The organism is Lederbergia citri, assembly GCF_018343625.1.
GTDB lineage: Bacteria > Bacillota > Bacilli > Bacillales > Bacillaceae_C > Lederbergia > Lederbergia citri.
Genome location: NZ_JAGYPG010000006.1, coordinates 1 through 56,324, shown reverse-complemented (window position 1 = coordinate 56,324; position 56,324 = coordinate 1). Strand labels below are relative to the sequence as shown.

The 56,324-nt window shown below is 40.4% G+C and carries 69 protein-coding genes, 1 rRNA gene and 2 other annotated features (1 of these 72 running past the window's edge); of the genes, 4 read left to right on the top strand and 66 right to left on the bottom strand.

Translation table 11 applies throughout. The annotated features are described in order from the left end of the window. From truA to rpsJ, 35 genes are all read right to left on the bottom strand, one after another. Window positions 1-666: the 5' portion of a tRNA pseudouridine(38-40) synthase TruA gene (gene truA / locus KHA97_RS22925; protein ID WP_213127128.1), read on the bottom strand. The gene continues 72 nt to the left of window position 1, outside the view; 666 of the gene's 738 nt are visible here — the first part of the coding sequence; its start codon is at window positions 664-666; the stop codon falls past the left edge of the window. A gap of 16 nt (window positions 667-682) precedes the next feature. After that, on the bottom strand, window positions 683-1,480 hold the full coding sequence (locus tag KHA97_RS22920; protein WP_213127127.1) for an energy-coupling factor transporter transmembrane component T family protein: 798 nt from the start codon (window positions 1,478-1,480) through the stop codon (window positions 683-685). After that, the gene (locus KHA97_RS22915) at window positions 1,477-2,346 is read right to left on the bottom strand and encodes an energy-coupling factor ABC transporter ATP-binding protein (RefSeq protein WP_213127126.1); all 870 of its coding nucleotides are present in this window, start codon (window positions 2,344-2,346) and stop codon (window positions 1,477-1,479) included. The genes KHA97_RS22920 and KHA97_RS22915 overlap by 4 nt, the downstream gene beginning before the upstream one ends. Then, a complete protein-coding gene (locus tag KHA97_RS22910; RefSeq protein ID WP_213127125.1) occupies window positions 2,322-3,161 on the bottom strand; it encodes an energy-coupling factor ABC transporter ATP-binding protein in 840 nt (279 codons plus the stop codon). Before KHA97_RS22910 ends, KHA97_RS22915 begins: the two co-directional genes overlap by 25 nt. A 314-nt stretch (window positions 3,162-3,475) precedes the next feature. After that, a complete protein-coding gene (gene rplQ / locus KHA97_RS22905) occupies window positions 3,476-3,838 on the bottom strand; it encodes a 50S ribosomal protein L17 (RefSeq protein ID WP_213127124.1) in 363 nt (120 codons plus the stop codon). Between the two features lie 76 nt (window positions 3,839-3,914). Then, window positions 3,915-4,859, bottom strand: a complete 945-nt coding sequence (locus tag KHA97_RS22900) for a DNA-directed RNA polymerase subunit alpha (RefSeq protein WP_213127123.1) — start codon at window positions 4,857-4,859, stop codon at window positions 3,915-3,917. A 170-nt stretch (window positions 4,860-5,029) separates the two neighbouring features. Then, a complete protein-coding gene (rpsK, locus tag KHA97_RS22895; protein WP_213127122.1) occupies window positions 5,030-5,419 on the bottom strand; it encodes a 30S ribosomal protein S11 in 390 nt (129 codons plus the stop codon). Between the two features lie 25 nt (window positions 5,420-5,444). Continuing rightward, window positions 5,445-5,810, bottom strand: a complete 366-nt coding sequence (gene rpsM, locus KHA97_RS22890; protein ID WP_213127121.1) for a 30S ribosomal protein S13 — start codon at window positions 5,808-5,810, stop codon at window positions 5,445-5,447. A 20-nt stretch (window positions 5,811-5,830) separates the two neighbouring features. After that, window positions 5,831-5,944, bottom strand: coding sequence for a 50S ribosomal protein L36 (gene rpmJ, locus KHA97_RS22885; protein ID WP_213112031.1), 114 nt, complete (start codon window positions 5,942-5,944; stop codon window positions 5,831-5,833). A 36-nt stretch (window positions 5,945-5,980) separates the two neighbouring features. After that, the gene (infA, locus tag KHA97_RS22880; protein ID WP_207521113.1) at window positions 5,981-6,199 is read right to left on the bottom strand and encodes a translation initiation factor IF-1; all 219 of its coding nucleotides are present in this window, start codon (window positions 6,197-6,199) and stop codon (window positions 5,981-5,983) included. Then, the gene (locus KHA97_RS22875; protein WP_213127120.1) at window positions 6,177-6,512 is read right to left on the bottom strand and encodes a KOW domain-containing RNA-binding protein; all 336 of its coding nucleotides are present in this window, start codon (window positions 6,510-6,512) and stop codon (window positions 6,177-6,179) included. Before KHA97_RS22875 ends, infA begins: the two co-directional genes overlap by 23 nt. A gap of 15 nt (window positions 6,513-6,527) precedes the next feature. Next, window positions 6,528-7,274 (bottom strand): type I methionyl aminopeptidase, encoded by a 747-nt coding sequence (gene map / locus KHA97_RS22870; RefSeq protein ID WP_213127119.1) that lies wholly within the window; start codon window positions 7,272-7,274, stop codon window positions 6,528-6,530. Further along, window positions 7,274-7,924 carry an adenylate kinase gene (locus KHA97_RS22865; RefSeq protein ID WP_213127118.1) on the bottom strand — a complete coding sequence of 217 codons (651 nt, stop codon included), beginning with the start codon at window positions 7,922-7,924 and terminating at the stop codon, window positions 7,274-7,276. The genes map and KHA97_RS22865 overlap by 1 nt, the downstream gene beginning before the upstream one ends. A gap of 64 nt (window positions 7,925-7,988) precedes the next feature. After that, window positions 7,989-9,281, bottom strand: a complete 1,293-nt coding sequence (gene secY, locus KHA97_RS22860; protein WP_213127117.1) for a preprotein translocase subunit SecY — start codon at window positions 9,279-9,281, stop codon at window positions 7,989-7,991. A gap of 3 nt (window positions 9,282-9,284) precedes the next feature. After that, window positions 9,285-9,725, bottom strand: a complete 441-nt coding sequence (gene rplO / locus KHA97_RS22855; protein ID WP_213127116.1) for a 50S ribosomal protein L15 — start codon at window positions 9,723-9,725, stop codon at window positions 9,285-9,287. A 30-nt stretch (window positions 9,726-9,755) separates the two neighbouring features. After that, the gene (gene rpmD / locus KHA97_RS22850; RefSeq protein WP_213127114.1) at window positions 9,756-9,938 is read right to left on the bottom strand and encodes a 50S ribosomal protein L30; all 183 of its coding nucleotides are present in this window, start codon (window positions 9,936-9,938) and stop codon (window positions 9,756-9,758) included. Between the two features lie 13 nt (window positions 9,939-9,951). After that, the gene (rpsE, locus tag KHA97_RS22845) at window positions 9,952-10,452 is read right to left on the bottom strand and encodes a 30S ribosomal protein S5 (protein ID WP_213127113.1); all 501 of its coding nucleotides are present in this window, start codon (window positions 10,450-10,452) and stop codon (window positions 9,952-9,954) included. A gap of 22 nt (window positions 10,453-10,474) precedes the next feature. Continuing rightward, window positions 10,475-10,837 carry a 50S ribosomal protein L18 gene (gene rplR / locus KHA97_RS22840; RefSeq protein WP_213127112.1) on the bottom strand — a complete coding sequence of 121 codons (363 nt, stop codon included), beginning with the start codon at window positions 10,835-10,837 and terminating at the stop codon, window positions 10,475-10,477. 35 nt (window positions 10,838-10,872) lie between these two features. Next, a complete protein-coding gene (rplF, locus tag KHA97_RS22835) occupies window positions 10,873-11,409 on the bottom strand; it encodes a 50S ribosomal protein L6 (RefSeq protein ID WP_213127111.1) in 537 nt (178 codons plus the stop codon). A gap of 30 nt (window positions 11,410-11,439) precedes the next feature. Beyond that, on the bottom strand, window positions 11,440-11,838 hold the full coding sequence (gene rpsH, locus KHA97_RS22830; RefSeq protein ID WP_213127110.1) for a 30S ribosomal protein S8: 399 nt from the start codon (window positions 11,836-11,838) through the stop codon (window positions 11,440-11,442). Window positions 11,839-11,866: 28 nt separating this feature from the next. Next, window positions 11,867-12,052: a 30S ribosomal protein S14 gene (gene rpsN / locus KHA97_RS22825; RefSeq protein ID WP_057985563.1), complete on the bottom strand. Its 186-nt coding sequence runs from the start codon at window positions 12,050-12,052 to the stop codon at window positions 11,867-11,869. Between the two features lie 24 nt (window positions 12,053-12,076). Beyond that, window positions 12,077-12,616 (bottom strand): 50S ribosomal protein L5, encoded by a 540-nt coding sequence (gene rplE, locus KHA97_RS22820; protein WP_213127109.1) that lies wholly within the window; start codon window positions 12,614-12,616, stop codon window positions 12,077-12,079. A 26-nt stretch (window positions 12,617-12,642) separates the two neighbouring features. Next, on the bottom strand, window positions 12,643-12,954 hold the full coding sequence (gene rplX / locus KHA97_RS22815; RefSeq protein WP_213127108.1) for a 50S ribosomal protein L24: 312 nt from the start codon (window positions 12,952-12,954) through the stop codon (window positions 12,643-12,645). A 36-nt stretch (window positions 12,955-12,990) separates the two neighbouring features. After that, window positions 12,991-13,359 (bottom strand): 50S ribosomal protein L14, encoded by a 369-nt coding sequence (gene rplN / locus KHA97_RS22810; protein ID WP_213112017.1) that lies wholly within the window; start codon window positions 13,357-13,359, stop codon window positions 12,991-12,993. 43 nt (window positions 13,360-13,402) lie between these two features. Next, window positions 13,403-13,666, bottom strand: coding sequence for a 30S ribosomal protein S17 (rpsQ, locus tag KHA97_RS22805; RefSeq protein WP_213127107.1), 264 nt, complete (start codon window positions 13,664-13,666; stop codon window positions 13,403-13,405). A 20-nt stretch (window positions 13,667-13,686) separates the two neighbouring features. Continuing rightward, on the bottom strand, window positions 13,687-13,890 hold the full coding sequence (rpmC, locus tag KHA97_RS22800; RefSeq protein WP_213127106.1) for a 50S ribosomal protein L29: 204 nt from the start codon (window positions 13,888-13,890) through the stop codon (window positions 13,687-13,689). Continuing rightward, a complete protein-coding gene (gene rplP, locus KHA97_RS22795) occupies window positions 13,880-14,314 on the bottom strand; it encodes a 50S ribosomal protein L16 (RefSeq protein WP_213127105.1) in 435 nt (144 codons plus the stop codon). The genes rpmC and rplP overlap by 11 nt, the downstream gene beginning before the upstream one ends. A gap of 2 nt (window positions 14,315-14,316) precedes the next feature. Next, window positions 14,317-14,973, bottom strand: coding sequence for a 30S ribosomal protein S3 (rpsC, locus tag KHA97_RS22790; protein WP_213127104.1), 657 nt, complete (start codon window positions 14,971-14,973; stop codon window positions 14,317-14,319). Window positions 14,974-14,976: 3 nt separating this feature from the next. Beyond that, window positions 14,977-15,318: a 50S ribosomal protein L22 gene (gene rplV, locus KHA97_RS22785; protein ID WP_213112012.1), complete on the bottom strand. Its 342-nt coding sequence runs from the start codon at window positions 15,316-15,318 to the stop codon at window positions 14,977-14,979. An 18-nt stretch (window positions 15,319-15,336) separates the two neighbouring features. Continuing rightward, window positions 15,337-15,615 (bottom strand): 30S ribosomal protein S19, encoded by a 279-nt coding sequence (gene rpsS, locus KHA97_RS22780; protein WP_213127103.1) that lies wholly within the window; start codon window positions 15,613-15,615, stop codon window positions 15,337-15,339. Between the two features lie 60 nt (window positions 15,616-15,675). Further along, on the bottom strand, window positions 15,676-16,509 hold the full coding sequence (gene rplB / locus KHA97_RS22775) for a 50S ribosomal protein L2 (RefSeq protein WP_213127102.1): 834 nt from the start codon (window positions 16,507-16,509) through the stop codon (window positions 15,676-15,678). A gap of 36 nt (window positions 16,510-16,545) precedes the next feature. After that, window positions 16,546-16,830, bottom strand: coding sequence for a 50S ribosomal protein L23 (gene rplW, locus KHA97_RS22770; RefSeq protein ID WP_233713744.1), 285 nt, complete (start codon window positions 16,828-16,830; stop codon window positions 16,546-16,548). Continuing rightward, window positions 16,830-17,453, bottom strand: a complete 624-nt coding sequence (gene rplD, locus KHA97_RS22765) for a 50S ribosomal protein L4 (protein ID WP_213127101.1) — start codon at window positions 17,451-17,453, stop codon at window positions 16,830-16,832. The genes rplW and rplD overlap by 1 nt, the downstream gene beginning before the upstream one ends. A 29-nt stretch (window positions 17,454-17,482) precedes the next feature. Beyond that, window positions 17,483-18,112 (bottom strand): 50S ribosomal protein L3, encoded by a 630-nt coding sequence (rplC, locus tag KHA97_RS22760; RefSeq protein WP_213127100.1) that lies wholly within the window; start codon window positions 18,110-18,112, stop codon window positions 17,483-17,485. Between the two features lie 37 nt (window positions 18,113-18,149). Beyond that, a complete protein-coding gene (gene rpsJ / locus KHA97_RS22755) occupies window positions 18,150-18,458 on the bottom strand; it encodes a 30S ribosomal protein S10 (protein ID WP_066145209.1) in 309 nt (102 codons plus the stop codon). Between the two features lie 615 nt (window positions 18,459-19,073). On the opposite strand from rpsJ, the gene KHA97_RS22750 reads away from it, so the two are divergent. From KHA97_RS22750 to KHA97_RS22735, 4 genes are read left to right on the top strand one after another with little or no spacing between them, the layout of a single operon-like run. Then, a complete protein-coding gene (locus KHA97_RS22750) occupies window positions 19,074-20,012 on the top strand; it encodes a metal ABC transporter solute-binding protein, Zn/Mn family (RefSeq protein ID WP_213127099.1) in 939 nt (312 codons plus the stop codon). A gap of 11 nt (window positions 20,013-20,023) precedes the next feature. After that, window positions 20,024-20,779, top strand: coding sequence for a metal ABC transporter ATP-binding protein (locus KHA97_RS22745; RefSeq protein ID WP_213127098.1), 756 nt, complete (start codon window positions 20,024-20,026; stop codon window positions 20,777-20,779). A 15-nt stretch (window positions 20,780-20,794) separates the two neighbouring features. Beyond that, window positions 20,795-21,724 (top strand): metal ABC transporter permease, encoded by a 930-nt coding sequence (locus KHA97_RS22740; protein ID WP_213127097.1) that lies wholly within the window; start codon window positions 20,795-20,797, stop codon window positions 21,722-21,724. Further along, on the top strand, window positions 21,721-22,599 hold the full coding sequence (locus tag KHA97_RS22735; protein ID WP_213127096.1) for a metal ABC transporter permease: 879 nt from the start codon (window positions 21,721-21,723) through the stop codon (window positions 22,597-22,599). Before KHA97_RS22740 ends, KHA97_RS22735 begins: the two co-directional genes overlap by 4 nt. A 558-nt stretch (window positions 22,600-23,157) precedes the next feature. Here the strand turns inward: KHA97_RS22735 and tuf are convergent. The 31 genes from tuf to rrf form a co-directional block, all read right to left on the bottom strand. Next, complete coding sequence (tuf, locus tag KHA97_RS22730) at window positions 23,158-24,345, bottom strand: elongation factor Tu (protein ID WP_213127095.1); 1,188 nt, start codon at window positions 24,343-24,345, stop codon at window positions 23,158-23,160. Between the two features lie 128 nt (window positions 24,346-24,473). Next, the gene (fusA, locus tag KHA97_RS22725; RefSeq protein WP_213127094.1) at window positions 24,474-26,552 is read right to left on the bottom strand and encodes an elongation factor G; all 2,079 of its coding nucleotides are present in this window, start codon (window positions 26,550-26,552) and stop codon (window positions 24,474-24,476) included. Between the two features lie 51 nt (window positions 26,553-26,603). Further along, entirely contained in the window at window positions 26,604-27,074 is a 471-nt protein-coding gene (gene rpsG, locus KHA97_RS22720; RefSeq protein ID WP_213127093.1) for a 30S ribosomal protein S7, read from the bottom strand. Window positions 27,075-27,111: 37 nt separating this feature from the next. Beyond that, the gene (rpsL, locus tag KHA97_RS22715; protein WP_213127092.1) at window positions 27,112-27,531 is read right to left on the bottom strand and encodes a 30S ribosomal protein S12; all 420 of its coding nucleotides are present in this window, start codon (window positions 27,529-27,531) and stop codon (window positions 27,112-27,114) included. Window positions 27,532-27,633: 102 nt separating this feature from the next. Continuing rightward, on the bottom strand, window positions 27,634-27,882 hold the full coding sequence (locus KHA97_RS22710) for a 50S ribosomal protein L7ae-like protein (protein ID WP_213127091.1): 249 nt from the start codon (window positions 27,880-27,882) through the stop codon (window positions 27,634-27,636). Window positions 27,883-28,079: 197 nt separating this feature from the next. Beyond that, window positions 28,080-31,673 (bottom strand): DNA-directed RNA polymerase subunit beta', encoded by a 3,594-nt coding sequence (gene rpoC, locus KHA97_RS22705; RefSeq protein ID WP_213127090.1) that lies wholly within the window; start codon window positions 31,671-31,673, stop codon window positions 28,080-28,082. A 56-nt stretch (window positions 31,674-31,729) separates the two neighbouring features. Beyond that, window positions 31,730-35,284 (bottom strand): DNA-directed RNA polymerase subunit beta, encoded by a 3,555-nt coding sequence (gene rpoB / locus KHA97_RS22700; protein WP_213127089.1) that lies wholly within the window; start codon window positions 35,282-35,284, stop codon window positions 31,730-31,732. A 393-nt stretch (window positions 35,285-35,677) separates the two neighbouring features. Then, the gene (locus KHA97_RS22695) at window positions 35,678-36,283 is read right to left on the bottom strand and encodes a class I SAM-dependent methyltransferase (RefSeq protein WP_213127088.1); all 606 of its coding nucleotides are present in this window, start codon (window positions 36,281-36,283) and stop codon (window positions 35,678-35,680) included. A gap of 163 nt (window positions 36,284-36,446) precedes the next feature. Next, complete coding sequence (gene rplL / locus KHA97_RS22690; RefSeq protein ID WP_325167536.1) at window positions 36,447-36,815, bottom strand: 50S ribosomal protein L7/L12; 369 nt, start codon at window positions 36,813-36,815, stop codon at window positions 36,447-36,449. 44 nt (window positions 36,816-36,859) lie between these two features. Next, window positions 36,860-37,360 (bottom strand): 50S ribosomal protein L10, encoded by a 501-nt coding sequence (rplJ, locus tag KHA97_RS22685; RefSeq protein ID WP_213127086.1) that lies wholly within the window; start codon window positions 37,358-37,360, stop codon window positions 36,860-36,862. Between the two features lie 34 nt (window positions 37,361-37,394). Beyond that, window positions 37,395-37,538, bottom strand: a sequence feature (ribosomal protein L10 leader region). 47 nt (window positions 37,539-37,585) lie between these two features. After that, complete coding sequence (gene rplA, locus KHA97_RS22680; RefSeq protein WP_213127085.1) at window positions 37,586-38,275, bottom strand: 50S ribosomal protein L1; 690 nt, start codon at window positions 38,273-38,275, stop codon at window positions 37,586-37,588. 213 nt (window positions 38,276-38,488) lie between these two features. Further along, on the bottom strand, window positions 38,489-38,914 hold the full coding sequence (rplK, locus tag KHA97_RS22675) for a 50S ribosomal protein L11 (RefSeq protein WP_213111992.1): 426 nt from the start codon (window positions 38,912-38,914) through the stop codon (window positions 38,489-38,491). Window positions 38,915-39,077: 163 nt separating this feature from the next. Then, window positions 39,078-39,611 carry a transcription termination/antitermination protein NusG gene (gene nusG, locus KHA97_RS22670; RefSeq protein WP_213127084.1) on the bottom strand — a complete coding sequence of 178 codons (534 nt, stop codon included), beginning with the start codon at window positions 39,609-39,611 and terminating at the stop codon, window positions 39,078-39,080. A 154-nt stretch (window positions 39,612-39,765) separates the two neighbouring features. Then, window positions 39,766-39,951, bottom strand: a complete 186-nt coding sequence (secE, locus tag KHA97_RS22665) for a preprotein translocase subunit SecE (protein ID WP_213127083.1) — start codon at window positions 39,949-39,951, stop codon at window positions 39,766-39,768. A gap of 39 nt (window positions 39,952-39,990) precedes the next feature. Continuing rightward, on the bottom strand, window positions 39,991-40,137 hold the full coding sequence (gene rpmG, locus KHA97_RS22660; protein ID WP_213127082.1) for a 50S ribosomal protein L33: 147 nt from the start codon (window positions 40,135-40,137) through the stop codon (window positions 39,991-39,993). A gap of 75 nt (window positions 40,138-40,212) precedes the next feature. Beyond that, entirely contained in the window at window positions 40,213-40,863 is a 651-nt protein-coding gene (gene sigH, locus KHA97_RS22655) for an RNA polymerase sporulation sigma factor SigH (protein ID WP_213127081.1), read from the bottom strand. A 69-nt stretch (window positions 40,864-40,932) separates the two neighbouring features. Beyond that, window positions 40,933-41,442 (bottom strand): NYN domain-containing protein, encoded by a 510-nt coding sequence (locus KHA97_RS22650; protein WP_213127080.1) that lies wholly within the window; start codon window positions 41,440-41,442, stop codon window positions 40,933-40,935. Window positions 41,443-41,448: 6 nt separating this feature from the next. Next, on the bottom strand, window positions 41,449-42,192 hold the full coding sequence (gene rlmB, locus KHA97_RS22645) for a 23S rRNA (guanosine(2251)-2'-O)-methyltransferase RlmB (RefSeq protein ID WP_213127079.1): 744 nt from the start codon (window positions 42,190-42,192) through the stop codon (window positions 41,449-41,451). Continuing rightward, window positions 42,189-42,611, bottom strand: a complete 423-nt coding sequence (locus KHA97_RS22640; RefSeq protein WP_213127078.1) for a Mini-ribonuclease 3 — start codon at window positions 42,609-42,611, stop codon at window positions 42,189-42,191. The genes rlmB and KHA97_RS22640 overlap by 4 nt, the downstream gene beginning before the upstream one ends. Before the next feature lie 5 nt (window positions 42,612-42,616). Beyond that, window positions 42,617-44,014, bottom strand: coding sequence for a cysteine--tRNA ligase (gene cysS, locus KHA97_RS22635; protein WP_213127077.1), 1,398 nt, complete (start codon window positions 44,012-44,014; stop codon window positions 42,617-42,619). Continuing rightward, a complete protein-coding gene (gene epsC / locus KHA97_RS22630) occupies window positions 44,004-44,669 on the bottom strand; it encodes a serine O-acetyltransferase EpsC (protein WP_213127076.1) in 666 nt (221 codons plus the stop codon). The genes cysS and epsC overlap by 11 nt, the downstream gene beginning before the upstream one ends. Before the next feature lie 319 nt (window positions 44,670-44,988). After that, window positions 44,989-45,223, bottom strand: a binding site (T-box leader). 34 nt (window positions 45,224-45,257) lie between these two features. Further along, entirely contained in the window at window positions 45,258-46,715 is a 1,458-nt protein-coding gene (gene gltX, locus KHA97_RS22625) for a glutamate--tRNA ligase (RefSeq protein WP_213127075.1), read from the bottom strand. A 136-nt stretch (window positions 46,716-46,851) separates the two neighbouring features. Then, on the bottom strand, window positions 46,852-47,334 hold the full coding sequence (gene ispF, locus KHA97_RS22620; RefSeq protein WP_213127074.1) for a 2-C-methyl-D-erythritol 2,4-cyclodiphosphate synthase: 483 nt from the start codon (window positions 47,332-47,334) through the stop codon (window positions 46,852-46,854). A gap of 19 nt (window positions 47,335-47,353) precedes the next feature. Beyond that, a complete protein-coding gene (gene ispD, locus KHA97_RS22615; protein WP_213127073.1) occupies window positions 47,354-48,034 on the bottom strand; it encodes a 2-C-methyl-D-erythritol 4-phosphate cytidylyltransferase in 681 nt (226 codons plus the stop codon). Window positions 48,035-48,064: 30 nt separating this feature from the next. After that, complete coding sequence (locus KHA97_RS22610; protein WP_213127072.1) at window positions 48,065-49,162, bottom strand: PIN/TRAM domain-containing protein; 1,098 nt, start codon at window positions 49,160-49,162, stop codon at window positions 48,065-48,067. 223 nt (window positions 49,163-49,385) lie between these two features. Further along, window positions 49,386-50,759, bottom strand: coding sequence for a DNA repair protein RadA (gene radA / locus KHA97_RS22605; protein ID WP_213127071.1), 1,374 nt, complete (start codon window positions 50,757-50,759; stop codon window positions 49,386-49,388). 449 nt (window positions 50,760-51,208) lie between these two features. Beyond that, a complete protein-coding gene (gene clpC / locus KHA97_RS22600) occupies window positions 51,209-53,641 on the bottom strand; it encodes an ATP-dependent protease ATP-binding subunit ClpC (RefSeq protein WP_213127070.1) in 2,433 nt (810 codons plus the stop codon). Window positions 53,642-53,652: 11 nt separating this feature from the next. After that, window positions 53,653-54,723: a protein arginine kinase gene (locus KHA97_RS22595; RefSeq protein ID WP_213127069.1), complete on the bottom strand. Its 1,071-nt coding sequence runs from the start codon at window positions 54,721-54,723 to the stop codon at window positions 53,653-53,655. Then, window positions 54,720-55,265 (bottom strand): UvrB/UvrC motif-containing protein, encoded by a 546-nt coding sequence (locus KHA97_RS22590; RefSeq protein WP_213127068.1) that lies wholly within the window; start codon window positions 55,263-55,265, stop codon window positions 54,720-54,722. Before KHA97_RS22590 ends, KHA97_RS22595 begins: the two co-directional genes overlap by 4 nt. A gap of 16 nt (window positions 55,266-55,281) precedes the next feature. After that, window positions 55,282-55,743, bottom strand: coding sequence for a CtsR family transcriptional regulator (locus KHA97_RS22585; RefSeq protein WP_213127196.1), 462 nt, complete (start codon window positions 55,741-55,743; stop codon window positions 55,282-55,284). A gap of 462 nt (window positions 55,744-56,205) precedes the next feature. Next, window positions 56,206-56,321: ribosomal RNA gene (gene rrf, locus KHA97_RS22580) — 5S ribosomal RNA — on the bottom strand. Window positions 56,322-56,324 lie beyond the last annotated feature (3 nt).

Below are 56,324 nucleotides of genomic sequence, written 5' to 3'. Positions count from 1 at the left end.
AGCGAGAATTGCCGGGATGCTTTCAACTTCGATCTTCCCTGTTCCGACATCAAGCATTGTTCCTACCATAATCCTCACCATATTATACAGAAAACCATTCCCCGTAAATGTAAACACGATCTCATCATCTTTCTGCTCTATGCTAATCTTGGATACGGTTCTTACTTTATTATCCATATCTGTTTTCGCGGAGCAAAAGCTTGTGTAATCATGAGTTCCAATCAAACATTCGGAAGCTTTTTTCACTTTCTCGATATCCAATTTATATGGATGGTGAGCTGCATAATGACGCTTAAACGGATCGCGAACAGAGCCTGTATATACGACATATTTATACGTTTTACCGCTTGCATCGAAACGAGCGTGAAAATCTGAAGAAACAGAGTCGACTTGCATTAGCGAAATGTCTCCCGGCAACAAACCATTCAATGCTTTTACCCAGCGCTCTGAAGGAAGTTGTAGCGTCGAATCAAAATGGATGACTTGTCCTTTCGCATGGACACCTGCATCCGTACGACCGGAAGCAACGATACTTACCTCTGCTCCTTTATGCATTTTTCCAAGTGCCTTTTCGAGCTCTTCTTGGACTGTTCTACCATTAGGCTGAATTTGATATCCTGAAAAACCCGATCCATCGTAAGCGACTATCCCTTTGTAACGCTTCATGTTTTTCAATCCTTCATCATGACCTTATAAAGATTAGCAATACCGTTAGTAGAATCAAGATGCAGGCCGCAGCCGTGTCTGGCACGCTCCAAGTTAACAGTCGATATTTTGTTCGACCTTCCCCACCGCGGTATCCTCTAGCTTCCATAGCTGTTGCCAATTCTTCCGCCCGCTTAAATGCACTCACAAAGAGAGGAATAAGCAACGGAATAACCGCTTTAATTCTTTCCTTGAAAGGTCCGCCTGAAAAATCGACACCTCTAGCCATTTGTGCCTTCATAATTTTATCCGTTTCATCCATTAAAGTCGGGATAAAGCGAAGAGAAATGGACATCATCAACGCTAGCTCGTGAACAGGAAACCTTACTTTTTTCAATGGATTCAGTAGACTTTCAATTCCATCCGTCAACGTAATTGGCGTTGTCGTTAATGTTAATAAGGATGTGACAAATACGAGTAAAGTAAACCTTAAAGAAATAAAAATTGCTAAACGCAGACCTTCTTCATAAATATTGATAAAACCTAATGAAAATATAACCGGTCCTTCTTTATTGAAAAATATTTGCAAGAAAAACGTAAAAATCACGAGAATGAGAACTGGCTTCAGACCATTAATTAGAAATTTAAGATTGATATTAGCCAATAAAATGATCAATCCTACAAATAGGACTAGTAAGCTATACGTATAAACATTATTTGCAAGAAAAATAATACATATAAAGCCAAAAACGAACAATAACTTTGAACGTGGGTCAAGGCGGTGGAGAATCGAGTTCCCAGGAATATAGCGGCCCAAAATCATTTTCTCCATCATAGCGATTCACCTCGCCCTTGCATATCCTTTAAAGCCTCGGAAAGTTCTTCAATCGTTAAACAAGTCTTCCCTATTTTTCTATCCATCTTTCGTTCGAGATTATATTGAAACTTAACAACATCAGGAACATCTAATCCTAGTTCCAATAATTCCTCGGGATTGGAAAAAATTGTACGCGGATCTGCAGTTCTTTTTACTTGTCCACGATGCATAATGAGAATCTCGTCCGCATATTTAGCAGCATCTTCCATACTATGCGTTACTAGTATAGTAGATAAGCCTTTTTGTTTATGCAATCGATAAAACATGTCCATAATTTCAGTGCGGCCCCTTGGATCTAAGCCTGCTGTTGGCTCGTCTAATACAAGTACCTCAGGCTCCATCGCAAGCACACCAGCGATCGCTACACGGCGCATCTGGCCACCTGACAAATCGAAAGGAGACTTTTGCAGTACCTCTTCTGGGAGACCAACTTCAACAATTAACTCTCTCGCCCTACGCTTCGCTTCTTCCTCGGGAACTCCGAAATTCATTGGACCAAAACAAATATCTTTTTCGACCGTTTCATCAAATAGCTGGTGTTCAGGAAATTGGAAAACAATGCCTACTTTTTGCCGAATGGGTCTCAGGTTTTTTTCTTTTTTCCCTGCATCAATGACTCGATCCCCGATTTGGACCTTGCCTTTTGTTGGCCTTAACAGAGCATTTAAATGTTGGAGAACCGTCGATTTTCCGGAACCAGTATGACCAATTAATGCCATGAATGTGCCATGCGGTATAGATATATTGACGTCATGAATGGCAAGACGTTCAAACGGTGTATTTATCTGGTATTTATATTCTACATCTTGAAGTGTAATGTCCATAACTCATTCACCAACTCTGCATCTGTCAAATAGTTTCGGGGAATCTCAAACCCTTTTTCCCTTAAAGCTTTCGCCATTTTAATCGGAAACGGGATGTCGAGGCCAAGTTTAATTAGTTCTTCTTCAAGGTGAAAGATTTCATCCGGGGTGCCTTCCGCATACACGTTACCTCTATTCATAACGACAATTCGGTCAGCCTGTGCCGCTTCTTCAAGGTCATGTGTAATCGAAATAACCGTTAAGCCTTGCTCGTCCTTCAACCCTCTAACAGTCTTTATGACTTCCTCTCGACCTAACGGATCAAGCATAGATGTTGCCTCATCAAGAATGATTACTTTTGGCTGCAGTGCGATTACTCCAGCAATCGCAACCCGTTGTTTTTGACCACCAGAAAGATGGTGTGGCTCTTGGTCAAGAAAATCAATCATTTTGACATGTTGTAAAGCTTGTTTTACACGTAGTAACATCTCTTCATGTGGAACGCCATTGTTCTCTAACCCAAAAGCCACATCATCTTGGACTGTTGCTCCGACAAATTGATTATCAGGATTTTGAAAAACCATCCCTACTAATTTGCGAATATCCCAAACCGTATCTTCAGATAAAGCTATATCATCAACCAATACGCTTCCGCTTTCAGGAAATTGCAGACCATTTAATATTTTGGCAAGTGTTGATTTTCCTGAGCCATTATGGCCGACAATCGCGAGCCATTCACCCTCAGTTACTGATATGGAAACATCGCTCAGAGCATACGATTCCTGACCTTCATATTTAAATGAAACATTATTAATTGAGATAACGGGTGAAGACATGTCTGCTCTCCTCTCAGCTCTGCTTGCTCAACTAAATAAAATATGTCTATAAATAGAAAAAAAGCCTGCACCTCACTCCAAGAAAGTTTCCAATCCTTCCTAGGATTGATTCAGAATAAGGGGAGGAGGCGCATTGAGCTAGACAGGATCACTTAATGGATGTGCAAGTTGCTTGCACTAACCAATAAAAACATAAGTGCCTATCGTAACACTCTTTTTAGCTTTATCATCTACGTTTATCAAAATGTTTCAGCGCTTTCGCTATCTATCAAAAGGGCAGATCTTTACGCCCTGCCCTTTCAATAAAAAATGTATTATACCAACTCGATAACAACCATTGGAGCACCATCACCGCGACGTGGTCCAAGTTTCATGATACGAGTGTATCCGCCTTGGCGTTCCGCATAACGTGGAGCGATATCGGCAAATAGTTTTTGAACAGCATCCTGGTTAGTTTCAGCATTCGCTACTTCATTACGGATGAATGCAGCTGCTTGACGACGTGCATGCAAGTCACCACGTTTTCCAAGAGTGATCATTTTCTCTACAACTGAGCGAAGTTCTTTCGCACGCGCTTCAGTTGTTTCAATGCGTTCGCTAATAATTAAATCCGTTGCTAAGTCACGAAGCATCGCTTTACGTTGAGAGCTCGTACGTCCTAATTTTCTATAAGACATCAAGTTTCCCTCCTTCGTTGATAATATTTATATACGTTCAAGCATTTTAGAGGTTGGTAGACCTTTATTCAGGAGGTCAGTCATCTTTACGAAGTCCAAGACCAAGATCTTCTAATTTGGCTTTTACTTCTTCCAATGATTTTCTTCCTAAATTACGAACTTTCATCATATCTTCCTCTGTCTTATTAGCCAGTTCTTGGACCGTATTGATCCCCGCGCGCTTTAGGCAGTTATAAGAACGAACAGAAAGATCGAGCTCTTCAATAGTCATTTCAAGAACTTTTTCTTTTTGATCTTCTTCTTTTTCTACCATAATTTCTGCATGCTGAGCTTCATCAGTTAATCCAACGAAGATATTCAGATGTTCTGTCAAAATTTTTGCACCTAAAGAAATAGCTTCTTTTGGTCCGATGCTTCCATCTGTCCATACATCCAGCGAAAGCTTGTCATAGTTAGTCATTTGTCCTACACGTGTATTTTCAACTTGATAGTTTACACGTGATACCGGAGTATAGATTGAATCAATTGGAATGACACCGATTGGTAGGTCATCTCTTTTGTTTAGATCAGCTGGCGTATATCCGCGGCCGCGTTTAGCAGACATGCGTAAACGGAAATTTGCATTTTCGCTTAATGTAGCAATGTGTAAATCTGGATTTAAAATTTCAACATCACTGTCATGCATAATGTCAGACGCTTTTACGACGCCTTCACCTTGCACATCTATTTCTAAAGTCTTTTCCTCGTCAGAATAAACCTTCAAAGCTAGTTTCTTTATGTTTAGGATGATAGAGGTGACATCTTCGACAACACCCTCTATTGTTGAAAATTCATGTTGTACACCTTCCACTTGGATAGATGTTACGGCAGCACCAGGTAGAGAGGATAGTAGGATACGACGCAAGGAGTTACCCAAAGTTGTACCATACCCACGCTCAAGTGGTTCTACAACGAACTTTCCATATTTAGCATCATCGCTGATCTCAATCGTTTCAATTTTCGGCTTTTCCATTTCGATCATTCAAATATACCCTCCTTCAAAACGTCGAAATCTCGGAGTGTATTTTCCCGAAATTCCCCTTGTTACATTACCATTTGTGCAACAACTGGATGAAGAATTGATTCCTTACGAGCATAAATTACAATATTCTCCCATTATAACCAAGGAATATCAATGTTATACAAGAATCATTATACACGACGACGTTTTGGCGGACGGCATCCGTTATGTGGAACAGGAGTAACGTCTCTAATCGCTGTAACTTCTAGTCCTGCAGCTTGTAAAGCGCGGATTGCAGCTTCACGTCCTGCACCAGGGCCTTTTACTGTTACTTCTAGAGTTCTCATTCCATGTTCAATAGACGTCTTAGCAGCTGTTTCTGCAGCCATTTGCGCAGCGTATGGTGTAGATTTACGTGAACCTTTAAAACCAAGCGCTCCCGCAGAAGACCAAGAGATAGCATTACCTTGTGAATCAGTGATTGTTACGATTGTATTGTTAAACGTAGAACGAATGTGTGCAATACCAGTTTCAATATTCTTTTTCACACGACGTTTACGAGTATTAGTTTTACGTGCCATGTTAGTATGTTACCTCCCTTACTTATTATTTTTTCTTACCTGCTACAGTTTTACGAGGGCCTTTACGAGTACGAGCATTGTTTTTCGTGTTTTGCCCGCGAACAGGAAGACCACGACGATGACGAAGGCCACGGTATGAACCGATTTCCATTAAACGTTTAATGTTTAAGGAAACTTCACGGCGAAGGTCACCTTCAACTTTAAGTCTGTCAATGATATCACGGATTTTTCCAAGTTCGTCATCAGTAAGATCGCGAACGCGTGTATCTTCTGAAACACCCGCTTCAGCAAGAACTTTAGAAGCAGTATTTTTACCGATTCCATAAATATATGTTAAAGAAATGACTACACGTTTTTCACGTGGAATGTCTACACCAGCAATACGTGCCATAAATATTGCGCACCTCCTTCTTATCCTTGTTTTTGTTTATGTCTTGGGTTTTCACAAATCACCATTACTTTGCCTTTTCTGCGTATTACTTTGCACTTTTCGCAGATTGGCTTAACTGATGGTCTGACTTTCATTTTTTATAACCTCCTTAATAGTCCGGAGTGCCAAGTTTATTTAAAACGATATGTGATTCTTCCGCGTGTCAAGTCATACGGAGAAAGTTCCACCGTTACTTTATCGCCAGGAAGGATACGAATAAAATGCATGCGGATTTTACCTGATACGTGGGCAAGCACCGTATGGCCATTTTCTAATTCTACTTTAAACATTGCGTTAGGCAAAGTGTCAACAACCGTTCCTTCAACTTCAATTACATCTTCTTTCGCCATCTAAGCTATCTCCCTTCTCTAAAACATCCAGTTCCTCTTCTACAAATTTACCAAGTGCCCATCTAAGTTTCCCGTTTGTGACTCTACCTGCTTCTATTAAACTGTTTCGAACTTCCATTGAAACATAGTCGTAACACGTTAGATGTTGGATGTTCTTCTTTTTTGGACTATCGAATTTTCTTTTATCCCCATCCGCAATTAGAACGAATCGTTCATCGATGTGTCGGATAATAACCGCGAATTGTCCTGCGTCTCGTCCCTTATTGATAAGCACAATTTGACCTATACGGGGGGTCGAATCAGACTCATTCAACCAGATCACCTACGCTTAAATTCTTGTTAAAATCTCATAACCAGTTTCTGTGATGGCTATCGTGTGCTCAAAATGCGCGCACATTTTTCCATCTACTGTGACAACAGTCCAATTATCCGCTAAAGTTCTCACATAGCGGCTGCCTGCATTTACCATAGGTTCAATGCAAAGCACCATTCCGGGTTTTAAACGTGGGCCTTTATTCGGCGGACCGTAATGAGGAATTTGCGGATCCTCATGTAAATTCTGGCCAATTCCATGTCCTACATATTCTCGGACAATTGAAAAACCATTGGATTCTACAAATGTTTGAATCGCATAAGATATATTAGAAAGACGTACACTCGGCTTTGCCTCTTCTAAGCCAAGATAGAGAGATTTTTCTGTGACGTCGAGAAGTGATTGTGTTTCCTCATCAATGTTTCCGACAGGATACGTCCAAGCTGAATCACCATGGTAGCCGTTATATTTAGCTCCAATATCAAGGCTGATAATGTCGCCGTCTTTTAAAACTCGATTCCCAGGGATTCCGTGAACAAGTTCCTCATTGACGGACGCACACACGCTGCCGGGAAAACCGTTGTAACCTTTGAAAGAAGGAATTGCATCGTGACGAGCAATGAACCTTTCCGCAATGGCATCGAGTTCTTTTGTTGTAATGCCTGGCTGAATATGCTTTTGTAGCTCTTGATGAGTCAATGCAACAATTCTGCCAGCCTCTCTCATGATTTCTATTTCACGAGGGGTTTTACAAATAATCATTATATCAAACCTTTTAGCAGTAAATCAATGTCCGAGAATACTTGATCGATATGTTGCTGGCCATTGATGTTTTTCAAATAACCTTTTCCTTGATAGAAATCAAGAAGCGGTTGAGTCTGCTTCATGTTAACTTCAAGGCGATTTTGAACCGTTTCTGCATTATCATCTGGGCGTTGATAAAGCTCTCCGCCACAGCGATCGCAAGTACCTGGTTCAGCAGGTGGATTAAATACTAGATGATAAGTAGCTCCACAGCTTTTGCAAATGCGTCTGCCTGTGAGGCGTTCCATCAAAATACTTTGATCCACTTGAATGTTAATGACATAATCTATTTTTTTGCCAAGTTCGACAAGAATATTTTCAAGAGCTTCTGCTTGAGCAACTGTTCTAGGAAAGCCATCTAATAGAAAGCCATTTTCACAATCGCTTTTACTTAACCGTTCACGGACAATGCCAATCGTTACTTCATCCGGAACGAGCTCGCCTTTATCCATAAAGGATTTGGCTTTTAATCCAAGTTCCGTACCTTCTTTCATGGCAGCGCGGAACATATCACCTGTAGAAATATGAGGTACCCCATATTTTTCTACAATTTTATCGGCCTGTGTGCCTTTACCAGCACCGGGAAGGCCCATTAGTACTAAATTCATCTGTACCGCCCCCAACATCTAAATGGGTTCAGGAACAATCTGCTTGTTCCTAAATCCATTTCGATTATTTAATGAAGCCTTTATAGTGACGCTTCACCAGCTGGGCTTCCAATTGTTTCATTGTTTCAAGTGCAACACCCACGACAATCAAGAGACTCGTTCCGCCAATTTGTGCGGATTGAGGCAGGCCTGCAAATTTAATGAAGAAGACAGGTAATATGGAGATACATGCCAAGAAAAGAGCACCTACAAACGTTAAACGATATAAAACTCTCGTCAAATATTCTTGAGTGTTTTTACCTGGTCTAATTCCCGGAATATATCCGCCTTGTTTCTTTAAATTTTCAGCTACTTGTTCAGGGTTGACTTGAACAAATGCATAGAAATATGTGAAAGCGATGATGAGCGCAAAATAAATCACCATTCCAATTGGTTTCGTATGATCGAAAATATATTGAATGGTGCTAGCTACATCACCGGAGCCAAAAAAAGTGGCGATCGTCTGCGGAGTCACCATAAATGCGCTGGCAAAAATAACCGGAATAACTCCAGCTGCATTAACTTTCAATGGTAAGTGTGTATTATGTCCTCCAACCGGGCTGCGTCCATCCATTCGTTTTGCATACTGAATAGGAATTTTACGCAGTGCTTGTTGAACAAAAACAACACCTACTATGATTGCTACGATAGCAAGAACAATAAGCAGCATAATTACAATTTTTAAGAAAAGCTGCTCTCCTGCACCTTGAAACTGCTGGGCATAAATCTGGTTTACTGCGCTAGGAATACCTGCAACAATCCCTGCAAAGATGATAATGGAGATTCCGTTGCCGACACCTTTAGATGTAATTTCTTCCCCGAGCCACATTAGAAAGGCTGTTCCTGCTGTAAGCACGATGGCAATTACTACATAAGTGCCTACACTCGGGTTTTTGATGAGCTGCAAACCTGTCATTCGGTTGAAACCAAACGACATACCTACTGCTTGAATCAAAGCGAGAACAATGGTGAAGTAACGCGTAAATTGAGCTAATTTACGTCTACCCATTTCACCTTGTTTGGACCATTCCGTGAATTTTGGTACGACATCCATTTGTAAAAGCTGAACAATGATGGATGCAGTAATGTATGGCATAATCCCCATAGCAAAAATGGAGAAGTTTTTAAGTGCCCCACCGCCAAAAATATTCATGAAGCCAAACAAACTTGCCTGATCTTGCATTTGAAGTACTTTAGCATCTACGTTTGGAACAGGTATAAAAGCACCTAAACGAAATACAACTAACATTAACAAGGTGAATAGAATTTTCTTCCTAATATCACCTACGCGCATAAAATTGGAGATTGTCCGAAACATTAATTAAATCACCTCAGTTTTACCGCCGGCAGCTTCAATCGCCTCTTTAGCAGCAGAGGAGAATTTGTTCGCTTTTACAGTAAGCTTTTTCTCGATGTTGCCGTTAGCAAGAATTTTTATTCCCGATTTTTCGTTGCGTACAACACCAGTTTCAATCAGAAGTTCTGGAGTTACTTCTGTACCGTCTTCAAAGCGATTTAATGCATCAAGGTTTACAATAGCAAAGTCCTTGCGGTTGATATTTGTAAAACCGCGCTTTGGTAAACGTTGGAATAATGGTGTTTGACCACCTTCAAAACCAAGACGTGTACCGCCGCCAGAACGTGCGTTTTGACCTTTATGGCCCTTACCAGCAGTTTTTCCATTGCCTGAACCGATGCCTCGCCCAACACGGTTGCGCTCTTTACGGGATCCTTCAGCAGGTTTTAGCTCATGAAGTTTCATAGTTGGCACCTCCTTAATTTTCGAAATAGATTACTGCTCTTTTACAGTGACAAGATGGGAAACTTTATTGATCATTCCGCGAATTGCTTCAGTGTCATTATGTTCAACTGTTTGATGCAATTTGCGAAGTCCGAGTGCCTTGACTGTTTCGCGTTGGCCTTCAGTACGGCCAATTAAGCTCTTAGTGAGGGTAATTGCTAATTTATTCGCCATGTGATTCCCCTCCTTAACCTAATAGTTCTTCTACTGTTTTATTACGTAATTTCGCTACGTCCTCAGCACGTTTTAAATTTTTAATTCCTTCGATTGTTGCACGAACCATATTGATGGGCGTGCTGGAACCAAGTGATTTGGAAGTAATATCGGAAATACCTGCAAGTTCAAGCACCGCACGAACCGGTCCACCTGCAATTACTCCTGTACCTTCACTAGCTGGTTTTAGTAAAATCTGACCGCCACCGAAACGTCCGATTACTTCATGAGGAATTGTTGTTCCTACGATAGGAGCTACGATGAGGTTTTTCTTTGCATCTTCAATCGCCTTGCGGATGGCATCTGGAACTTCTTGTGCCTTTCCTGTACCAAAACCGACATGGCCATTTTTATCACCGACAACGACTAGTGCTGTAAAACGGAAACGACGTCCACCCTTTACAACTTTCGCTACACGGTTTACTGTAACTACGCGTTCTTCAAGTTCAAGTTTGTTAGCATCGATTTGACGCATCTATTGTGTCCCTCCTTTTTGATTAGAATTCAAGGCCGTTTTCACGTGCTGCTTCTGCTAAAGCTTTCACACGTCCATGGTATAAGTAACCGCCACGGTCAAATACAACAACTTTATAGCCTTTTTCTACTGCACGCTTTGCGATTAATTCTCCAACTTTTTGAGCCGCTTCAACATTACCTGCAGACTCGATGTTCAAATCTTTATCAAGTGTAGAAGCGCTGGCCAACGTTACGCCTTTTTCATCATCGACCAATTGAGCGTAAATATTTTTATTGGAACGATATACATTTAATCGCGGACGCATTTCTGTTCCACTTAATTTAGAGCGTACGCGTGCATGTCTTTTTTGACGCACTTTGTTCTTATCTTGCTTAGTGATCATTTACGAGTCACTCCTTTCAAGTAGCCTAAGCGGCATTATTTACCAGTCTTACCTTCTTTACGACGAACTTTTTCACCTTCGTAACGAATTCCTTTACCTTTATATGGCTCAGGAGGACGTACAGCACGAATGTTCGAAGCAAGCGCTCCAACTTTTTCTTTGTTGTACCCCTTAACGATAATCTTTGTGTTCGCAGGAACTTCAATTTCAAGACCTGCTTCAGGTTCGAACTCAACAGGATGTGAATACCCTACGTTCAAAACAAGTTTATTTCCTTGCTTTTGTGCACGGTAACCTACCCCAACTAGTTCTAACGTTTTTTCGAAGCCTTTGGAAACTCCTTCTACCATGTTTGAGAGAAGGGAACGAGTTGTTCCATGAAGGGAACGATGTTCTTTTGCTTCTGAAGGACGAGCAACGTTAATCACGTTATCTTCTATATTAATTTGAATATCTGAATTAAAAGTAGTTGTTAATTCACCTTTAGGACCTTTTACAGTAACAGTAGAGTCATTCTTTGTCACTGTTACGCCTGCAGGGATTTCAATTGGTTTTTTCCCAATACGAGACATTTTCTTGCACCTCCGTTCTTCGAAAAAATATTACCAAACGTACGCTAGTACTTCTCCGCCAACTTGCTTCGCTCTTGCTTCTTTATCAGTCAATACACCTTGAGAAGTAGAGACAAGTGCGATACCAAGACCGTTAAGTACTTTTGGAACCTCGTTAGCTTTTGCATATACACGCAAACCTGGTTTGCTAATGCGCTTTAAGCCTGTAATTACTCGCTCATTATTAGCACCGTATTTTAAGAAAATACGAATGATGCCTTGCTTGTTGTCTTCGATAAATTCAACATCACGTACAAACCCTTCACGTTTAAGGATTTCAGCGATATCTTTTTTAATATTAGAAGCAGGAACTTCCAACTTCTCATGTCGGACCATATTCGCGTTGCGGATGCGTGTAAGCAAATCTGCAATTGGATCAGTCATAACCATTTATTTTACCTCCTTCCCAAATTCGGTCTTACCAGCTGGCTTTTTTAACGCCAGGAATTTGACCCTTATAAGCTAATTCACGGAAACAAATACGGCAAAGTTTAAATTTACGAATGACGGAATGTGGACGGCCGCAACGTTCGCAACGAGTGTATTCTTGCACTTTAAACTTTGGAGTACGTTTCTGCTTTACGATCATAGATTTTTTAGCCACGTTTTCGCCTCCCTTATTTAGCGATTACTTTTGGAACGGCATTCCAAATGCAGTCAGTAGTTCACGAGCTTCTTCGTCTGTATTCGCAGTAGTAACGATAACGATATCCATACCACGAACCTTGCTCACTTTATCATAATCAATTTCAGGGAAGATGAGTTGTTCTCTAACACCTAGTGTATAGTTTCCACGACCGTCGAATGCCTTTTTAGAGATTCCACGGAAGTCACGTACACGTGGAAGGGAAACAGAAACTAGTTTATCAAAAAACTCATACATACGCTCTCCGCGAAGAGTAACTTTTGCGCCGATAGGCATACCTTCACGTAAGCGGAATCCCGCGATTGAATTTTTTGCTCTTGTTACAACTGGTTTTTGACCTGTAATTAAGCTAAGTTCTTCAACAGCATTGTCCAAGACTTTTGCATTTTGTACAGCATCGCCAACTCCCATGTTGATAACGATTTTTTCAATTTTTGGTACTTCCATAATGGATTTATAATTGAACTTGCTCATAAGAGCAGGAGTTACTTCTTTTTGATATTTTTCCTTTAGGCGGTTCATGTAGTGTACCTCCCTTCATCTAAGAACTATTTATCTAATGCTACACCTGATTTTTTTGCTACACGGACTTTTTTGCCATTAACTACATCATAACCAACACGAGTTGGTTCATTTGTTTTTGGATCCAGCAACATCACATTGGAAACGTGGATAGCCGCTTCTTGAGTGATGATTCCACCTTGTGGATTATCTTGAGAAGGTTTTGAATGCTTTTTAACAATGTTCACACCTTCAACAAGCACACGGTCTTTTTTCGGGAAAGCAGCTAATACTGTTCCAGTTTTCCCTTTGTCTTTACCTGTGATGACCATTACTTTGTCACCTTTTTTGACATGCATTGAATCGCACCTCCTTGATTGGTGAATCTAAAATTATTAAAGAACTTCTGGTGCTAAAGATACGATTTTCATAAAGTTGTTATCACGAAGTTCACGAGCAACTGGTCCGAAGATACGAGTTCCGCGAGGAGCTTTGTCATCACGAATAATGACACATGCATTTTCATCGAACTTGATATAAGAACCATCCGCACGGCGAGCACCGCTTTTTGTACGTACGATAACAGCTTTTACTACATCACCTTTTTTGACAACGCCGCCTGGTGTTGCTTGTTTTACTGTACAAACGATAACATCGCCAATATTCGCAGTCTTACGGCCTGATCCGCCTAGGACTTTGATTGTTAAAACTTCACGGGCACCAGAGTTGTCAGCCACTTTTAAACGAGATTCTTGTTGAATCATCTAGTTTACCTCCCTTCGGAACACTTATTTCCGAAACAATTAATTAGATAATGACTGCTTTCTCAACAACCTCAAGTAAACGGAAACGTTTAGTTGCTGAAAGTGGACGAGTTTCCATGATGCGTACTACATCGCCAACTTTAGCTTCGTTTTGCTCATCATGAGCTTTGAATTTTTTAGAGTACTTTACGCGTTTGCCGTATAATGAATGCTTTTTGTACGTTTCAACCATAACAGTTACGGTTTTATCCATTTTGTCGGAAACAACGCGTCCTGTATAGACTTTACGCTGGTTGCGTTCACTCATTTCGCAAACCTCCTCTCCGATTATCGATTATTAACTTCGAGCTCTCTTTCACGAATCACAGTTTTCATACGTGCAATTTCTTTGCGAACTTCGCGAAGACGGGCAGTGTTTTCAAGTTGCCCAGTAGCTAATTGGAAACGAAGGTTAAATAATTCTTCCTTCAATGACTTTACATTTTGTTCAATCTCGGCAGTGGTTAGATCACGGATTTCATTAGCCTTCATTACGTTCACCACCAATTTCTTCTCGTTTTACAAACTTACATTTAATAGGAAGTTTGTGCGCAGCAAGACGAAGCGCTTCACGTGCCACCTCTTCTGATACACCTGCAATTTCAAACATGATTTTGCCAGGTTTTACTACTGCAACCCATCCTTCAGGGGCACCTTTACCAGAACCCATCCGAACTTCTAGAGGTTTTGCTGTATATGGTTTGTGAGGGAAAATTTTAATCCAAACTTTACCGCCACGTTTCATGAAACGAGTCATCGCAATCCTTGCGGCTTCGATTTGACGATTTGTAACCCAAGAAGCTTCTAGAGCTTGTAAACCAAATTCGCCAAATGCAACTTCTGTACCGCCTTTTGCACGACCACGCATTTTTCCGCGGTGTTCGCGACGATACTTAACGCGTTTAGGCATTAACATGATTATTTTCCTCCTTCCACAGATTTTTTCTTTTCTGGAAGGACCTCTCCACGATAAATCCATACTTTAACGCCGAGCTTGCCGTAAGTTGTATCTGCTTCAGCATGTGCATAGTCGATGTCAGCGCGAAGTGTATGAAGTGGAACTGTTCCTTCGCTATAATGTTCAGCACGAGCAATATCCGCTCCACCAAGACGGCCGGATACTTGTGTTTTAATTCCAAGTGCTCCCGCGCGCATAGTGCGTTGGATCGCTTGTTTTTGTGCACGACGGAAAGATACACGATTTTCCAATTGACGTGCGATATTTTCTGCTACGAGCTTCGCATCAAGATCTGCTTTTTTAATTTCGATGATATTAATGTGTACACGTTTGTTTGTTAGTTCGTTCAATGCTTTACGCAATGCTTCAACTTCGCTTCCACCTTTTCCGATAACCATGCCTGGCTTGGCAGTGTGGATTGTAATGTTGACGCGGTTTGCAGCACGCTCTATTTCAACACTAGAAACAGATGCATCAGACAAACGTTTTGTAATGTATTCACGAATTTTAATGTCTTCGTGTAATAACGTTGCGTAATCTTTGTCAGCGTACCATTTGGATTCCCAGTCACGGATAACGCCGATACGCATTCCGATTGGATTTACTTTTTGACCCACTAATTATCCCTCCTTCTTTTCTGATACCACGATCGTAATGTGGCTTGTGCGTTTGTTGATTTGGCTCGCACGACCTTGTGCACGCGGACGGAATCGTTTCATTGTTGGACCTTCGTCAACAAATGCCGCGGATACTAAAAGATTATTTACGTCCATATCATAATTGTGTTCTGCGTTTGCTATAGCAGATTTCAAAAGTTTCTCTACGATTGGGGAGGCAGCTTTTGGTGTTAGTTTCAAAATAGCAACTGCTTCGCCCACTTGCTTTCCTCGAATAAGATCAACTACTAAACGTGCTTTACGAGGAGCAATTCGAACTGTTCTTGCAACAGCTTTAGCTTGCATCAGGATGCCCTCCTCTCATTAGCGTCTTGTTTTTTTATCATCAGCTGCGTGGCCTTTATAAGCGCGTGTCGGCGCAAATTCACCAAGCTTATGGCCTACCATATCTTCACTGACATATACTGGAACATGTTTGCGGCCATCATAGACAGCGATCGTATGTCCTACGAAGTTTGGAAAAATTGTTGAACGGCGAGACCAAGTTTTAATTACTTGTTTTTTATCACTCTCGTTTAAGTTCTCTACTTTTTTCATTAAGTGCTCATCTACAAAAGGCCCTTTTTTCAGGCTGCGACCCATGGTTGAACCTCCCTTCGTGATTGCACTACGGTCCCTTCGATGAACCGTAGATTAATCGCGTTATTTTTTACGACGGCGTACAATAAATTTATCTGATTTGTTCGCTTTTTTACGAGTTTTGTAACCAAGAGTTGGTTTACCCCAAGGTGTAACAGGTGATTTACGTCCGATTGGTGTACGGCCTTCACCACCACCGTGTGGGTGATCATTCGGGTTCATAACAGATCCGCGTACGTGTGGACGTTTGCCCAACCAGCGAGAACGACCTGCTTTACCGACATTTACTAGTTCGTGTTGTTCGTTTCCTACTTGACCGATAGTTGCACGGCAAGTTGCAAGGATCATGCGAACCTCACCAGAATTCAAACGAACTAAAACATATTTTGTTCCTTCTTTACCAAGAACCTGTGCAGAAGTACCTGCAGAACGGACTAATTGTCCACCTTTTCCTGGTTTTAATTCAATGTTATGCACAACTGTACCAACTGGAATGTTAGCAAGTGGAAGTGCATTCCCAACTTTAATGTCAGCATCTGGTCCAGACATGACATCCATGCCGACTTTCAAGTTTTTAGGCGCTAAGATATAGCGTTTTTCACCATCATGATAGTTGATTAGTGCAATATTAGCGGAACGGTTTGGGTCATACTCAATTGTAGCAACGCGTCCTGGTATACCATCTTTAGTTCTTTTAAAGTCGATGATACGATATTGACGCTTATGACCACCGCCGCGAAAGCGAACTGTAGTTCTACCTTGGTTGTTACGGCCGCCTTTTTTATGAAGAGGCTCTAGTAATGATTTTTCTGGTTTATCAGTAGTGATGTCTGAAAAATCCAAAGCTGTCATATTACGACGTCCGTTTGAGGTAGGTTTGTATTTTTTGATCGCCATTTTATTCCCTCCTCTTAAACTCTTTTCACTGCGTTATTAGATTTCGAATAATTCGATTTCCTTGCTGTCTTCTGTTAACGTAACAACTGCTTTACGGCGTTTGTTTGTATAGCCACCGAAACGGCCCATACGCTTAAACTTACCTTTGTAGTTCATTACGTTTACCTTTGCAACTTTTACTCCGAAGATACTTTCAACTGCATCTTTCACTTGAGTTTTATTTGCCTTTACGTCCACTTCGAACGTATATTTTTTATCGGCCATGATATCAGTAGAACGCTCTGTGATAACGGGGCGCTTTAATACGTCACGTGCATCCATTATCCAAGCACCTCCTCTACTTTTTCAACTGCTGCTTTCGTCATGATCAATGTGTTATGTCCAACAACGTCCAACACGGAAATGTTGTTAGCATCCACAACTGTCACTCCAGGAATGTTTCTTGCAGATAACGCTACATTTTCATTAAGCGTTTCTGTTACAACAAGCGCTTTTTTTCCAACTGGAAGGTTAGAAAGGACGCTTACGAATTCTTTTGTTTTTGGTGCTTCAAAGTTTAATGACTCTAAAACTACTACGCTCTCTTCCAAAACCTTAGCAGAAAGTGCTGATTTAATTGCTAAACGGCGAACTTTCTTAGGAAGTTTGTAGCTGTAGCTACGTGGAACGGGACCGAATACTGTACCGCCTCCGCGCCATTGTGGTGAACGAATGGAACCTTGACGAGCACGGCCTGTTCCTTTTTGACGCCATGGCTTACGTCCGCCACCGCGTACTTCAGAACGGGTTTTCACTTTAGATGTTCCTTGTCTTAAAGAAGCTCTTTGCATAACGATCGCTTCAAATAATACATGGTTATTAGGTTCGATACCAAAAATGGATTCGTTAAGATCGATTTCACCAACCTTTGATCCAGCTTGGTTGTATACTGCTACTTTAGGCATTCCTATTTCCTCCTTTCCTTAAACGATATTTATCTCACTTTAATTCCTGTTTTGATTTCTAACATTGCTTTTTTCGGTCCTGGAACATTACCTTTTACTAAAATAAGGTTACGTTCTGCATCAACCTTTACAATAGGAAGGTTTTGAATTGTAATTCTTTCTCCACCTGTACGTCCTGGCAATGCTTTTTGCTTAAATACGCGAGCGGGATCAACAGCACCCATAGATCCTGGTCTGCGATGGTAGCGAGAACCGTGGGACATAGGTCCACGTGATTGTCCGTGGCGCTTAATTACACCTTGGAATCCTTTACCTTTTGAGATTCCTGTTACATCTACTAAATCGCCTTCTGCGAAAATATCAACCTTGACTTCCTGACCAACTTCAAACTCATCTAAATTAATTCCGTTAAATTCACGGACGAAGCGCTTAGGTGCAGTGTTTGCTTTAGCAAAACGCCCTTTTTCTGGTTTGTTAGCAAGCTTCTCGCGCTTGTCTTCAAATCCAAGCTGGACTGCTTCATATCCATCAGTTTCAACTGTTTTCTTTTGAAGAACTACGTTTGGAGCAGCTTCGATTACTGTTACAGGGATCAATTCACCGTTTTCAGCAAAAACCTGCGTCATTCCGATCTTTCTTCCTAAGATTCCTTTGGTCATGAGTCACACCTCCTGATTTCGTAATTAAATGTATTGATTATAATTTGATTTCAATGTCAACGCCTGATGGCAAGTCTAGTCTCATCAATGAATCTACAGTTTGTGGTGTAGGATTGATGATGTCGATTAGACGTTTATGTGTGCGCATTTCGAACTGCTCACGAGAATCCTTGTATTTGTGCACCGCACGAAGAATTGTGTAAACAGTTTTCTCAGTTGGCAATGGAATTGGCCCTGAGACATTTGCACCTGAACGTTTTGCAGTTTCTACGATTTTTTCAGCTGATTGATCAAGAATTCTATGATCATATGCCTTTAATCTAATACGAATTTTTTGTTTTGCCATTACTTTCCCTCCTTTATCGCCTATTTTTAAAATAGACATACTCCGTGAAAATTTCCCACACACTCGCCATGGCAAAGCGGCCGGGTGTGTCAGCAACCTTCCACATCATTGCAGTCAAAAACCAACATTATTCATTATACATAGATTATTGGACCAATGCAATATGTAATGAATAAAATCAATCTTTTTTTGCACCTGTCTTATTATACAGACGCGAACCTTCTATTTCAATAGAAGATTTTTTGGTAAATCCAAAATCTTTCCTTATTATATTGATTTCAATTCCAAGTAACAGATAAAAGCGATAGTGATTTTTTATTTGAAAAAGTGTTTACAAAACAAGGCCGTTTGTATAATATGGTTAATAAGTTGCCTTGGGTAAACATTTTGTCTATTGGTTATATTATTTTGATTCGGCTAATATTTTAACTTAAGGATAAATTTAAAATGCTTTTGCTATCTTGTACGTTGATTTTCGCTACTGGCCATGCATCTAGCGGGCAGCAAGTAGTCTCTTCTGCACTATTCTCTTTTTCCTGTAGGAGGATCTGGCCGTCCGCGACTGCTTTAAGAATTCAAATCCTTTAAAAAAGAAGAAAGTAGGAGAAAAGAAAAATGGTAAAGAGATTTGTTCTATCAATGTTAATGTTACTTTTAGTCATTTCTACAACAACAGCTTGTTCAAATGCAAATGCCACGAAGAAAAACAGTGATGGTAAAGTGAATGTTACAACAACGGTTGGAATGATTACTGATATCGTTAAAGTAGTTGGCGGAGAACATGTAAATGTGGTAGGACTTATGGGCTCTGGAGTAGATCCACATTTGTATAAAGCTTCTCAAGGAGACATTAAAAAGTTAGATCAAGCCGATATCATCTTTTATAACGGACTCCACCTTGAAGGAAAAATGGTTGAAATCTTCGAAAGAATGGCTAAGAAGAAGCCAACTGTAGCAGTATCGGATAATATTGATCGTTCAAGTCTACGTTTAGGAAACGAAGATATGGGAACGGAATATGACCCTCACATTTGGTTCAATGTAGCGCATTGGATGAAGGCGACAGAAAGTGTTCGTGATAGCTTAATTGAAATCGATCCAGCTCATAAGGAAGTCTATGAAGAAAATGCAGCAAATTATTTAAAACAATTAGAGGAACTTGATAATGAAGTTAGAGAAAAAATTGCTTCTATACCTGAATCGGGGCGAGTACTTGTAACAGCACATGATGCTTTTGGGTATTTTGGAGATGCTTACGATATTAGAGTTATGGGATTGCAAGGAATTAGTACTGCATCCGAGGCAGGTACTAAGGATTTAATTGATTTACGTGATTATTTAGTGAATAACCAAATTAAAGCTGTATTTATCGAATCTAGTGTTCCTCGCAAAGCAATTGATGCTGTCATTCAAGGTGCTAGCGAAAAAGGACATAACGTGGAGATTGGCGGAGAATTATTCTCCGATGCAATGGGTGAAGACGGAACTCCAGAAGGGACTTATATTGGAATGGTTCGTCATAATGTGAACACGATTGTAAACGCACTTAAATAGGAGGATAGGATATGAGTACCCCATTAAACATAAATGATTTATCTGTTGCTTATCAAAAAAAACCGGTACTTCGAAATATTTCTTTCGAAGTACCGGAAGGGAAATTAATTGGGATTGTCGGCCCGAATGGAGCCGGAAAATCTACCTTAATTAAAGCGGCACTTGGATTAATTCCCCGTTTATCAGGCTCAGTAGAAATATATGGACGTCCTTATCGTCTCCAACGAAAAATTGTAGGATATGTCCCGCAAAGGGAATCGGTTGATTGGGACTTTCCAACAAATGCATTAGATGTGGTCATGATGGGGAGATATGGACATTTAGGGTGGATAAAAAGACCGGGTCGGGCAGAAAAAGATTTTGCAATGGAATGCTTAGACAAAGTTGGTATGGCCGACTTTGCCTCAAGGCAAATTAGCCAACTTTCAGGCGGCCAGCAGCAACGGATTTTTTTAGCTCGAGCGCTGGCACAGGATGCAAAGTTGTATTTTATGGATGAACCCTTTGTAGGGGTAGATGCAGCAACTGAAAAGGCTATTATTACACTATTGAATGATTTAAAAGCAGAGGGAAAGACAGTGCTTGTTGTCCACCACGATTTAGCAACAGTTAAAGACTATTTCGACTGGGTGCTTTTATTAAATGTTGAATTGAAAGCTTTTGGACCGACAAATAGTGTATTTACTCCTGAAAAACTACAGCAAACATATGGCGGAAAACTTGCTATGCTTGAAAATGAAAATCAATCCTCTCTAATCATTACGTAAAGGAAGGTGAACAAAATGCTTGAAGGATTAAAAATCTTTTTAGATCCAAATACACAGTGGATCCTTTTTGGCAGCATGTTGCTCGGCTTATGCAGTGGAGTCATTGGAAGTTTTGCCTATTTACGAAAACAATCGTTAATGGGAGATGCTTTGTCTCATGCAGCTCTCCCTGGCGTTTGTATTGCCTTTATGCTAACAGGCTCAAAGTCAGTTTTTTTCTTTTTAATTGGTGCATCGATAGCCGGAATCATTGCAACATTTGGAATTGGGTTTATCACCCGCCACACTAGAATTAAACAAGATTCAGCTTTAGCCATTGTCCTAACTGTTTTTTTTGGACTTGGTATCGTTCTTCTTACTGAGATTCAACATAGTGGGACTGGAAATCAAAGTGGGTTAGATAAATTTTTATTCGGGCAAGCGGCCGCTCTCGTTTTATCAGATGTGTTAATTATGGCTATCACCTCTATTATATTGATAAGCGTATGTATACTTCTCTTTAAGGAATTTAAATTAACAAGCTTTGACCCTGGATTTGCTAGTGGGATGGGATTTCCCGTTGCTTTTCTAGAGCAGCTGATCATGCTTCTTATTGTAATGGCAGTCGTAATTGGAATCCAGGCTGTTGGTGTCGTTCTGATGTCTGCCTTGCTTATTACGCCTGCTGTTTCAGCTAGATATTGGACAGAAAAGCTAAGCGTAATGGTATTTTTGTCCGGAATCTTTGGAGCGCTTAGCGGCATGGTGGGAACGTATATAAGTGCGAGTGGCAACAACTTGCCTACTGGCCCAATCATTGTCCTTGCGGCGACCGCATTTTTCATTTTATCCGTCATATTTGCCCCGGGAAGAGGATTATTATCTAAACTTCTAATTCACCTCCTGGCGAAACGTGCAGTAAAAACATCTAGAGTCAAATTAAAAGGAAAGGAGAGGACGGTGTGAGTGCTTTTTGGATTATTTTAACTGGGGCATTGGTGGCAAGTGCCTGCGGTCTTGTCGGATGCTTTCTAGTATTACGAAAAATGGCTATGATCGGAGATGCAATCAGTCATGCCGTTCTTCCAGGCATCGTCATCGCCTTTCTTATTAGCGGGTCAAGAGACTCATTGGTAATGCTATTTGGTGCGGCGATCATCGGACTCATTACCGTATTCTTAATCCAACTCTTCACTCAAAGCGGTGTCCAGTCTGATGCTTCGATCGGAGTAGTATTTACAGCATTGTTTGCAGTTGGAATTGTCCTCATTAGCTTGTTCACGAGGGATATCGATTTGGATTTAGATTGTGTTCTCTACGGTGAAATTGCTTATGTACCATGGAACACGATTGATTTTATGGGCATCGGTATAGGTCCGAAAACTGTATGGGGAGTCGGCCTCTCCTTGTTATTCAGTGTGCTCGTTATTTCTTTATTCTATAAACAGTTTAAAATTTGTTCCTTTGATCCAGCAATGGCAGCAGCCGTTGGAATTCCCGTTGCTTTGTTTCATTATTTACTTATGGGACTCGTTTCGGTTACAACGGTTGCTTCCTTTGAAAGTGTTGGAGCCATTCTCGTCGTTGGAATGCTAGTCGTGCCACCCGCAACTGCCTATTTATTGACTGAAAAGCTTAGTCGAATGATTTTTTATACAATTATCATTGGCTGTATTAGTTCCATTATCGGTTATTATGTAGCCAGTATATTGGACGCATCCATTGCAGGCAGCATGATTTGTGTAGCGGGCGGGATATTTTTAATCACGCTGCTATTTTCACCGTCACACGGAGTAGTAATGAGGAAATTAAAACAGAAGAAATTAATTCAGGTCGTTTAAAGTTAGTTGCTTGGAGGGGAAGAGACGTACTCTTGCAGATGAAAAATATATTAAATAGCCCACAGGAACTCCAAGTGCCGAGGATGCTCACCATTTGTGTCTCCCAACAGCTGCAAATCGACTATTAGATTTCTCCTTCCCTTTCTTAAATAATTCAACACGGTCGTCTTGACTAGTTGCGGTGACAGTCCCCTCTTGGTCAAAATTGTCAAAATCAATCGAACAGCAATTGTAGCATATTCAAGAGTGCTTGTACGATTCAAGGCGGATTGTACAACAATTGTAGCAAATGCCCAAGTTTTTGTGCGAATCAAGTCCAATCGCTCAGCAATTGTAAAAAATTCCTATATTCTTGTGCAATTCAAGAGCAATCGAACAACAATCGTGACAAACACCATCGTTCTTTTGCTAATCTCGAACTCTATCCCTGCAAGTTGGTATTAGTAATAATATTAAAAAAATGTTTCAACTACTATTTCATAAAAAATCCTCGATAATGAAAAAATACAAAAACAAAAAAGCAGCAGGGAATGAATCCCTTGCTGCTTTTTATCATTATTACTTTTCGATTGTTGATACAACGCCAGAACCAACTGTACGTCCACCTTCACGGATAGAGAAACGAGTTCCGTCTTCGATCGCGATTGGTGAAATCAATTCAACAGTCATTTCTACGTTGTCGCCAGGCATTACCATTTCTACTCCTTCTGGAAGATGAACGATTCCAGTTACGTCAGTAGTACGGAAGTAGAATTGTGGGCGGTAGTTAGTGAAGAATGGAGTATGACGTCCACCTTCTTCTTTAGATAATACGTAAACTTCAGCTTTGAAGTTTGTATGTGGTGTGATTGTACCAGGCTTTGCTAATACTTGACCACGTTGAATTTCTTCACGTGCTACACCACGAAGAAGAGCACCGATGTTGTCTCCAGCTTCTGCAAAGTCAAGAAGCTTACGGAACATTTCAACTCCAGTTACAACAACTTTTCTTGATTCTTCAGCAAGACCGATGATTTCAACTTCTTCACCGACTTTAACTTGTCCACGCTCTACACGTCCAGTAGCAACTGTACCACGACCTGTGATAGAGAATACGTCCTCAACAGGCATCATGAATGGCTTGTCAGTGTCACGTTCTGGAGTTGGTACGTAGTCGTCAACAGCGTCCATTAGTTCAACGATTTTTTCTTCCCACTCAGGGTCTCCTTCAAGAGCTCTAAGAGCAGAACCTTTAACAACAGGAATGTCGTCGCCAGGGAAATCATATTCAGAAAGAAGATCACGAATCTCCATTTCTACTAGCTCAAGAAGTTCTTCATCGTCAACCATGTCACATTTGTTCATGAATACAACGATGTAAGGAACACCTACGTTACGAGAAAGAAGAATGTGCTCACGAGTTTGTGGCATTGGGCCGTCAGCAGCAGAAACTACAAGAATAGCTCCGTCCATTTGCGCAGCACCAGTGATCATGTTTTTTACATAGTCAGCGTGTCCTGGGCAATCAACGTGTGCGTAGTGACGCTTTTCAGTTTCATATTCAACGTGAGAAGTAGAGATTGTAATTCCACGCTCGCGCTCTTCAGGAGCGTTATCGATCATGTCATAACCTTTAGCTTCTCCGCCGCCACGTTTTGACATAACTGTCGTAATAGCAGCTGTAAGAGTTGTTTTACCATGGTCAACGTGACCAATAGTACCAATATTAGCATGTTCTTTGGAACGATCAAATTTAGCTTTAGCCATTTGAAAATCCTCCTTTTATTTAAGAAAAATAGTAAGTATGAGAGGCGCTTTAAAACTAGAATATTAATTTTAAAGCGACTCCTAGCATATCTAATAGTAGTTATACTTGATTAATGATATAAAATCAATTATTGACCGCTATTTTTTTTGATAATTTCTTCCGAAATTGATTTCGGCACTTCTTCGTAATGATCAAAGAACATTGTATATGTTCCACGACCTTGTGTATTAGAACGAAGTGATGTTGCATAACCAAACATTTCGGCAAGAGGAACGAACGCTTTAACGACTTGTGCGTTTCCACGTGCTTCCATTCCTTCTACACGTCCACGGCGTGATGTAATATCACCCATGATATCTCCAAGGTATTCCTCAGGGATTACGACTTCAACTTTCATAAGTGGCTCAAGCAATACTGGGTTACATTTTTTCACAGCGTTTTTAAGTGCCATAGAAGCTGCGATTTTAAATGCCATCTCACTCGAGTCAACATCATGGTAAGAACCGTCAAATAGTCTCGCTTTAACGTCGATTAATGGGTAACCAGCAAGTACACCGTTTGCCATTGAATCTTCAAGACCAGCTTGTACAGCAGGGACATATTCACGAGGAACAACCCCACCCACGATTCCATTTTCAAATTCGAAGCCTTTTCCTTCTTCGTTAGGGGAGAATTCAATCCATACATGACCGAATTGTCCACGACCACCGGATTGGCGAACGAACTTACCTTCTACTTGAGCAGAAGTACGGAATGTTTCACGGTATGATACTTGAGGAGCACCGACGTTTGCTTCTACCTTGAATTCACGTCTCATACGGTCAACAAGGATGTCTAAGTGAAGCTCACCCATACCAGAGATAACAACTTGACCTGTTTCAGGATTTGTTTCCGCACGGAATGTAGGATCCTCTTCTTGAAGCTTTGCAAGGGCAGAACCCATTTTGTCTTGGTCTGCTTTAGATTTCGGTTCAATTGCAACTGAGATAACTGGTTCAGGGAATTCCATAGACTCTAAGATAACTAAATCTTTTTCGTCACATAGTGTGTCTCCCGTACCTGTATCTTTTAGACCAACCGCAGCTGCGATATCCCCACTGTATGCAGTAGAAATTTCTTCACGGTGATTGGCATGCATTTGCAGAATACGTCCGATACGTTCGCGTTTACCTTTCGTGGAGTTTTGAACGTAAGATCCAGAGTTCAAAGTTCCAGAGTATACACGGAAGAACGTTAGACGACCAACATAAGGGTCGGTCATTACTTTGAAAGCAAGTGCCGAGAATGGCTCGCTATCGTCAGCATGACGAGCAACCTCTTCGTCTGTATCAGGAACAATCCCTTTAATAGATTCAATATCAGTCGGTGCAGGCAAGTAATCAAGAACTGCGTCAAGTACTTTCTGAACACCTTTGTTTTTAAATGCTGTTCCGCAAAGAACTGGGTAAAATTCTACCTTCAATGTTGCCTGACGGATGGCAGCTTTTAATTCTTCGACGGAGATTTCTTCTCCTTCGAGATATTTCATCATAAGTTCTTCATCAAAATCCGCAACAGCCTCAATTAAGCCTGCGCGCATTTCTTCCGCTTGGTCACGTAGATCTTCAGGAATTTCTCCTTCAACAGCATCAAGTGCTGCGTCTCCTTCGTAGAACCATGCTTTCATTTCTACAAGATCAACCATACCTGTGAAGGTATCTTCTGCACCAATTGGAAGTTGAATTGGATGTGCATTTGCTTGTAGACGATCATGAAGTGTTTTAACAGAGTATAGGAAGTCCGCACCGATTTTATCCATTTTATTAACGAATACAATCCGTGGAACACCGTAAGTTGTTGCTTGGCGCCAAACTGTTTCAGTTTGAGGCTCAACACCTGATTGAGCGTCAAGTACAGTTACAGCTCCATCAAGTACACGTAAAGAACGTTCAACTTCAACTGTGAAGTCTACGTGCCCTGGTGTGTCAATGATGTTTACACGGTAGCCTTTCCATTGTGCAGTTGTTGCAGCAGATGTAATGGTAATCCCGCGCTCCTGCTCCTGTTCCATCCAGTCCATTTGTGAAGCACCTTCATGTGTTTCACCAATTTTATGAATGCGCCCTGTATAGAAAAGAATACGTTCGGTAGTAGTAGTTTTACCGGCATCAATATGAGCCATAATTCCGATATTACGAGTCTTTTCTAAGGAGAATTCTCTTGGCATTTCGTATTTCTCCTTCCTGGGATGAGTAGTAAAATTTTATAAAATGATATCTTACCAGCGATAATGTGCAAATGCTTTGTTTGCTTCAGCCATTTTATGCATATCTTCACGCTTTTTAACAGAAGCTCCAGTATTATTGGCTGCGTCCATAATTTCATGAGCTAGACGCTCTTCCATTGTTTTTTCTCCGCGAAGACGAGCGTAGTTTACTAACCAGCGCAATCCTAATGTTGAACGGCGGTCTGGACGAACTTCAACTGGTACTTGGTAGTTAGCACCACCTACACGGCGAGCTCTAACTTCCAATACTGGCATAATATTTTTCAAAGCTTGATCGAATACTTCCATAGCATCCTTACCTGTACGGTCTTGGATGATATCAAAAGCTGCATAAAGAATTGTTTGTGCTTTACCTCTTTTACCGTCTACCATAAGCTTGTTGATTAGACGAGTTACAAGCTTTGAGTTGTGAATTGGATCCGGTAATACGTCTCTTTTTGCTACAGGTCCTTTACGTGGCATCGGTGTTCCTCCTTTCGATGATTGTATTTAATATGAATTATTTTTTAACTTTAGGTTTTTTCGTACCGTATTTAGAGCGGCTTTGTGCACGGTTTTCAACACCAGCAGTATCAAGTGCTCCACGTACAATGTGATAACGCACACCCGGTAAGTCTTTTACACGGCCTCCACGAATAAGCACAACACTGTGCTCTTGTAGGTTATGGCCAATACCAGGGATATAAGCTGTTACCTCGATTCCGTTTGTCAAACGAACACGCGCATATTTACGCAATGCTGAGTTTGGTTTTTTCGGAGTCATTGTACCAACACGTGTACATACTCCACGCTTTTGAGGTGAAGATACGTTTGTGTTCACTTTCTTAAAGCTGTTATAACCTTTGTTAAGTGCTGGAGAGTCAGAAGTTGTCACTTTTGACTTTCTGTTTTTACGCACTAATTGGTTAATTGTAGGCATTTTTGTTCCTCCCTTCGGTCTTTTTATAAGCCCACACATCCAGGTGGTTCTTTTTAAGGCAAAAAACAAGTTTTTGCAGGTGAAAATACTGCAAAAACACCTTTAATGAATAATGGCAACAGTTGTTGCTCCGACATCAATGCCGCATGCTTTCCCAAGCTTTTTCATAGAGTCCACTATTGTAATGGGTACATCCATTTCTTCAGCTGTGTGAATAATACTTTCCGTAATTCGTGAATCTGCATCAGATGCAACGAATACTTCTTGTACATGCCCTGATTTAAGAGCTCTTACTGTCTGTTTTGTTCCTACGATCACATTTGAAGCCTGTGACACTTTTTCATAAGACATTTTCCATATCCTCCAAAGTAACAGGTATAATGATAGGAGCACCTTGAATATAGTAACATCTGTCATTTTCTATGTCAATAAAAAATGTAAAAAACATATAAGAAAAGCGGAATCGCATGTTTATCTGTTTTAAACAAGAGATATTGCTAGCCGACAAAGCCGCCGACTAGCAACATTATAAATACGATTGAAATTACTTACTCTGCGTTCACTACTTCGTCTTCTTCTACCATAACGGAAGCTGCCTTGCGATACCTCTGCATCCCTGTTCCAGCAGGAACGAGCTTTCCGATAATGACATTCTCTTTTAAGCCAAGTAGTTCGTCTGTCTTTCCTTTGATGGCAGCGTCTGTAAGTACGCGAGTTGTCTCTTGGAAAGAAGCAGCCGACAAGAAAGAGTCTGTTTCTAGTGAAGCTTTTGTAATACCTAACAACACTGGACGACCGGTTGCAGGTTGTTTTCCTTCAAGAAGTGCTTTTTGGTTGGCATCCGTAAATTGGTGGACATCAAGTAGTGTACCCGGTAATACATCTGTATCACCTGCATCAGCCACACGTACTTTTCTGAGCATTTGGCGAACCATTACTTCAACGTGCTTATCGCCAATCTCAACCCCTTGCATACGGTAAACCTTTTGAACTTCAAGAAGCAAATACTCTTGAACTGCAGCAACATCGCGAACACGAAGTAATTCTTTCGGATCAATTGACCCTTCTGTTAATTCTTGACCGCGTGTAACTTGATCATTAACTGCAACTTTTAAACGTGCAGTATACGGCGCGTTATATGTGCGTGTCTCAATTTCACCTTGGACAACAATCTCATGCTGACGATCGCGTCCTTCCGAAATAGAAGTGACGACACCGCTAATTTCAGTTATAACGGCAACCCCTTTAGGATTACGTGCTTCAAACAACTCTTGGATACGTGGAAGACCTTGTGTAATATCGTCTCCCGCAACCCCTCCTGTATGGAAGGTTCTCATCGTTAATTGTGTTCCCGGTTCTCCGATTGATTGTGCTGCAATAATACCTACAGCTTCACCGACATCCACGACAGATCCAGTGGCTAGGTTACGGCCGTAGCATTTTTTACATACGCCATGGCGGGTGTTACATGTAAATGCGGAACGAATCCAAACATCTTGAATCCCTACATTTTCAATTTCTTTAGCTAGATCTTCGTTAATAAGTTCATTTTCTGAAACTAAGACTTCGCCTGTTTCAGGATGAACAATTTTCTTCCTAGCATAGCGGCCAATTAAACGCTCTTCAAGCGGTTCAATTATTTCGGAACCATCTCTAAGCGCTGAAACAAGGAGTCCTCTATCTGTTCCACAGTCATCCTCACGAATAATTACATCTTGTGCAACGTCCACGAGTCTTCTTGTTAAATAACCAGAGTCCGCTGTTTTCAATGCCGTATCTGCAAGACCTTTACGAGCACCGTGTGTCGAGATAAAGTACTCTAGAACTGTTAGACCTTCACGGAAGCTTGATTTGATTGGCAACTCAATGATTCTTCCTGCCGGGTTCGCCATGAGTCCCCTCATACCTGCAAGCTGAGTAAAGTTAGAAGCGTTACCCCTCGCTCCAGAGTCACTCATCATGAAGATAGGATTCAATCTTTCTAATGTTTTCATTAGTTTACTTTGAATCGTATCCTTAGCAGCGCTCCAGATGGAGATAACACGATCATAGCGTTCTTCCTCAGTAATGAGACCACGCTTGAATTGCTTTAAGACATTGTCTACCTTATTTTGTGCTTCATTCAAAATCGTTTCTTTTTCAGCTAAAACGACGATATCTGATACCCCGACTGTAATCCCTGCCTTAGTTGAATACCTAAATCCAAGGTTTTTCATACGGTCAAGCATTTTCGAAGTTTCTGTAATATGGAAACGTTTGAAGATTTCAGAGATGATATTCCCTAAAATTTTCTTTTTGAATGGTTCCACAATTGGTTGTTCTTTTATGAACTCGGCCACATTTGTGGTTGGTTTAATGAAATATTTTTCCGGTGTATTTCCTTCTAAATTTTCATTAGTCGGTTCATTAATATATGGGAAAGATGGTGGAAGAATCTCGTTAAAGATCAACTTACCTACAGTTGTCACTAATAGGCTATTGTTTTGTTCTTCCGTAAATCTTTCATTTTTCAAAGAGCTTGCTTGAATCGCAATTCGGGAATGAAGATGAACATAGCCATTTTGATACGCAATTAAAGCTTCATTCGTATCTTTGAATACCATTCCTTCTCCATCTGCATTTTCACGCTCAAGAGTTAAATAATAGTTACCAAGTACCATATCCTGAGACGGTGTTACAACTGGTTTACCGTCACGCGGATTCAGGATGTTTTGTGCTGCAAGCATTAATAATCGTGCTTCTGCTTGTGCTTCCGCAGATAGTGGTACGTGAACAGCCATTTGGTCTCCATCAAAGTCAGCGTTATATGCCGTACAAACTAGAGGATGGAGTCTAATCGCTCTTCCCTCTACTAGAGTTGGTTCAAACGCTTGAATACCTAGTCTGTGAAGGGTTGGTGCCCTGTTTAATAGAACTGGGTGCTCACGAATAACATCTTCGAGTACGTCCCAAACTTCTGGCTGAACTCGCTCAATTTTCCGCTTCGCACTTTTTATATTGTGGGCAAGGCCTTTTTCAACCAATTCCTTCATGACGAATGGCTTAAATAGTTCAAGAGCCATTTCTTTCGGTAAACCACATTGATACATTTTTAAGTTAGGACCTACGACGATAACGGAACGGCCAGAATAGTCGACACGTTTTCCAAGAAGGTTTTGACGGAAGCGTCCTTGTTTTCCTTTTAACATATGGGAAAGGGATTTTAACGGACGGTTTCCTGGACCTGTTACAGGTCTTCCTCTTCTACCATTGTCAATCAAAGCATCAACCGCTTCTTGAAGCATCCGTTTTTCGTTTTGAACGATAATACTTGGCGCTCCTAGATCTAATAATCTTTTCAAACGATTGTTACGGTTGATTACGCGACGATATAAGTCGTTTAAATCAGAAGTGGCAAAACGTCCACCTTCAAGCTGAACCATCGGACGCAATTCTGGTGGAATGACAGGAAGAACGTCTAGCACCATCCATTCAGGTTGGTTTCCTGAGTGGCGGAATGCCTCAATTACTTCCAAACGCTTAATAGCGCGAGTACGACGTTGTCCTTGTGCTGTTTTGAGTTCCTCTTTAAGAACGTCTGCTTCTTTTTCAAGATCGATATCTTGAAGCAATTTTTTAATCGCTTCTGCACCCATGGATGCTTGAAATTGCGAACCGTATTTCTCACGGTATGCACGATATTCTTTCTCAGAAAGAAGCTGCTTTTTATCTAGGGTCGTATTACCCACATCTGTCACAACGTAAGATGCAAAGTAGATGATTTCTTCCAAAGCGCGAGGGGACATGTCGAGGACAAGTCCCATGCGGCTTGGAATACCTTTGAAATACCATATGTGTGAAACTGGTGCAGCTAGTTCAATATGCCCCATTCTTTCACGACGGACTTTCATACGTGTCACTTCAACGCCACAGCGATCACATACGACTCCCTTGTAGCGAACACGCTTATACTTTCCACAATGACATTCCCAATCCTTTGTTGGACCGAAAATACGCTCACAGAACAAACCGTCTTTTTCTGGTTTCAATGTACGATAGTTGATTGTTTCTGGTTTTTTCACTTCACCGTAAGACCAAGAACGGATTTTATCCGGTGAAGCAAGACCGATTTTCATATACTCAAAATTATTAACATCCAGCAAGGGGCCTACCTCCCTTTTCGTCTACAGGTTTTACCCTTATTGCTAATTTCAAGGTATTATTCATGTGATGCTGCCGTTTCTTCTACTTTAGCATCTGGAGCAATATTCAGTGTGTCAGCCTGGTTAACATCGTCATCATCATCCAGGTCACGCATTTCTATTTCTTCTTCATCACCTGATAGGATTTTAACATCCATACCAAGACTCTGAAGTTCTTTGATTAATACTTTAAATGATTCTGGCACTCCTGGTTCAGGAACATTTTCACCTTTTACGATGGCTTCATATGTTTTCACACGACCAACAACATCATCAGATTTAACTGTAAGAATTTCTTGGAGTGTGTAAGCTGCACCATATGCTTCAAGTGCCCAAACTTCCATTTCTCCAAAACGCTGTCCACCAAATTGTGCCTTACCACCAAGCGGCTGCTGGGTAACAAGCGAGTATGGTCCTGTAGAGCGAGCGTGGAGCTTATCGTCAACCATGTGAGCAAGTTTGATCATATACATAATCCCTACAGACACGCGGTTATCAAAAGCTTCACCTGTTCTACCATCATAAAGGACTGTTTTTGCGTCGGTTGCCATTCCTGCTTCTTCAATCGTTTCCCAAACATCTTCTTCAGTAGCACCATCAAAAACAGGTGATGCCATGTGAAGGCCTAGACTTCTGGCAGCCATACCCAAGTGCAGCTCTAGTACTTGCCCGATATTCATACGGGATGGTACTCCTAATGGGTTAAGCATGACATCGATCGGAGTTCCGTCCGGCATATACGGCATATCTTCTTCAGGTAGGATTCGGGAAATAACCCCTTTGTTTCCATGGCGTCCTGCCATTTTATCCCCTTCAGAAATTTTTCGTTTTTGAACGATATACACGCGAACAAGTTGATTTACTCCCGGTGGAAGTTCATCTCCTGCTTCACGATTGAACACTTTTACGTCTAATACGATTCCGCCGCCGCCATGTGGTACACGAAGTGATGTATCGCGAACTTCACGAGCTTTTTCACCAAAGATTGCATGAAGGAGACGCTCTTCTGCTGTTAGTTCCGTAACACCTTTAGGAGTTACTTTACCAACGAGCAAATCGCCATCTTTTACTTCAGCACCGATACGGATAATTCCACGCTCATCTAGATTGCGCAGCGCATCTTCTCCAACGTTCGGAATATCACGTGTCATTTCTTCTGGTCCAAGCTTCGTATCACGGGCTTCAGATTCATATTCTTCAATATGGATTGAAGTATATACATCGTCTTTCACAAGGCGTTCACTCATAATGATCGCATCTTCATAGTTATATCCTTCCCATGTCATAAATCCGACAAGGACGTTTCTTCCAAGAGCAAGCTCTCCTTTATCCATCGAAGGACCATCGCCTAGGATTTCTCCTTTAGTTACACGATCTCCTACACTCACGATTGGACGCTGGTTGTAGCATGTTCCTTGGTTAGAACGAATAAACTTTTGCATGCGATATTTGTGAAGATCACCTTTTACTTCTTGACCATCGACTTCTTTAATGTTGCGAACCCATACTTCACGGGATTCTACGTGTTCAACAATTCCGTCATGCTTACAGATAACCGCAGCACCAGAGTCTTTCGCTGATACGTATTCCATACCAGTTCCTACAAGAGGAGCTTCCGGCTGCATAAGCGGAACAGCTTGACGTTGCATGTTCGCTCCCATTAGGGCACGGTTTGAGTCATCGTTCTCCAAGAATGGAATACAGGCTGTTGCCGCTGAAACAACTTGTTTCGGCGATACATCCATGTAGTCAATGCGGTCTCTTCTTACAACAGTATTTTCTCCACGGAAACGAGCAATAACTTCCTCGTTTAAGAATCCGCCATCTTCAGTAAGAGGAGCATTTGCTTGTGCAACAACATAATTATCTTCTTCATCCGCAGTTAGATAATCGATTTGGGTCGTAACTAACCCCGTTTCAGGGTCAACACGACGATATGGAGTTTCAATAAAGCCAAAACGATTCACTTTTGCGAAACTGGATAAAGAGTTGATCAAGCCGATATTTGGGCCCTCAGGCGTTTCAATTGGACACATACGACCATAGTGTGAGTAGTGAACGTCGCGGACTTCAAAGCCTGCACGTTCACGGGTTAATCCACCTGGTCCAAGTGCAGATAGACGACGTTTATGGGTTAACTCCGCAAGCGGATTTGTTTGATCCATAAATTGTGAAAGCTGAGAACTACCGAAAAACTCTTTAATAGATGCGATAACTGGGCGAATATTAATCAACTGCTGTGGAGTAATCGTATTAATGTCTTGAATGGACATACGCTCTCTTACGACACGCTCCATACGAGATAAACCGATTCTAAACTGGTTTTGCAATAATTCACCTACAGATCGAAGACGGCGATTACCAAGGTGATCGATGTCATCTGTGTCTCCAACTCCGTATAGCAAATCAAAGAAATAGCTTATAGAAGCAATGATGTCAGCAGGTGTAATATTTTTGATAGCCTCTTCAACATAAGCATTTCCAATTACATTGATGACCTTTTCTTCATCTTCATTAGGAGCATAAATTTTGATGGATTGCACAACAATATCACCATCTAATACTCCACCATGTTGATTATAAGTTTTAAAACCAGTCCCACTTTCTAGATGAGAGAGGATTCTATCCAAATTACGGCGATCAAGCACGGTGCCTTCTTCAGCAATAATCTCCCCTGTTTCCGGATCAGCTAATGTTTCAGCTAATCGCTGGCCAAAAAGACGATTTTTAATATGGAGTTTTTTATTTAATTTATAACGTCCAACACTTGCAAGGTCGTATCTTTTTGGATCAAAGAACCTGGAAACGAGCAAACTTTTTGCGTTTTCCACCGTAGGAGGTTCACCAGGACGAAGACGTTCATAAATCTCAAGCAAGGCTTTTTCAATGCTTTCCGTATTGTCCTTTTCAAGTGTATTACGCAGATATTCATTATCTCCGATTAAGTCTATGATTTCTTGATCAGAACCAAATCCTAATGCTCGCAAAAGAACCGTAACCGGTAATTTTCTCGTGCGGTCGATGCGTACGTAGACAACATCTTTAGCATCTGTTTCGTATTCTAACCATGCACCACGATTTGGAATGACTGTAGCTGTAAAACCTTTTTTCCCGTTCTTATCGAGTTTTCCGTTATAGTACACACTCGGTGAACGGACAAGCTGCGATACAATTACGCGTTCGGCACCATTAATAATAAAGGTACCCATTTCTGTCATAAGCGGGAAATCACCCATAAATACATCTTGGTCTTTCACTTCACCTGTTTCTTTATTAACAAGGCGGAGCTTAACCCGTAGCGGAGCGGAATAAGTTGCATCTCGCTCTTTTGATTCTTCTACTGAGTATTTGGGTTCTCCGAGACTGTAATCAATAAATTCCAATGAAAGATTGCCGGCAAAATCCTCGATTGGCGAGATGTCCTGGAACATTTCCCTTAAGCCCTCATCAAGAAACCACTGATAAGAAGAAGATTGGATTTCGATAAGATTCGGAAGCTCCAATACTTCACTGATACGCGCAAAGCTTCTGCGCTTCCTGTGCCGTCCGTACTGAACTAGTTGACCTGTCAACCGATTCACCCCTCAAATCATGCGTTTTAATGATTGCATTTCCTCTGGATAAACCAGAAAAAATGGTGTATCATAGAACAAAAAGAAAAATGGTTTTACTTTGAAAACCACATTTTTCACATGACGAACTATTATTTTATAATCTTTTCCAACTTTGCCAACTTCCATACTTTTAATAATGAAATTGACAAAAGATTAGAAAACACTATATTCGCATTTTACAATGCTACCACAAGCCTGAATACAAGTCAATATTTTTTATTCTAATGAAAGCATAAGTTTTTATAGGCTGTTACTTGATTTAAGGCTTTGTTTGACTAGTTCCCGAGCCTATCAAATAGTAAACTTCCTTCACTTTCATTTGCGTAAGTCAAACGACGTTGAACAAGGTGCTTACGCTTTTTTTATTGCTTTTAAAATGTAATAGCCCTTCTTTTTCACCACTGTCTCCACGTCGCTGAATAATTCTTCGATCTTTGCTTTCGCCGACGGAGCTCCTTGCTTCTTTTGAATGACTACCCATAACTCTCCATCAGACTTTAAACGATGGAAACTTTGTTCAAAAATATCATGAACGACATCTTTTCCAGCCCGAATAGGTGGATTGGTTAATATTGCCGCAAAGTTTTCCTCACTCACATTTGCTAATCGATCACTTTCATATATTTCTACATTATAGATGCTATTTTGCTCGGCATTTTCTTTTGCCAGTGCGATTGCACGCTGGTTAACATCAATCATATGAATCAACCGATCCGGAAAATCCTTTGCAATACTCAAGCCAATCGGGCCATATCCACACCCTACATCCAATATCGGACCGGCCGTTTCCGGAGGTTCGAATGTATCTATTAATAATCGGGATCCAAAGTCCACTTCACCTTTTGAAAAAACACCATGATCCGTTTTAAAACGAAATGTATAATTTCTCAATTCTGCATTCCAATATTTCGGATCACTTACAACTTCAGGTTCGCGTGAATAATAATGTTCAACCATGCGATGACCTCCTTTGAACCCTTAATTCAATAGAATGTTCCAAACCTTTTACTCCTATTAAAATAGGACGACCAATAAAATCACTTATAAATATAGTTTTATAAAAAATTAGCGAAAAAAAGCCCGCTTTAAAAGCAGCGAGCTTTTTATTTTTTCTAGATGATTACTTAACTTCGACGCCAGCTCCAACTTCTTCAAGTTTAGCTTTGATTTCTTCAGCTTCTTCTTTAGCTACGCCTTCTTTAAGTGGTTTTGGAGCATTGTCAACAAGCTCTTTTGCTTCTTTTAAGCCAAGGCCTGTGATTTCGCGAACAACTTTGATAACTTTAATTTTTTGTGCACCAGCGCTAGCAAGTACTACATCAAATTCAGTTTGTTCTGCAGCAGCTTCGCCACCAGCAGCACCGCCAACTACAGCTACAGGAGCAGCAGCAGTTACGCCAAATTCTTCTTCAATTGCTTTAACAAGATCGTTTAATTCAAGAACTGTCATATTTTTGACAGCTTCGATGATTTGTTCTTTAGTCATTATTTATTTCCTCCGTTAATTTTATTGTTTTTTAATAATATCCGAAATTATGCGCTCTGTTCTTCTTTTTGATCTGCAACAGCTTTAGCTGCAAGTGCCAAGTTACGAACAGGAGCTTGAAGAACGCTAAGCAACATAGAAAGCAATCCTTCGCGAGATGGAAGATCTGCAAGCGCCTTGACTTCTTCAACAGTTGCAATATTACCTTCGATTACACCAGCTTTGATTTCAAGTGCCTCATTCTTTTTAGCAAATTCGCTCAAAATTTTAGCAGGCGCTACAACGTCATCCGTACTGAATGCGATAGCGTTTGGTCCTGTTAATGACTCATTCAAACCTGTAAGTTCGGCAACTTCTGCCGCACGGCGTGTCATTGAGTTTTTGTAAACTTTGAATTCAATGCCCGCTTCGCGAAGTTGTTTACGAAGTTCAGTTACTTGGGCAACTGTCAATCCACGGTAATCAACTACCACTGTAGAAACACTTGATTTTAACTTCTCAGAAATTTCTTCTACAAGTTGTTTCTTTTGCTCAATTACTTTGCTCATCCTTACACCTCCTAGATTCCCAAATGGACATTTATACCATATACAAAAAACCTCCATAAATAGACATGGAGGTTTTACGAATCAATCATTCGAACAGATTGATTATATATCGCAAGGACCTCGGCAGGAAATTAAGCTTTTCAGCACCTACTGTCTACGGTACAAATGATTAAATTTTCAACAAAGAGTATTCTATCAGATAGCAAACTGACAGTCAACTATTTTTTATACTGAAGAAGGATCAACTTTTACGCCAGGTCCCATTGTTGAAGTAACTGTAACGTTCTTCATGTAAGTACCTTTTGCAGCAGCTGGCTTCGCTTTTAATAATGTATCGAAAATAGTAGCAAAGTTTTCAACAAGCTTTTCTTTATCGAAAGAAACTTTTCCGATAGGAACGTGGATAATACCAGATCTGTCTACACGGTATTCAACTTTACCAGCTTTAATTTCGTTTACAGCTTTTGTTACATCAAATGTAACTGTACCTGTTTTAGGGTTTGGCATTAAACCTTTAGGTCCAAGTGTACGACCAAGTTTACCAACTTCACCCATCATGTCTGGAGTAGCAACGATTACATCAAATTCGAACCAACCTTGGTTGATTTTATTAATGTATTCTGCATCTCCTACGTAATCAGCACCAGCAGCTTCTGCTTCCTTTAGCTTTTCACCTTTAGCAAATACTAATACGCGTTGAGTTTTACCTGTACCATTTGGAAGTACAACTGCGCCGCGGATTTGTTGGTCTGCTTTTTTAGGATCTACCCCTAAACGGAAAGCTGCTTCAACTGTTGCATCAAATTTTGCATAATCAACTTTTTTCACAAGTTCAATTGCTTCGTCGATTGCATAAGCTTTTGAACGATCAACTTGCTTCAAAGCTTCTACATATTTCTTACCTTTTTTAGCCATTAATATTTCCTCCTATATTGTGGTTTTAGCGGAATGTGACCTCCCACGTCGAAAAGCGCAGGCACCTTGCACATCGACGTACGGTTTTACATTCACCCTGACTTATGGTGGAAAGGGATCTGAAATCCGTATTCGATAGGCGCCGGAGCTAAACACTCAAAAGGAAGGCTAGATGCAGCCTCCCTCTATCAACAGCCTTTCTTTCAATCAAAATCAGTCTTCGATTTTGATACCCATGCTGCGTGCAGTGCCTTCAACCATTAGCATAGCTGCTTCAACGCTAGCTGCATTTAGGTCTGGCATTTTTGTTTCAGCGATTTCACGTACTTTATCGCGTTTTACAGTTGCGACTGACTTTTTATTTGGTTCACCAGAACCTGACTCGATACCAGCTGCTTTTTTAAGCAAAACGGCAGCAGGCGGAGTTTTTGTGATGAATGTAAAAGAACGGTCTTCAAATACCGTGATTTCAACTGGAATGATTAAGCCAGCTTGATCTGCTGTACGAGCGTTAAACTCCTTACAGAATCCCATGATATTTACACCTGCTTGACCTAGTGCTGGTCCAACTGGTGGAGCTGGATTCGCTTTGCCCGCAGGAATTTGTAATTTTACAAGTTTAATTACTTTTTTAGCCACGAGACACACCTCCTTAAGTCCGTGATGTGGTAAATGGGTGTTCACCCTCCCACTCAACATATCAAAATATAAGATATTATTCTTTGATCAGTTCTCCGTATTAGAAGCACACTGACCTAGAAGATATTATCACTTTTCACAATATATTTCAAGTTGTTTCAAATTATAATTTCTCAATTTGTGTGAAGTCTAATTCAACAGGCGTTTCTCGACCAAACATGTTGACCATTACTCTTGCTTTGCCTTTTGTTTGATCCATATCTTCGATTTTTCCAGTAAAATTGGCAAACGGTCCTTCTTTTACCGTTACGGTTTCACCAGGTTCAAATTTCACATCAACGCGTTTTTCGTCCATTCCCATCCGTTTAAGGATGAAAGAAATTTCTTCAGGCAATAATGGCGTTGGCTTTGAACCTGATCCAGAAGAGCCGACAAATCCTGTCACTCCTGGTGTATTTCGCACAACATACCAAGAATCATCTGTCATGATAATTTCAACTAAAACATAACCCGGGAAAACTTTCCTTTTCACAAGTTTCTTTTTACCGTTTTTAAAATCGGTCTCCTCGTCTTCAGGAACGATTACCCGGAAAATTTTATCCTGCATGCCCATGGATTCTACACGTTTCTCAAGGTTCGCTTTAACTTTGTTTTCATAGCCGGAATAAGTATGGACAACATACCAGTTCTTTTCCATTTAGTAGGACGCTATGTCCTTCCCTCCCTGCACACTCATAAATTTTTTGCCAAATGAAAAAACCCGTTGACCGGGCTTTAAGACTCTCTATCTATATTTTTCATTATACCATGAGAAACTGTATATTATACAAGCCCCAAGGTAAAATAAGAATTTATAATCCTAGAATAAAACGAATTGATTTAGAAATGACTAGGTCAATTCCTGCAAAAAATAACGCAAGGATTGTGACTGTTGCTACAACTGTAATCGTATAGCCGGTAAGTTCTTTACGCCTCGGCCAACTTACTTTTCTCATTTCTGATCCTACATGGCGAAAGAATTGGGTTAAGCTTGACATGTTCGTACCTCCAAGTAAATAGCTGCTTATGGATGTATGCTATTTCGTTTCTTTGTGAATAGTATGAGCGTTACAACTTTTGCAAAATTTCTTTAACTCAAGGCGTGTAGCGTCATCTTTATTCTTATCGGTCATATAATTGCGCGAGCCACACGCTGCACAAACTAATGCAACTTTCTTTTTCACTTGCAGCACCTGCTCTCCCAATTATCTAATAAAAAATATCACGGAAGTTAGTTTCTGTCAATAATAGGTTTTGTATCAGACGCTGAATTCTCGTAGTTCTAAATAGCGCTCAAGCTTTCTCTTTACTCTTTGTAAAGCGTTATCAATTGATTTTACGTGACGATCCAATTCATCGGATATTTCTTGATATGTTCGTCCGTCCAGATAAAGCGCTAACACTTTTCTTTCTAAATCGCTCAATAATTCCATTACCTTTTCTTCGATGTTATTTAGCTTTTCTCTATTAATTAAAAGTTCCTCTGGATCAAGAATTTTTGCACCAGAGATCACATCCATTAATGTACGATCTGATTCTTCGTCATAAATAGGCTTGTCCAAAGAAACATAAGAATTTAGTGGGATGTGTTTTTGTCGGGTGGCTGTTTTGATTGCAGTGATGATTTGTCTAGTGATACAAAGTTCTGCAAAAGCTTTAAATGATGAAAGCTTATCTCCTTTAAAGTCTCGAATAGCTTTATAAAGACCAATCATGCCTTCTTGCACGATGTCCTCTTTATCCGCTCCAATTAAAAAATACGAACGGGCTTTCACTCTAACAAAATTGCGGTATTTTTTAATGAGGTAATCTAGTGCTTCGCTTTCTCCTTCATGAATCAGTTCGATCAATTCTTCATCTTCAAATAAATCATATCTGATGTCGTCATCTAGTCTGATATTTAAGATCACCGTATCCCCCCACCCTCAAAACCATAGATAAAATTATTATACATGACAGAATTTTCTAGCGTCAACTAGTCATTTCTCCCCGCGTCGCCATTTTTCGAAAATTGCTGCAACTTCATCACTTAAGGGAATTTTTGATGCCGGAAGTTTTTCTCTAGTACTTTCGAGCCGCTTATCTATCTTTCTATCGATGGCCTGAACTTCAATTAATAATTCCCGCGCAGAAATTCTAAGGGCTCCTTGTCCAAAAATAGCCCATTGTTCTGTGTAATCTGAAGTAGCAACGTGGATTTGCGTTCGAATATTGCTCAATTCTTTCGCTAATTTTTCGATCCGCTCGTCTGCGGTTTCTTCGGCTTTCGTATAAATGACATCAATTTTATGCTTGCGATATTTTTTTTCAACTCCCTTTACCTCATAAGCATCAAATACGACAATTACTTTATATCCAGTATAGCCTTGATAATCAGCCATAATTTCAATTAATCGATCTCTTGCAGCTGCAAGATCTTTCTTTTTTAGTTCAATCAATTCGGACCAAGCACCGATGATATTATAGCCATCGACAATAAGGATATCCATTTTTTATCAACCCTCAAGTGGATTCCGTTTTCGATGAACCTCATACATAAGTAAAGCAGCCGCCACTGAAGCATTTAGGGATGTAACGTGTCCTGACATCGGCAAATGGATTAAAAAATCACATTTTTCCCTAATTAAACGGCCAATCCCTTTACCTTCACTACCAATGACGATTGCAAGTGGCATCGTCGCATCCATCTTTCTATAATCTTGGCTTCCTTTTGCATCAGTTCCAAAAACCCAAATCCCACGTTCTTTGATTTCTTCTATTGTTCTTGCAATATTCGTCACACGTGCAACCGGAATATATTCAATGGCTCCTGTAGACAGCTTAGCGACAGTAGCGGTCAGGCCAACTGCTCGTCGCTTTGGGATGATGATGCCATGCACTCCGGCAGCGTCTGCTGTACGCAATATGGAACCGAGATTATGAGGATCTTCCAGCTCGTCTAAAATAAGAAAAAATGGATCTTCTCCTTTTTTAGAGGCATGAGCAAATAAATCGTCTAGCTCAGCATATTGGTAGGCAGCAACTTGTGCGATGACACCTTGATGATTCTCTTTCGTGTTCTGCTCGATTTTTTGCTTAGGAACGTATTGAACTAACACATTGCGCTCTTTCGCAAGCTTCACAATGACTTGCATTTGTCCTTTTTGAGATCCTTCAGCAATCCAGATTTTATTAATATCCCGGTCTGATTTTAACGCTTCAATAACGGGGTTTTTCCCCGCAATCCACTCTTGACTCATGCTGTTTCCACTCCCCCGGTTTCAATCTTCATAATTGCCTCATCAATGATTTCGTTAAGTCGATTTTGGTCGTTTGCTAAATATACCCAGCCAATCACCGCTTCGAAAGCGGTGCTATGGCGGTAGGTGAGAACATCCGTATTTTTGGGGGTTGTCCCAGATTTGGCATTTCTCCCCCGCTTCATAACATTCATTTCTTCCTCATTTAGAAAATTTTCTTCAATCATTTTCTTTAAAATACTCGACTGCGCTTTAGCCGAGACGAAACGAGTCGCTTCTCGGTGAAGCCGATGCGGTTTTGTTTTACCATTCAGTAAAAGATAGTGGCGGATAAACACATCATAAACGGCGTCACCGATATAAGCGAGAGCTAAACTATTCAATTGCTTATAGTCTACTTCTTTCTCAGGCAGATTCATATTGATTAGCCCCGTTTCCATCTTGTACCTTGAGGTGTATCTTCAAGAATGATGTTCATTTCTTTTAATTGATCACGAATTTGGTCTGCACGTTGGAAGTCGCGATTTCTTCTCGCAGCTAGGCGTTCCTCAATTAATTTTTCAATCTCGCCATCGAGCAGTTCCGCCGCTTCCAATTGAAGACCGAGGACGGAGAATAATTCTTCAAATATTTGCATGAATGATTCAATGACCTTAACAGATGTATTTTCTTCCATCAAATAATAATTGGCTTGTTTTGCTAGCTCAAATAAAATGGAGATTCCATCTGCCGTATTAAAATCGTCATCCATTTCTTTTATAAATTCATTCTTCAAGTCCGAAATTTTTTGCAAGTTCTCCTCGTCGTTCGTTGTCAAATTCGCACTTACATTTAGTCGATATTTTAAATTTTGATAAGACGTTTTTAATCTTTCAAGACCCGCTCCGGCATTTCTTAACAATTCGTCTGTAAAATTGATCGGGTTGCGGTAATGGACGGCTAACATAAAGAACCTTAATACTTGTGGATCAACAGATTTAAGGATGTCATGAACAAGGACAAAGTTTCCAAGCGACTTCGACATTTTTTCGTTGTCGATGTTGATGTATCCATTATGCATCCAATAACGGGCAAATGTTTTTCCTGTCAGTGCTTCTGATTGAGCAATTTCATTTTCATGATGTGGGAAAGTTAAATCTTGTCCGCCTGCATGGATATCGATCGTATCGCCCAAATATTTTCTTGCCATCGCAGAGCACTCGATATGCCAACCCGGTCTTCCCTTACCCCACGGACTTTCCCAATAAATTTCTCCTTCTTTTGCTGCTTTCCATAATGTAAAATCAAGGGCATCTTCTTTCTTTTCACCAGCTTGAATGCGGGCGCCAATTTTTAAATCATCGATTGATTGATGGGAAAGCTTTCCGTATTCGTCAAAGCGTCTTGTTCTATAATAAACATCTCCATCTGATTCATAGGCAAAACCTTTTTCAATCAATGTTTCGATAAATTCAATAATGATATCCATATTTTCTGTTACACGTGGATGTAGATTTGCTCTTTTGCAGCCAAGTGCAGATACATCTTCAAAAAATGCTTCAATGAACCGTTCCGCAATTGTTGGGACATCGCTTCCAAGTTCTGCTGCCGCTTTAATAAGCTTATCGTCTACATCTGTAAAATTGGAAACAAAATTAACTTCATATCCCCGATATTCCAAATAACGGCGAACCGTATCGAAAACAATCGGCGGTCTTGCGTTTCCGATATGAATATAGTTATAGACGGTCGGACCGCAAACATACATCTTAACTTTTCCTTCTTCTAACGGTATAAAATCTTCTTTTTTTCGAGTAAGCGTATTATAAATTTTAATGGCCATCAATCGAGACTCCTTCCGAAATTTCCTTCCGCAATTGAGAGATTTCTTCTTGCAACTGAGCGATCTTTTTATCCATTTCTGTACATTTATCTGAAACTGGATCAGGTAGATCACAATGATTCAAATCTTTAATTCTAACTCCATCCCGGACAACGACTCGTCCTGGTATACCGACAACCGTAGAATTGGGTGGTACATCTTTTAAAACGACGGAGCCAGCCCCTATTTTTGAATTTTTCCCTATCGTAATATTACCAAGCACCTTGGCACCCGTTGCGATAAGAGCGTTATCTTCAATCGTCGGATGCCGCTTTCCTTTTTCTTTTCCCGTTCCCCCTAAAGTGACACCTTGATAAACTGTCACATTATTACCGATTTCACACGTTTCCCCAATGACAACCCCCATTCCATGGTCTATGAAGAAACGACGCCCAATAACCGCACCGGGGTGAATCTCAATCCCTGTAAAAAAACGATTGATTTGCGATATAACTCTCGCAGCAAAATACATTTTTCTATTGTATAAAGCATGTGCCACGCGATGAGCCCAAATGGCATGCAAGCCTGAATAGGTTAAGATCACCTCAATACTGGTACGTGCAGCGGGATCCTGATCGAATACAGTCTCTATATCTTCTTTCATTCTTTTAAACATTTTTTTAGGCACCCCTTTATAGAAAATAAGAAAAGCGCAAGCGCCTTGCTCATCGACGTACAGGCCCACAGGATGTGGGTCCGTCGACGTTGCCACAGGACGTGGCGGTTTTAGTTGACGTTCCTTTTTGGCAATCGACTGAGATAAAGGAAACACGATGAGCCTATAAGGCGAATCTGGCTTCCTTATCGTAGGGAGAGGGACAAGAAGTTTGATAGTCGATAGGCGCTGGAGCTGGACAGCAACCATCTTTTTTCAAAAGTTTAGACTTAAATCTATTTATACTTTCTTTTAAAAAAATAAAAACGCCTCTGAAAAAATCAGAGACGCCTTTGGCGCGGTTCCACTCTGGTTGGGCACAGCTTTGTAAAAAGCAGGCGCCCCGGCTCCTTCTTGATAACGGCAAGACTACCGCCAGCACCTACTCAGCTTCCCCGTTCGGCTTTGGACTCAGAGGCGCACTTCAAAAAAGGATTAGCTGGTCCCGCTCTCAGCCGGTGGCGGCACTCTCTGATCAGCATCATTTTTTTACTCTTCCTCTTCAACGTTTTAATTATAAGTATAATATATTATAGTTTTGTCTAAATGTTAACCCTTCAAACGCTCTAGTCGTCTTTTTATTTTTTCTTTGCCTAATAATTCGATTGCATTTGGAAGTTCTGGTCCATGTGTTTGACCCGTAACCGCGACACGAATCGGCATAAATAATTTTTTCCCTTTTTGCCCAGTTGATTTTTGCACGGCTTTGATTGCCTGTTTAATGCCATCCGCTTCGAAAGGTGTAAGGGCATCTACCTCATCATAAAATGCGCTTAGAACTTCAGGAACTTGCTCCTCTGCCAAAACAGCTTTTGCCTCTTCGTCATACTCGATTTCATCTATGAAAAACATGCTTGATAGCTCTATGATTTCTGCTCCGTAGCTCATTTGATCTTGATACAGAGCAATTAAACTTCTCGCCCATTCTTTCTCTTCTTGATTTGGCTGTTCACTTACAAGTCCAGCTTTTACAAGGTGAGGTAAAGATAAAGCTACAACTTCATCAAGATCCAACTTTTTCATATATTGATTATTCATCCAAGCAAGCTTTTGCTTGTCGAATAGCGCAGGGGATTTCGAAAGTCGATTCGCATCGAAGATTTTAATGAATTCTTCTTTTGAAAAAATCTCTTCTTCCCCTTGAGGTGACCATCCAAGCAAGGCGATAAAATTAAACAAAGCTTCAGGTAAATACCCAAGTTCAGCGTATTGCTCAATAAATTGGATAATCGATTCGTCGCGCTTACTCAATTTTTTACGGCTTTCGTTGACGATGAGTGTCATATGTCCATAAGTAGGCGGTTCCCAATCAAATGCCTCAAAAATCATCAATTGCTTTGGAGTATTAGAAATATGGTCGTCTCCACGAAGAACATGGCTAATTTTCATTAAATGATCATCGATGGCTACAGCGAAATTATACGTTGGGATACCGTCTTTTTTTACAATGACAAAGTCACCGATGCCATCGGATTCAAAAGAAACTTCATCTTTTACCATATCTTTAAAGGCATAGACCTTCCCAGCAGGTACTCTAAAACGAATGCTTGGAATTCTTCCTTCCGCTTCAAGTGCTGCCCGCTCTTCCTCAGAAAGATGAGCACATTTCCCGGAATAGCGCGGCATTTCACTGCGTGCGATTTGCGCTTCACGCTCTTTTTCAAGTTCTTCCTCCGTACAGTAACATTTATAGGCTAGACCACGCTCTAAAAGCTGATCATAATATTTTTTATAAATGTCAACTCGCTCGGATTGTCGATATGGACCGTAGCCTCCGTCCTTGTCCACACTTTCGTCCCAATCGATTCCCAGCCATTTTAAGTACTTAAGCTGACTTTCTTCGCCGCCCTCAATATTACGTTTTAAATCTGTATCTTCAATTCTAATAAGGAATGTTCCACCCATATTACGTGCATATAGATAATTAAATAGTGCTGTACGCGCATTACCAATGTGCAGATGGCCCGTTGGACTTGGCGCATAGCGCACTCTCACGTCATTTGACATTTTGTTGCCTCCATTCAAAATCACGGTCTTTCTATTTTACAATAATATAAACTCTTAATAAAGTTCTTGTACACTTTTAACTTTGTGCAGCTGATTGCCGCTTTAGGAGCTGGCTTTATACTTTTTAAAAAATTAGCTAGTCATTATTTTTCTCAATTAATATTACGGCCTGAGTGGCAATTCCTTCTTCGCGTCCCACAAAGCCAAGGCGCTCTGTAGTCGTGGCCTTAACATTAACTTGAGACGTATCCGCTTCTAAAAGCTCCGCTATCCGCTCTTTCATTTTTTCAATATGAGGAGCCATTTTCGGCTTCTGCGCCATGATGGTACAATCGATATTAACAAGGGAATATCCACGATCTTTTACAAGATTCCAGACGTGAGTCAAAAGCTTTGCAGAATCTGCGTCTTTAAATTTGGGATCCGTATCAGGAAAATGTCTGCCGATATCCCCTTCCCCAATCGCTCCAAGACAAGCGTCTGCTACCGTATGTAAAAGAACATCCGCATCAGAATGCCCAATCAATCCTTTTTCGTAAGGAATCTCAATTCCACCAATGATTAATGGCCGGCCTTCAGCAAATTCATGCACATCAAAGCCTTGTCCAACTCTAAACATTCATGCATTCTCCTTAAGTTCAATTTTCTTGTTGCCTTTTCTTTAAAATCGCCTCAGCAAAGTACAGGTCTTCCGGTGTCGTTAATTTAATATTATCGTAGTCAGCCTCAACAACTTTTACGGAATGTCGAGTTTTCTCTACGAGCGACGCTTCATCTGTCCCTAAATATTTTTCTTTTTGAGCACGCTCGTGTGCATTCTTCAACAAAGAAAAATGAAAAGCTTGTGGGGTTTGCACCTGCCACAAGCTGGATCGGTCTACCGTTTCAACGACTTCAAAATTTTTAACTTTTTTGATCGTATCCTTCACCGGAACAGCCGCTATTGCTGCTCCATTTTCTTCCGCTGCAGCGACGAGACGCGCTATAGTCTCCGGACGAATAAAAGGGCGGGCTCCATCATGAACGAGAATGATTCCTTCTTCCTTAGCAGCTGTCAATCCATTATACACGCTATATTGCCGCTCACTACCACCAAATACAAGGTGTATCTTCGTATAGCGGCTCCCGATTTCGGTAAAAAAAGATTCATCATTCGAATGAATCACAAGGATAATTCGACTACAATTAGGATCCTTTTCAAAAACATCAAGTGTATGAAGAATGATAGGTCTTCCTGCCAAGTTCATCAATAATTTGTTGTATCCAGCACCCATTCTCTTACCCGACCCTGCAGCTGGAATGATCACTTGATAATTCATTTACTTTTCCCCTATTCCTCATTCAATCATTTATAATGCCTTCTCCAGCAGCTTCGGCTTCGCAAAAATCATTCGTCCAGCTGATGTTTGCAAGACACTTGTTACGACCACATCAATTCGTTTCCCAATATAATTTCTGCCTTCTTCCACTACAATCATTGTACCATCGTCCAAATAAGCAACGCCTTGATTATATTCTTTTCCATCTTTTATAACTTGAACATTTAACTCTTCTCCCGGTAAAACAACAGGTTTCACTGCATTAGCAAGATCATTGATATTTAATACATTTACATTTTGAAACTCACATACTTTATTTAAATTATAGTCATTTGTAACAACAATCCCATCTGTAAGCTTAGCAAGTTTGATGAGCTTACTATCGACTTCTTGAATATCATCAAAGTCAATCTCGTACATTTCAACTTGAATATCTATTTCTTTTTGAATCCGATTCAGGATATCAAGCCCTCGTCTTCCGCGATTACGTTTCAATGCATCAGACGAATCGGCTATATGCTGAAGCTCTTCAAGGACAAATTGAGGTATGACAATAATTCCATCTAAAAATCCAGTTTGGCAAATATCAGCTATCCTGCCATCAATAATGACGCTCGTATCTAGTATTTTTAACCTTTTGGAAGAAGTATCTTTTTCGGCCTCTCCCCCATCTGCACCTCGTTTTTTTCCACCTCGATTGATAGAAAAAAGGCTCGTAAGTTCATCTCGTTTTTTAAAACCTACCTGGAATCCTAGATATCCAAGCAATAATGTCAACAATATCGGAACATACGTATTAATAATAGGGATTTCCATTTGATTTATGGCCAGACCTGCTAAAAATGCGACAATCAAACCGAAAATAAGACCGAGACTACCGAATAAAATATCTGTGATAGGAGCTTTTACAATCCTATCTTCAAGCCATTTTACACCGTTGACAATAAAATCAACTGCCCAAAAAGTGATTAAATAAAAAATAATTGCACCTATAATAGCTGAAATATATGGGTTATTAATTAACGCCACACCATCTAGCTTTACCAATTTTAATAATTCAGGAATGAGAAAAATGCCCAAAGTGCCTCCAAGCAGCAAGAAACACGCTTGTACAATTCTTTTTAACATACATTCCTTCACCTCCTTCTTCTAATTATTAACAATTAACTTGCATAAAAACCGTGGGATTGTAAAAAATTTCCTTTTTAAAAGATTCAATATAAAATATAAGTTCTCATTTTAATATAACATTATCTGTAAAAAAACTCCTTCACCAAAAGGTAGCAATTTTAAATATTAATGTCAATTCTAGCATAGGACAAAAGCACTTTTTTTAAAATATGTTCACAATCTATGAGAAAGCATATTGAAGTGCTTCTCCTACAGTATTAACCCCAATAACTTCAATTCCAGCGGGAGCTTTCCAGCCTCCAATATTATTGGCTGGTATTATGACTCTCTCAAATCCAAGTTTTGCGGCTTCTTGAATCCGTTGTTCAATTCTTGAAACTCGACGGACTTCACCTGTCAATCCAACTTCTCCAATGATGCAATCCGTTGCTCTCGTTTGTTTATCGCGAAAACTAGACGCGATGCTTGTCGCGATTGCAAGGTCAATTGCCGGCTCATCAAGCTTTACTCCACCCGCCACTTTTAAATAAGCATCTTGATTTTGCAATAATAATCCTACTCTTTTTTCTAAAACTGCCATGATTAAGGATACTCGGTTATGATCAATTCCAGTTGCCATTCTTCTAGGATTTCCAAAGCTAGTAGGGGAAATAAGTGCCTGGATTTCTACTAAAACAGGGCGTGTCCCTTCCATAGATGCCACGACAGTGGAACCAGAAGTGCCTTTGGATCTTTCCTCTAGGAAAATCTCAGATGGGTTCTCTACCTCTTCTAGACCCGATTCCTTCATTTCAAAAATTCCCATTTCATTTGTAGAGCCAAAACGGTTTTTTACAGCACGCAGTATTCGATACGTATGGTGTCGCTCCCCTTCAAAATAGAGGACTGTATCCACCATATGCTCTAGTAAACGTGGTCCGGCAATTGCGCCTTCCTTTGTTACATGGCCGACTATAAAAATAGCAATTCCTTTCGTTTTGGCAATTCGCATTAGTTCTGCCGTACATTCACGTACTTGGGATACACTTCCGGGAGCTGATGTGACCTCAGGATGATAGACGGTTTGAATCGAGTCTACCACTACAAAATGAGGAGATAAATCTTCAATTGTTTGGTGAATCAATTCTAAATTGGTTTCGGCATATATATAAAGTTCTGGTGATGAAACATTTAGTCTGTCAGCTCTAAGCTTTGTTTGTTTGACAGATTCTTCCCCAGAAATATAGAGGACTTTTGGATTTACTGCTGCTAATTGTGCGGATACTTGCAAGAGTAAGGTGGACTTACCGATTCCTGGATCGCCGCCAATTAGGATAAGAGATCCTGGGACTACCCCACCACCGAGTACACGGTTTAATTCTTTTAATTCAGTTGTAACACGCGGTTCGTGTTTCGTTTCAATTGAAGTGATTGGAGATGCTTTGGAAAGTTCTTCAGACGAGGTATGTTGAAATGATCGTTTCGGTTGTTTTCCGATTATATCTACTTCTTCCACCATTTGGTTCCATTCCCCACAGCCCGGACATCTTCCCATCCACTTAGCCGATTCATACCCACAAGATTGACACATAAATTTTGTTTTTTTCTTTGCCATCTTTTTCTCCTTTGAATAGAAATGCGAAAGCGCCTTGTCCATCGACGTAGAAACTTCAGGGCCTTTAACTGAGATAAAGGAAACACGATGAGTCCGATAGGACGAATCGATGTTGACTTATCGTAGGGAAAAGGACAAGAAGTTTGCTAGTCGATAGGCGCTGGAGCTAGACATTTAGAAATGCGTAAGCGCCTTGCTTATCGACCTATGGATTTCAGATTTCCTGACGAGATAAAGGAAACACGATGAGTCCGATAGGGCGAATCGATGTTGACTTATCGTAGGAATGAGGTGGAAATCCATTAGTCAATAGGCGCTGCAGCTAGACTTAGAAATTTGAAAGTGTTGCGTCAAATATATCATTAAAGAAAAGAACTGGGTACACATTCAAGACAGTGTACCCAGGTTTTTTGCTTCCGCAAAATAACCTTCTGCTAGAAGTTGTCAAATTATGACATAGATTTTTCAGTTGGCTTTACTGTAAATTCTCCGTTTTCGACATCAATTAAAATATGTTGGCCAGTACCAATGTTGCCTTTCAATAATTCCTCGGATAAACGATCTTCTATGAACTTTTGAATGGCCCTTCTAAGCGGACGGGCTCCATATTCAGGATCAAAGCCTTCATCTGTAATTTTTTCTATAGCAGCATCTGTCAATTCCAAATCCATTTCCTGCTCTTTTAGTCGCTTCATTAATTGTTCTGCCATCAGCGAAACAATTTCCTTCAAATGCGGTTTTTCTAAAGCGTGGAAAACAATGATTTCATCGATACGATTTAGAAATTCTGGTCGGAAGGCTCTTTTCAGCTCTTCCATTACCTTGCTCTTCATATCTTTATAATCCTGTTCTCCGTCTTGAATGCTAAAACCAACATATTTATTGCGTTTTAACGACTCTGCTCCAACATTTGAAGTTAAAATTAACACAGTATTTCTAAAGTCAACCGTTCTTCCTTTTGAATCTGTGAGGCGCCCATCTTCTAATACTTGCAATAAGATATTAAATACGTCGGGATGGGCTTTCTCGATTTCATCAAGCAAAATAACCGAATATGGCTTTCTTCTTACTTTTTCAGTTAATTGCCCGCCTTCTTCAAAGCCGACATATCCCGGAGGAGAACCGACAAGTCTTGAGGTTGAGTGTTTTTCCATGTATTCGGACATATCAATACGTATCATCGCATCTTCATCACCGAACATCGCTTCTGCTAAAGCTCTCGCAAGCTCAGTTTTACCAACTCCCGTAGGGCCTAAGAAGATGAATGAACCAATTGGCCGCTTAGGATCCTTTAGTCCGGCCCTTGCTCTACGAACTGCTTTCGCCACTGATTTTACCGCTTCTTCTTGACCAATGACCCTTGAATGCAAAATTTCTTCCAATTTCAATAACTTTTCGGTTTCAGTTGAAGCTAACTTAGACACTGGGATTCCGGTCCAACTAGCTACTACATGAGCAATATCGTCGACTGTAACCTCACTGTTTTCTTGACCTTGTTTTTCTTTCCATGTTTTTTTCGTTTCTTCCAGTTCCTCGCGAAGTCGTTGCTCAGAATCACGAAGAGAAGCTGCTTTTTCAAACTCTTGACTTTGAACAGCTGCGTCTTTTTCTTTTCGTATTGTCTCGAGCTTGGCTTCAAGTTCTTTCAAGTTTGGAGGAGTTGTATAAGAACGAAGTCGCACCTTCGACCCTGCCTCGTCAATTAAATCAATTGCTTTATCCGGTAAGAAACGATCAGATATATAGCGATCAGATAATTTCACAGCAGCTTCAATTGCCTCATCTGTAATCGAAACACGGTGGTGTGCCTCATAGCGATCTCTCAATCCTTTTAAAATTAAAATGGATTCCTCCGCTGTCGGCTCATCTACTTGAATTGGTTGGAAACGGCGTTCAAGCGCTGCGTCCTTTTCAATATATTTTCGATATTCATCTAACGTAGTAGCGCCAATACATTGCAATTCACCGCGTGCCAAAGATGGTTTTAAAATATTAGAGGCATCTATTGCACCTTCTGCTCCGCCTGCACCGATCAACGTATGGAGTTCATCAATAAATAGAATGATATTTCCTGCTTGGCGAATCTCATCCATTACTTTTTTCAAGCGATCTTCAAATTCTCCACGATATTTCGTTCCTGCTACGACAGTTCCCATATCCAGAGTCATAACTCGTTTATCACGCAAAATTTCTGGAACCTCATTTTGAATAATTTGTTGGGCAAGGCCTTCAGCGATCGCCGTTTTACCAACCCCTGGCTCTCCAATGAGAACAGGATTGTTTTTTGTACGCCTGCTTAAAACTTCAATGACCCTTTGAATTTCTTTATTTCGACCAATTACAGGATCTAGGCTACCTTCCTTTGCGATAGCTGTTAAATCACGAGCAAGTCCGTCTAATGTTGGAGTGCTGGCACTTGATGAACCCCCACCGTGATTATTCGCTTCATTGCTCCCTAGTAGCTGAAGCACTTGTTGGCGGGCTTTGTTTAAGCTCACTCCTAAATTATTTAAAACGCGAGCAGCCACCCCTTCACCCTCGCGGATTAATCCTAGAAGAATATGCTCGGTGCCTACATAGGAATGCCCAAGTTTTCGAGCTTCGTCCATGGAAAGCTCAATGACTTTTTTTGCTCTCGGTGTGTAGTGAATATTTTGCGAGGTATCCTGTCCACGGCCAATTAAATTCTCTACTTCTTTTTGGATTTTTTCGGGTCCCAATGCAAGGCCATACAAAGCTTTGGCAGCAATCCCTTCGCCTTCTCTCACTAGTCCAAGCAAAATATGTTCCGTACCGATATTGCTATGTCCAAGACGGATCGCCTCTTCTTGTGATAACGCCAATACTTTTTGTGCCCTCTCAGTAAAACGTCCAAACATCATACGATCTCCTCCTAACTATCTTTCTCTTCAAGTTTTAATCGTTCACGAATAAATGCTGCTCTCTTAATATCACGTTCAGCCGGACGGAGGGGACCGCCAGCATATTGTTGTAAAAATCCAGGCTGCGTCAAAATCATTAATTCGTTAAGGATATTTCTTGATAAATGCTTTATATACCCTGTATCTATGCCCAATCTAACATCAGATAAACATTCGGCAGCCTCTTTTGTTTCTATCACACGGCTATTGGCCAAAATTCCATAAGATCGGAATACTCTATCCTCTAATTGTATGTTTGATGTCTTTACTAATGCTTCTCTCGCCGATCTTTCCTGAGCGATGATCTGCTGCACAACACTTGTTAAATCCCCTACAATATCTTCTTCAGATTTTCCAAGGGTGATTTGATTTGAAATTTGAAATATATTACCTAACGCTTCGCTGCCTTCTCCGTACATCCCTCTTACAACAAGACCGAGCTGATTGATAGCAGGAATGATTCGATTCATTTGCCTTGTTAAAATTAATGCGGGAAGGTGAACCATAACGGATGCCCTTAACCCAGTTCCAACATTTGTTGGACAACTCGTTAAATATCCAAGATTTTCATCGAATGCATAGTCTATTTTTTCCTCTAACAAATCATCAATTTCATTGGCTCTTTTTAACGCTTCATTTATTTGAAGTCCAGGAAATAAGCATTGGATTCTTATGTGGTCTTCTTCATTTACCATAATACTGATATCTTCATTTTCGGATAATATAACAGCACCATGAGAAGCATTTTCTGCTAGGCGAGGACTAATTAAATGCTTTTCTACTAACACTCTCTTTTGCAGAGTTTTTAAATCCTCTACTTCTAAAAATTCCATTACTCCGTAGGAATCAAATAAATCAGAATGTATTTCTTTTAATTGGTTGATAATTTCCCTCGCCTCTTCATTACTAAACAATGTAGGGAATTTATAATTGCGAAAATTTCTTGCAAGTCGTATTCGAGAACTTAAAATAATATCAGAATCAGGGCCTTCTGCACTCATCCATGAACTAACCGCTTTATTTAAAAATTTTTCTAAATTCATGATCTCCCCTCCTCATCCAACATCGTATTTTCGAGGGAACGGATTTGGTCACGTATTTCAGCTGCTTTTTCAAATTCTTCTTTAGCGATTAATGTACGAAGCTCTTCTTTAAGTAATTGAACTTTCTTTTTTAAATGGATTGATCCCCCTATTCTTTTTGGAACCTTTCCACCATGTTTTATGTTGCCACTATGAAGTCTTCTCAAAATCGGTGCCATTTGATCCTTAAACGCATCATAACAATTGGCACATCCGAAGCGGCCAATGTTTATAAATTGCTGAAACGTCATTTTACATACTTCACATTGATCAATTTGTTCAGATGGAGAAGGTTGCGATTTTGCCTTTTGAAAAGAAGGATCCAAATTTAATAGACCGGCTAGTAAATCGTTAAATGAAAAACCACCTGCACCATCAAGCATAAAAAACTCGCCTTTTTCTTGGGCACACTTTTCACAAAGTTGAACTGTCGTCTTTTCACCATTCACGACCTTTGTAAAATGCATCGTTGCGGGTCTTTCTTTACATTCTTGGCATATCATCACCTTCACCTTACCTTTATTCATATTTAATCGCTAGAAGCATTGCCTTCATAAGTCTCGCCCTCATCTCATCACGTTCAGGTAAATCAAGATATATAACGGAGCGATCGATTACGCTTAGCATTAATTTTGCTTCTTTTTCATTTATAACCCTTTCATCTAATAACCGAAAAACAATATCCTGTGCATTTGGTTGAGAAATATTTCTCCCTATAAGAACCCCTAACTGATCGATCAAATGAGCTTTAGTGTGTGTTCTTACCTTCGTAATTCGAATATAACCGCCTCCCCCTCTTTTGCTTTCTACCATATACCCTCTTTCAATCGTAAAGCGAGTATTGATTACGTAGTTAATTTGGGAAGGCACACATTGAAATTTATCAGCAATCTCACTTCTTTTTATCTCAACAATTTCTGATTCACTTAGTTCAAGCACTTTTTTTAAATAACTTTCTATTACATCGGAGATATTCCGCATCATCAAGCCACCTCCTTGAACCGACGCTTGACTTTGACTATATTTGACTTAATTATACCGAAAAATACTCATAAAATGCAATTATCTATATCCAACATTATTTTATCCACGCAGCAAAAAAACGAAACCAAATCGCGTTGTTTGACAAATTTTTCAAAGAACATTAATAACATCTCCTTAATGCTAGGGAAGGAATTTCGCATATTATTGAATCAGTATGGTGTGGTGTACGCAAATAATGTCTATTTCACTAAGAAAATTTATTAAAAATTGAAAAATTGACCTAAAGAAAGGTGGACGAACAGGGACACAATCGGACGTGCTTGAATGGTTATATTAAGAACCTTATCTTTCTAAACGATATAACAAAATATGTACTGAAGGGAATCAATCGCGGTATTAAAGTCTTCGGCATTTTTTTGAAAACAAAAAAGACACTCTCATTTGAGAATGTCTTTGATTGCCTGGCAACGTCCTGCTCTTGCAAGGGGAAGCCCCTTACTACCATCGGCGCTGAAGAGCTTAACTTCCGTGTTCGGGATGGGAACGGGTGTGACCTCTTCGCCATCGCCACCAGACAA

Bases quoted from the DNA above. Each gene is read 5' to 3' on its own strand.
- KHA97_RS22920 (WP_213127127.1), bottom strand. From the start codon at position 1,480: ATGATGGAGAAAATGATTTTGGGCCGCTATATTCCTGGGAACTCGATT.
- KHA97_RS22915 (WP_213127126.1), bottom strand. From the start codon at position 2,346: ATGGACATTACACTTCAAGATGTAGAATATAAATACCAGATAAATACA.
- KHA97_RS22910 (WP_213127125.1), bottom strand. From the start codon at position 3,161: ATGTCTTCACCCGTTATCTCAATTAATAATGTTTCATTTAAATATGAA.
- rplQ (WP_213127124.1), bottom strand. From the start codon at position 3,838: ATGTCTTATAGAAAATTAGGACGTACGAGCTCTCAACGTAAAGCGATG.
- KHA97_RS22900 (WP_213127123.1), bottom strand. From the start codon at position 4,859: ATGATCGAAATGGAAAAGCCGAAAATTGAAACGATTGAGATCAGCGAT.
- rpsK (WP_213127122.1), bottom strand. From the start codon at position 5,419: ATGGCACGTAAAACTAATACTCGTAAACGTCGTGTGAAAAAGAATATT.
- rpsM (WP_213127121.1), bottom strand. From the start codon at position 5,810: ATGGCACGTATTGCTGGTGTAGACATTCCACGTGAAAAACGTGTAGTC.
- rpmJ (WP_213112031.1), bottom strand. From the start codon at position 5,944: ATGAAAGTCAGACCATCAGTTAAGCCAATCTGCGAAAAGTGCAAAGTA.
- infA (WP_207521113.1), bottom strand. From the start codon at position 6,199: ATGGCGAAAGAAGATGTAATTGAAGTTGAAGGAACGGTTGTTGACACT.
- map (WP_213127119.1), bottom strand. From the start codon at position 7,274: ATGATTATTTGTAAAACCCCTCGTGAAATAGAAATCATGAGAGAGGCT.
- KHA97_RS22865 (WP_213127118.1), bottom strand. From the start codon at position 7,924: ATGAATTTAGTACTAATGGGCCTTCCCGGTGCTGGTAAAGGCACACAG.
- secY (WP_213127117.1), bottom strand. From the start codon at position 9,281: ATGTTTCGGACAATCTCCAATTTTATGCGCGTAGGTGATATTAGGAAG.
- rplO (WP_213127116.1), bottom strand. From the start codon at position 9,725: ATGAAACTTCATGAGCTAAAACCTGCTGAAGGATCCCGTAAAGAGCGC.
- rpmD (WP_213127114.1), bottom strand. From the start codon at position 9,938: ATGGCGAATAAATTAGCAATTACCCTCACTAAGAGCTTAATTGGCCGT.
- rpsE (WP_213127113.1), bottom strand. From the start codon at position 10,452: ATGCGTCAAATCGATGCTAACAAACTTGAACTTGAAGAACGCGTAGTT.
- rplR (WP_213127112.1), bottom strand. From the start codon at position 10,837: ATGATCACTAAGCAAGATAAGAACAAAGTGCGTCAAAAAAGACATGCA.
- rplF (WP_213127111.1), bottom strand. From the start codon at position 11,409: ATGTCTCGTATTGGGAAAAAACCAATTGAAATCCCTGCAGGCGTAACA.
- rpsH (WP_213127110.1), bottom strand. From the start codon at position 11,838: ATGGTTATGACTGATCCAATTGCAGATTTGCTTACACGCATCCGCAAC.
- rplE (WP_213127109.1), bottom strand. From the start codon at position 12,616: ATGAACCGCCTAAAGGAAAAATATCAAAAAGAAGTAACTCCTGCTCTT.
- rplX (WP_213127108.1), bottom strand. From the start codon at position 12,954: ATGCATGTCAAAAAAGGTGACAAAGTAATGGTCATCACAGGTAAAGAC.
- rplN (WP_213112017.1), bottom strand. From the start codon at position 13,359: ATGATTCAACAAGAATCTCGTTTAAAAGTGGCTGACAACTCTGGTGCC.
- rpsQ (WP_213127107.1), bottom strand. From the start codon at position 13,666: ATGAGTGAACGCAACCAGCGTAAAGTCTATACAGGACGCGTTGTTTCC.
- rpmC (WP_213127106.1), bottom strand. From the start codon at position 13,890: ATGAAGGCTAATGAAATCCGTGATCTAACCACTGCCGAGATTGAACAA.
- rplP (WP_213127105.1), bottom strand. From the start codon at position 14,314: ATGTTAATGCCTAAACGCGTTAAGTATCGTCGCGAACACCGCGGAAAA.
- rplV (WP_213112012.1), bottom strand. From the start codon at position 15,318: ATGCAAGCTAAAGCTGTTGCAAGAACAGTTCGAATTGCTCCTCGTAAA.
- rpsS (WP_213127103.1), bottom strand. From the start codon at position 15,615: ATGGGTCGCAGCCTGAAAAAAGGGCCTTTTGTAGATGAGCACTTAATG.
- rplB (WP_213127102.1), bottom strand. From the start codon at position 16,509: ATGGCGATCAAAAAATACAAACCTACCTCAAACGGACGTCGTAATATG.
- rplW (WP_233713744.1), bottom strand. From the start codon at position 16,830: ATGGATGCACGTGACGTATTAAAGCGCCCCGTTATCACAGAGCGTTCT.
- rplD (WP_213127101.1), bottom strand. From the start codon at position 17,453: ATGCCTAAAGTAGCAGTATACAACCAAGCTGGATCAAAGGTTGGTGAA.
- rplC (WP_213127100.1), bottom strand. From the start codon at position 18,112: ATGACCAAAGGAATCTTAGGAAGAAAGATCGGAATGACGCAGGTTTTT.
- rpsJ (WP_066145209.1), bottom strand. From the start codon at position 18,458: ATGGCAAAACAAAAAATTCGTATTAGATTAAAGGCATATGATCATAGA.
- KHA97_RS22750 (WP_213127099.1), top strand. From the start codon at position 19,074: ATGGTAAAGAGATTTGTTCTATCAATGTTAATGTTACTTTTAGTCATT.
- KHA97_RS22745 (WP_213127098.1), top strand. From the start codon at position 20,024: ATGAGTACCCCATTAAACATAAATGATTTATCTGTTGCTTATCAAAAA.
- KHA97_RS22740 (WP_213127097.1), top strand. From the start codon at position 20,795: ATGCTTGAAGGATTAAAAATCTTTTTAGATCCAAATACACAGTGGATC.
- tuf (WP_213127095.1), bottom strand. From the start codon at position 24,345: ATGGCTAAAGCTAAATTTGATCGTTCCAAAGAACATGCTAATATTGGT.
- fusA (WP_213127094.1), bottom strand. From the start codon at position 26,552: ATGCCAAGAGAATTCTCCTTAGAAAAGACTCGTAATATCGGAATTATG.
- rpsG (WP_213127093.1), bottom strand. From the start codon at position 27,074: ATGCCACGTAAAGGACCTGTAGCAAAAAGAGACGTATTACCGGATCCA.
- rpsL (WP_213127092.1), bottom strand. From the start codon at position 27,531: ATGCCTACAATTAACCAATTAGTGCGTAAAAACAGAAAGTCAAAAGTG.
- KHA97_RS22710 (WP_213127091.1), bottom strand. From the start codon at position 27,882: ATGTCTTATGAAAAAGTGTCACAGGCTTCAAATGTGATCGTAGGAACA.
- KHA97_RS22695 (WP_213127088.1), bottom strand. From the start codon at position 36,283: ATGGTTGAACATTATTATTCACGCGAACCTGAAGTTGTAAGTGATCCG.
- rplJ (WP_213127086.1), bottom strand. From the start codon at position 37,360: ATGAGCAAAGTAATTGAGCAAAAGAAACAACTTGTAGAAGAAATTTCT.
- rplA (WP_213127085.1), bottom strand. From the start codon at position 38,275: ATGGCTAAAAAAGGTAAGAAATATGTAGAAGCTTTGAAGCAAGTTGAT.
- nusG (WP_213127084.1), bottom strand. From the start codon at position 39,611: ATGGAAAAGAACTGGTATGTTGTCCATACTTATTCCGGCTATGAAAAC.
- secE (WP_213127083.1), bottom strand. From the start codon at position 39,951: ATGTCAAGCTTAACCCAATTCTTTCGCCATGTAGGATCAGAAATGAGA.
- KHA97_RS22650 (WP_213127080.1), bottom strand. From the start codon at position 41,442: ATGGATATCCTTATTGTCGATGGCTATAATATCATCGGTGCTTGGTCC.
- rlmB (WP_213127079.1), bottom strand. From the start codon at position 42,192: ATGAGTCAAGAGTGGATTGCGGGGAAAAACCCCGTTATTGAAGCGTTA.
- KHA97_RS22640 (WP_213127078.1), bottom strand. From the start codon at position 42,611: ATGAATCTGCCTGAGAAAGAAGTAGACTATAAGCAATTGAATAGTTTA.
- cysS (WP_213127077.1), bottom strand. From the start codon at position 44,014: ATGGCCATTAAAATTTATAATACGCTTACTCGAAAAAAAGAAGATTTT.
- epsC (WP_213127076.1), bottom strand. From the start codon at position 44,669: ATGTTTAAAAGAATGAAAGAAGATATAGAGACTGTATTCGATCAGGAT.
- gltX (WP_213127075.1), bottom strand. From the start codon at position 46,715: ATGTCAAATGACGTGAGAGTGCGCTATGCGCCAAGTCCAACGGGCCAT.
- ispF (WP_213127074.1), bottom strand. From the start codon at position 47,334: ATGTTTAGAGTTGGACAAGGCTTTGATGTGCATGAATTTGCTGAAGGC.
- ispD (WP_213127073.1), bottom strand. From the start codon at position 48,034: ATGAATTATCAAGTGATCATTCCAGCTGCAGGGTCGGGTAAGAGAATG.
- KHA97_RS22610 (WP_213127072.1), bottom strand. From the start codon at position 49,162: ATGTTAAAAAGAATTGTACAAGCGTGTTTCTTGCTGCTTGGAGGCACT.
- radA (WP_213127071.1), bottom strand. From the start codon at position 50,759: ATGGCAAAGAAAAAAACAAAATTTATGTGTCAATCTTGTGGGTATGAA.
- clpC (WP_213127070.1), bottom strand. From the start codon at position 53,641: ATGATGTTTGGACGTTTTACTGAGAGGGCACAAAAAGTATTGGCGTTA.
- KHA97_RS22595 (WP_213127069.1), bottom strand. From the start codon at position 54,723: ATGAATTTAGAAAAATTTTTAAATAAAGCGGTTAGTTCATGGATGAGT.
- KHA97_RS22590 (WP_213127068.1), bottom strand. From the start codon at position 55,265: ATGATATGCCAAGAATGTAAAGAAAGACCCGCAACGATGCATTTTACA.
- KHA97_RS22585 (WP_213127196.1), bottom strand. From the start codon at position 55,743: ATGCGGAATATCTCCGATGTAATAGAAAGTTATTTAAAAAAAGTGCTT.